Annotated in this window: 46 protein-coding genes and 1 other RNA gene (2 of these 47 cut by a window edge); 46 read left to right on the forward strand and 1 reads right to left on the reverse strand. The window is 37.4% G+C overall.

Features of this window, described 5'->3' with window-relative positions; genetic code table 11:
- The 46 genes from cysS to trmFO all read left to right on the forward strand — a co-directional run.
- Positions 1–65: the end of a cysteine--tRNA ligase gene (gene cysS, locus AAAT26_RS01865; RefSeq protein ID WP_123137909.1), read on the forward strand. It extends 1384 nt beyond the left edge of the window; the window shows 65 of its 1449 coding nt (coding positions 1385–1449); its start codon lies beyond the left edge, outside the window; its stop codon occupies positions 63–65.
- Positions 55–531: a Mini-ribonuclease 3 gene (locus tag AAAT26_RS01870; protein WP_123137910.1), complete on the forward strand. Its 477-nt coding sequence runs from the start codon at positions 55–57 to the stop codon at positions 529–531. Before cysS ends, AAAT26_RS01870 begins: the two co-directional genes overlap by 11 nt.
- A gap of 1 nt (position 532) precedes the next feature.
- Positions 533–1264 (forward strand): 23S rRNA (guanosine(2251)-2'-O)-methyltransferase RlmB, encoded by a 732-nt coding sequence (gene rlmB, locus AAAT26_RS01875; RefSeq protein ID WP_024061847.1) that lies wholly within the window; start codon positions 533–535, stop codon positions 1262–1264.
- 2 nt (positions 1265–1266) lie between these two features.
- Entirely contained in the window at positions 1267–1800 is a 534-nt protein-coding gene (locus AAAT26_RS01880; RefSeq protein ID WP_004695995.1) for an NYN domain-containing protein, read from the forward strand.
- A 73-nt stretch (positions 1801–1873) separates the two neighbouring features.
- Entirely contained in the window at positions 1874–2548 is a 675-nt protein-coding gene (gene sigH / locus AAAT26_RS01885; protein WP_119563007.1) for an RNA polymerase sporulation sigma factor SigH, read from the forward strand.
- 5 nt (positions 2549–2553) lie between these two features.
- On the forward strand, positions 2554–2790 hold the full coding sequence (gene secG / locus AAAT26_RS01890; protein ID WP_004695991.1) for a preprotein translocase subunit SecG: 237 nt from the start codon (positions 2554–2556) through the stop codon (positions 2788–2790).
- 58 nt (positions 2791–2848) lie between these two features.
- On the forward strand, positions 2849–5212 hold the full coding sequence (gene rnr, locus AAAT26_RS01895; RefSeq protein WP_123137911.1) for a ribonuclease R: 2364 nt from the start codon (positions 2849–2851) through the stop codon (positions 5210–5212).
- Between the two features lie 8 nt (positions 5213–5220).
- Positions 5221–5691: an SsrA-binding protein SmpB gene (smpB, locus tag AAAT26_RS01900; RefSeq protein ID WP_004695987.1), complete on the forward strand. Its 471-nt coding sequence runs from the start codon at positions 5221–5223 to the stop codon at positions 5689–5691.
- Positions 5692–5846: 155 nt separating this feature from the next.
- Entirely contained in the window at positions 5847–6347 is a 501-nt protein-coding gene (locus AAAT26_RS01905; RefSeq protein WP_101928323.1) for a hypothetical protein, read from the forward strand.
- Positions 6347–7075, forward strand: a complete 729-nt coding sequence (locus AAAT26_RS01910) for a 6-carboxyhexanoate--CoA ligase (RefSeq protein WP_101928322.1) — start codon at positions 6347–6349, stop codon at positions 7073–7075. Before AAAT26_RS01905 ends, AAAT26_RS01910 begins: the two co-directional genes overlap by 1 nt.
- 4 nt (positions 7076–7079) lie before the next feature.
- Positions 7080–8240, forward strand: coding sequence for an 8-amino-7-oxononanoate synthase (bioF, locus tag AAAT26_RS01915; RefSeq protein ID WP_101928321.1), 1161 nt, complete (start codon positions 7080–7082; stop codon positions 8238–8240).
- Between the two features lie 175 nt (positions 8241–8415).
- Positions 8416–8757, forward strand: a transfer-messenger RNA (tmRNA) gene (gene ssrA / locus AAAT26_RS01920).
- A gap of 192 nt (positions 8758–8949) precedes the next feature.
- Positions 8950–9567 (forward strand): Type 1 glutamine amidotransferase-like domain-containing protein, encoded by a 618-nt coding sequence (locus tag AAAT26_RS01925; protein ID WP_123137912.1) that lies wholly within the window; start codon positions 8950–8952, stop codon positions 9565–9567.
- A 246-nt stretch (positions 9568–9813) separates the two neighbouring features.
- Entirely contained in the window at positions 9814–10941 is a 1128-nt protein-coding gene (locus tag AAAT26_RS01930) for an efflux RND transporter periplasmic adaptor subunit (protein WP_077708465.1), read from the forward strand.
- A gap of 14 nt (positions 10942–10955) precedes the next feature.
- Positions 10956–14138 (forward strand): efflux RND transporter permease subunit, encoded by a 3183-nt coding sequence (locus tag AAAT26_RS01935; RefSeq protein WP_077708464.1) that lies wholly within the window; start codon positions 10956–10958, stop codon positions 14136–14138.
- A gap of 155 nt (positions 14139–14293) precedes the next feature.
- On the forward strand, positions 14294–15235 hold the full coding sequence (locus AAAT26_RS01940) for a manganese-dependent inorganic pyrophosphatase (protein ID WP_077708463.1): 942 nt from the start codon (positions 14294–14296) through the stop codon (positions 15233–15235).
- Between the two features lie 103 nt (positions 15236–15338).
- Positions 15339–17528, forward strand: a complete 2190-nt coding sequence (pcrA, locus tag AAAT26_RS01945; protein WP_077708462.1) for a DNA helicase PcrA — start codon at positions 15339–15341, stop codon at positions 17526–17528.
- Positions 17529–17609: 81 nt separating this feature from the next.
- On the forward strand, positions 17610–19613 hold the full coding sequence (gene ligA / locus AAAT26_RS01950; RefSeq protein ID WP_077708461.1) for an NAD-dependent DNA ligase LigA: 2004 nt from the start codon (positions 17610–17612) through the stop codon (positions 19611–19613).
- 74 nt (positions 19614–19687) lie between these two features.
- A complete protein-coding gene (gene gatC, locus AAAT26_RS01955; protein WP_004696952.1) occupies positions 19688–19978 on the forward strand; it encodes an Asp-tRNA(Asn)/Glu-tRNA(Gln) amidotransferase subunit GatC in 291 nt (96 codons plus the stop codon).
- An 11-nt stretch (positions 19979–19989) separates the two neighbouring features.
- On the forward strand, positions 19990–21450 hold the full coding sequence (gene gatA / locus AAAT26_RS01960) for an Asp-tRNA(Asn)/Glu-tRNA(Gln) amidotransferase subunit GatA (RefSeq protein WP_077708460.1): 1461 nt from the start codon (positions 19990–19992) through the stop codon (positions 21448–21450).
- Complete coding sequence (gene gatB, locus AAAT26_RS01965; RefSeq protein WP_123137913.1) at positions 21447–22895, forward strand: Asp-tRNA(Asn)/Glu-tRNA(Gln) amidotransferase subunit GatB; 1449 nt, start codon at positions 21447–21449, stop codon at positions 22893–22895. Before gatA ends, gatB begins: the two co-directional genes overlap by 4 nt.
- A 166-nt stretch (positions 22896–23061) precedes the next feature.
- The gene (locus AAAT26_RS01970) at positions 23062–23478 is read left to right on the forward strand and encodes a DUF308 domain-containing protein (protein ID WP_123137914.1); all 417 of its coding nucleotides are present in this window, start codon (positions 23062–23064) and stop codon (positions 23476–23478) included.
- 63 nt (positions 23479–23541) lie between these two features.
- Positions 23542–25380 carry a B12-binding domain-containing radical SAM protein gene (locus AAAT26_RS01975; RefSeq protein WP_123137915.1) on the forward strand — a complete coding sequence of 613 codons (1839 nt, stop codon included), beginning with the start codon at positions 23542–23544 and terminating at the stop codon, positions 25378–25380.
- A 108-nt stretch (positions 25381–25488) separates the two neighbouring features.
- A complete protein-coding gene (gene mnmL, locus AAAT26_RS01980; protein WP_123137916.1) occupies positions 25489–26454 on the forward strand; it encodes a tRNA modification radical SAM protein MnmL/YtqA in 966 nt (321 codons plus the stop codon).
- Between the two features lie 8 nt (positions 26455–26462).
- Positions 26463–27476 carry a PhoH family protein gene (locus tag AAAT26_RS01985; RefSeq protein WP_024061834.1) on the forward strand — a complete coding sequence of 338 codons (1014 nt, stop codon included), beginning with the start codon at positions 26463–26465 and terminating at the stop codon, positions 27474–27476.
- Positions 27477–27478: 2 nt separating this feature from the next.
- On the forward strand, positions 27479–27955 hold the full coding sequence (gene ybeY, locus AAAT26_RS01990) for an rRNA maturation RNase YbeY (RefSeq protein ID WP_021148196.1): 477 nt from the start codon (positions 27479–27481) through the stop codon (positions 27953–27955).
- The gene (gene era, locus AAAT26_RS01995; protein ID WP_077708456.1) at positions 27948–28847 is read left to right on the forward strand and encodes a GTPase Era; all 900 of its coding nucleotides are present in this window, start codon (positions 27948–27950) and stop codon (positions 28845–28847) included. The genes ybeY and era overlap by 8 nt, the downstream gene beginning before the upstream one ends.
- Positions 28848–28901: 54 nt before the next feature.
- Positions 28902–30233 (forward strand): hemolysin family protein, encoded by a 1332-nt coding sequence (locus AAAT26_RS02000; RefSeq protein WP_004695947.1) that lies wholly within the window; start codon positions 28902–28904, stop codon positions 30231–30233.
- Entirely contained in the window at positions 30220–30924 is a 705-nt protein-coding gene (gene recO, locus AAAT26_RS02005; protein ID WP_077708455.1) for a DNA repair protein RecO, read from the forward strand. Before AAAT26_RS02000 ends, recO begins: the two co-directional genes overlap by 14 nt.
- A 64-nt stretch (positions 30925–30988) precedes the next feature.
- A complete protein-coding gene (locus AAAT26_RS02010; protein WP_077708454.1) occupies positions 30989–31510 on the forward strand; it encodes a hypothetical protein in 522 nt (173 codons plus the stop codon).
- 96 nt (positions 31511–31606) lie between these two features.
- On the forward strand, positions 31607–32410 hold the full coding sequence (locus AAAT26_RS02015; protein ID WP_012864410.1) for a DUF3100 domain-containing protein: 804 nt from the start codon (positions 31607–31609) through the stop codon (positions 32408–32410).
- Positions 32403–32864, forward strand: a complete 462-nt coding sequence (locus tag AAAT26_RS02020; RefSeq protein WP_077708453.1) for a hypothetical protein — start codon at positions 32403–32405, stop codon at positions 32862–32864. The genes AAAT26_RS02015 and AAAT26_RS02020 overlap by 8 nt, the downstream gene beginning before the upstream one ends.
- 132 nt (positions 32865–32996) lie before the next feature.
- The gene (locus AAAT26_RS02025) at positions 32997–34316 is read left to right on the forward strand and encodes an amidohydrolase (RefSeq protein ID WP_077708452.1); all 1320 of its coding nucleotides are present in this window, start codon (positions 32997–32999) and stop codon (positions 34314–34316) included.
- Between the two features lie 134 nt (positions 34317–34450).
- Positions 34451–36316: a ShlB/FhaC/HecB family hemolysin secretion/activation protein gene (locus tag AAAT26_RS02030; protein ID WP_024062585.1), complete on the forward strand. Its 1866-nt coding sequence runs from the start codon at positions 34451–34453 to the stop codon at positions 36314–36316.
- 31 nt (positions 36317–36347) lie between these two features.
- The gene (locus AAAT26_RS02035; RefSeq protein WP_024062584.1) at positions 36348–42986 is read left to right on the forward strand and encodes a two-partner secretion domain-containing protein; all 6639 of its coding nucleotides are present in this window, start codon (positions 36348–36350) and stop codon (positions 42984–42986) included.
- A gap of 710 nt (positions 42987–43696) precedes the next feature.
- Positions 43697–44572, forward strand: a complete 876-nt coding sequence (gene glyQ, locus AAAT26_RS02040) for a glycine--tRNA ligase subunit alpha (RefSeq protein ID WP_021148183.1) — start codon at positions 43697–43699, stop codon at positions 44570–44572.
- A gap of 1 nt (position 44573) precedes the next feature.
- Entirely contained in the window at positions 44574–46625 is a 2052-nt protein-coding gene (gene glyS / locus AAAT26_RS02045) for a glycine--tRNA ligase subunit beta (RefSeq protein WP_077708450.1), read from the forward strand.
- Between the two features lie 166 nt (positions 46626–46791).
- Positions 46792–47178 (forward strand): MarR family winged helix-turn-helix transcriptional regulator, encoded by a 387-nt coding sequence (locus tag AAAT26_RS02050; protein ID WP_077708654.1) that lies wholly within the window; start codon positions 46792–46794, stop codon positions 47176–47178.
- A 142-nt stretch (positions 47179–47320) separates the two neighbouring features.
- The gene (gene rplS / locus AAAT26_RS02055; RefSeq protein ID WP_004695921.1) at positions 47321–47662 is read left to right on the forward strand and encodes a 50S ribosomal protein L19; all 342 of its coding nucleotides are present in this window, start codon (positions 47321–47323) and stop codon (positions 47660–47662) included.
- Between the two features lie 184 nt (positions 47663–47846).
- Entirely contained in the window at positions 47847–48752 is a 906-nt protein-coding gene (ylqF, locus tag AAAT26_RS02060; protein ID WP_060919830.1) for a ribosome biogenesis GTPase YlqF, read from the forward strand.
- A complete protein-coding gene (gene rnhB / locus AAAT26_RS02065) occupies positions 48745–49542 on the forward strand; it encodes a ribonuclease HII (RefSeq protein WP_077708449.1) in 798 nt (265 codons plus the stop codon). The genes ylqF and rnhB overlap by 8 nt, the downstream gene beginning before the upstream one ends.
- A gap of 320 nt (positions 49543–49862) precedes the next feature.
- A complete protein-coding gene (locus AAAT26_RS02070; protein ID WP_004696986.1) occupies positions 49863–50261 on the forward strand; it encodes a YraN family protein in 399 nt (132 codons plus the stop codon).
- Positions 50262–50273: 12 nt separating this feature from the next.
- Positions 50274–51980: a YifB family Mg chelatase-like AAA ATPase gene (locus tag AAAT26_RS02075; RefSeq protein WP_077708448.1), complete on the forward strand. Its 1707-nt coding sequence runs from the start codon at positions 50274–50276 to the stop codon at positions 51978–51980.
- Between the two features lie 106 nt (positions 51981–52086).
- A complete protein-coding gene (gene dprA / locus AAAT26_RS02080) occupies positions 52087–53313 on the forward strand; it encodes a DNA-processing protein DprA (RefSeq protein WP_077708447.1) in 1227 nt (408 codons plus the stop codon).
- Entirely contained in the window at positions 53303–55675 is a 2373-nt protein-coding gene (gene topA / locus AAAT26_RS02085) for a type I DNA topoisomerase (RefSeq protein ID WP_349208783.1), read from the forward strand. Before dprA ends, topA begins: the two co-directional genes overlap by 11 nt.
- A complete protein-coding gene (trmFO, locus tag AAAT26_RS02090; RefSeq protein WP_349208784.1) occupies positions 55668–56984 on the forward strand; it encodes a methylenetetrahydrofolate--tRNA-(uracil(54)-C(5))-methyltransferase (FADH(2)-oxidizing) TrmFO in 1317 nt (438 codons plus the stop codon). The genes topA and trmFO overlap by 8 nt, the downstream gene beginning before the upstream one ends.
- 101 nt (positions 56985–57085) lie before the next feature.
- On the opposite strand, the gene lgt is transcribed toward trmFO, so the two are convergent.
- Positions 57086–57671, reverse strand: the 3' portion of a protein-coding gene (gene lgt, locus AAAT26_RS02095; protein WP_024061640.1) for a prolipoprotein diacylglyceryl transferase. The gene runs 239 nt beyond the window's last position; only the last 586 of its 825 coding nucleotides appear in the window; its start codon lies beyond the right edge, outside the window; its stop codon occupies positions 57086–57088.

Here is a 57671-nt window from a genome sequence, read left to right on the forward strand (position 1 = left end):
CTGAGATTGGTATTACTATTGAGGACTCCCCTCAAGGTGCACGGTGGAAAAAACGTGAAGTTTAAACAATTTCAATTCTTAAAGAATGAAGCGATAAAAAAACTGACGGCTCTTGAAGAAGAGCCGCTTCGTTTGCGTAATCGGACTATAGAAGAGTGCCTAAGTGCTGATGCAGTTATGCTAGCTTATATCGGCGATGCAGTATACTCCATGTATGTACGCGAACGAGTAGTGCAAATGAATATCACAAAGGTACAGGTATTGCATACAATTGTTACTGAATTTATTTGTGCTAAATCACAGGCGAAAGTATTGCTAGAAATAGAAGATGCTTTCACAGAAGAGGAACAAGCTATTGCACGCCGTGCTAGAAATAGTAATGTAAACGTGCCTAAAAGTAGTACTGTTCAAGAATATCGCAGTAGTACGGCCTTTGAAGCAGTACTAGGATTTCTTTATGAAACGCGCCAAGAAGACCGCTTACAGCATATCTTGGGGCAAGCCTTTTCTATAACTCTACGAGGTATGTAGTATGGATAATTATATTGTAGGTCGCAATGCGGTTAAAGAAGCCCTTAAAAGTGGCCGTTCTATTCAACGTATTCTGGTCAGTGAAGATAAGGTAAAAACAGGGTTAGCTGATATTGTAGGCCTTGCTAAATCTCAAGGAATTGAAGTTAGACCTACACCAGTTAAACAGATGAATAAGTACGATTTGGAGGTACCACATCAAGGGGTTATAGCTCTTGTATCGGCCGTTCAATTTAAAGAATTGGGAGAGGTATTACAAGAAACGACACATGAGGTTCCTTTACTCATCTTAACGGATGGGGTTGAAGACCCACATAATATGGGAGCTATCATTCGTACTGCTGAATGTGCGGGAGCTACGGCTGTACTCATTCCTAAACGACATAATGCGCCTATTAATGCTACTGTTGCAAAGACATCTGCTGGAGCTATTGAACAAATTCCACTTGTACAAATTGGCAATGTAGTGCAAACCATTAAACAACTTCAAAAACAAGGATTTTGGGTAATGGGGGCTCATATGGAAGGTGATCGTACCTTGTATGAAGCAGATATGACAATTCCTACGGTTATAGTCATTGGTAATGAAGGTAAGGGGATTAGTCGCGTTGTAAAAGAAGCTTGTGATTTCCTTGTAACAATTCCTATGTATGGAAATTTGAATTCTTTGAATGCATCTGTTGCAGCTGCAGTTCTTATGTATGAGGCGGTACGTCAACGCCAGGCGAAATAATCATGCTAAAAGATATTTTAATTGTAGACGGCTATAATGTTATTTTTGCTTGGACTCATTTGAAAAAATTGGCTCATGAGTCTTTAGAACATGCGAGAATGGAGCTTCGAGATAGATTGTTGAACTATGGTAAATTTAAGGGTTACGAAGTAATCCTTGTATTTGATGGTAAGTATACAAAATCTGGAGGTTCCATTGAATCTATTACAAGTGGATTTATCGAAGTGTATACTGAGGATGGAGAAACGGCGGATTCCTTTATTGAACGAGAGGTATTTTTACGTAAAGGCAAATATACTAATGTATATGTTGTAACCTCCGATGGGGCAGAACAGAATCAAATTCTAGGCTCTGGCGGGTTGCGCATTCCTGCTCGTGAGTTGCAAAATATGATTCGTATTGCTAAGGAAGAAGAACGACTTCAATATGCTCATGAACATAGACGTGATCAATTCTCAGTGCGTCGTAATGAAGTGGGAGGTTTATTATCTCCTGAAGTTGCTGAAAAGCTCGAGAAATTGCGTCGAGGTCATTGATAGTTGAAAATCATATACCGTTCCAGTATAATAAATATATTGGTTTTTCTCGCTCAATTGTAAGGAGGAGCTTATGAAAATGATTCATACACGCAAGTCCGATTACAATTTCAAGGAAATGACCGATGAGCAAGTTGTGGTCATAGCTCAGGAAGAGCAAAATGAGTTTGCAATCGATTATATTGTTAATAAATATAAGAACTTTGTAAGAGCTAAGGCTCGCTCCTATTTTTTGGTAGGTGCCGACCGAGAGGATATCATCCAAGAAGGGATGATTGGACTCTATAAGGCGACGCGAGATTTTAAACATGATAAATTAGCGTCTTTTAGAGCCTTTGCGGAACTTTGTATAACTAGACAAATTATTACAGCTATTAAATCGGCTACAAGACAAAAACATGCGCCTTTGAACTCCTATATATCCTTAAATAAACCGGTGTATACAGAGGACTCTGAGCGTACATTGATTGAAATGCTATCTTCAACAAAGATTACAAATCCTGAAGACCTCATTATCAGTCAAGAGGAACTAGATGATATTGAGCGCAATATTGGTCATATTTTAAGTGATCTCGAATGGGAAGTCTTGGAAGGATACCTTGATGGACGTTCCTATCAAGAAATGGCTGAGGTCACAGATCGTAGTGTTAAATCTATTGATAATGCGCTACAAAGGGTAAAACGTAAATTAGAGAAGTATTTAGAACATCGTGTATTGGGCTCGCATCGAGCATCACAGGAAGGATGACAGTCGTGACAAATTTCTTAATGATTGTAGAAGTAATCGTATCTATTTTATTAATTGTAGTAGTTGTTGCACAAAATAGCAAAAATGCAGGCATGGGCGGTGCTGTTTCTGGTGCGGCAGACTCTTCTTTTGGTGGTAAGCAACGCGGTTTAGATGCTTTCTTATCTAAATGTACGATTATATTGGGGATTATCTTTGCTGTGTTGAGCTTAGTGTTAGGGGCAATGATTAATCAATTCTAATGATGAAAGCCTGCTTTGCAGGCTTTTTCTTTTTTCATCCTAATAAGGGGGTGCAGATTTGAAGAAGAAGGTATTGGACTTTTATAAATCTATACAACCACATGCATACCATATTGAGGATGCAGCAATGGATAATCGTATTCGAGGTGGCAAAGATCTTGAAATGTTTATTCGATCTGCGAAAATGCTCGCCCGTGAAGGCGTATTAACTTCATCTCGACCAGATGTATACCGATATGAAGATCAACAGCATGAAGAATATGAAGGTATCTACAAAGGATATCGTAAATCTTATGGATTTGTTATTATGCTAAATGATGAAGATATTTATGTAGCAGAACAAAATAAAGGAACTACTATGCATAATGATAAGGTACGTGTTCGTATTGTACCATCAGATTATACAAAGCATAAACGTGAAGGCATCATCGTTGATGTTATTGAGCGTGCTAATGAAACCATAGTTGGTACTTACGACAGACAACAACACTTCGGCTTTGTTGTACCAGATGATGAACGTATTGGAACAGATATTTTTGTAGATTTAAAAGATACTTTAGATGCTCGGAGTGGAGCTAAGGTACTAGTAAAAATTACAAAATGGCCTGAAGGCAATAAAAAACCTGAAGGAATTATAACAGAAATTTTAGGCTATAAGGGGGATGTAGGCCTAGACATTAACTGTATTATGGCTAATCATAAGATTCCTTTTGCATTCCCTAAAGAGGTAATTGAGGCAAGTGAGAAGATAGATACTATTGTTCATGAAGATCCGAAGCGGTGGGATCTTAGAGACTTACAAATGGTAACTATCGATGGAGAAGATGCAAAAGATCTTGACGATGCTGTAAGTGGTCGTAAATTACCAAATGGTAATTATGAGCTAGGCGTACACATTGCGGATGTTAGTCATTATGTTACTTCAGGCCAGCCTATTGATAATGAAGCATACAAGCGGGGGACTTCAGTTTACTTAGTGGACCGCGTAGTACCAATGTTACCAGAGGTATTATCGAATGGTATTTGTAGTTTAAATGCCCATGAAGATCGCTATGCTATGACGTGTATGATGGAAATTGATGATTCAGGTACAGTTGTTAATTATCGTATTCGTCCGTCTATTATCCATGTAGGACGTCGTTGCAGCTATAAAGAAGTTTATAAAGCGTTAGAGGAAAATATTGTTCCTGACGATTTAGTAGATTTTATTCCTATGCTTCGTGACTTAGCAGAAATTTCTAAGATTTTAAATCGTATGCGTCGTCGTAGAGGGGCATTAGACTTTGATTTTTCGGAATATAAGGTATTACTTGATCTCGATGGTACACCGTTGCGTATCGTAAAACGCGATCGAACTATGGCAGAGCGGCTTATCGAAGAATGTATGCTCATTGCTAATGAGACGGTAGCTACGCATTTAAAGGATACTCAACGTACATCGGTATATCGTATTCATGAACATCCTAGTGAAGAAAAATTGGATTTATTCCAAAAGGTATTACATTATTTAGGTCAAACTCTTGTCCTTAGTGCTGATGGTGTAACACCACGAGATTTCCAAAAAATCCTTGATGTAGTGAAGGGACAAGATATCGAGCAAGTGGCTCAAATTATGACCTTACGTTCTATGCAGCAAGCGAAATATAGCATTGAAAACGTCGGCCATTTTGGGTTAGCATCCACTTGCTATACGCATTTTACATCTCCCATTAGACGTTATCCGGATTTGATGGTACATCGACTTTTAAAAGCGGATATGCACTGGAAGGGTGGATACTCTAAACGAGATGTAGATGAAGCTTTCTTAGCTGGTGCTGTGGAACATTCTTCCATACAAGAACAAGTGGCAACCGAGGCAGAACGAGAAACTACGGATCTAAAGAAGACTCAATACATGGTTCCATTTGTAGGTGAAGTTTTTGAAGGCACTATTGCGAGCATAACCTCCTTTGGCATGTTCGTAGAGTTAGAGAATGGTATCGACGGTCTCGTGCATATTAGCATGATGAACGACGATTATTATTTCTTTGACGAAGAACATTTTGTTCTTGTTGGTAAGCGGACAGGTAAAACCTATCACTTAGGTGAAAAGGTTACTGTTACACTTGTAAAAGCCGATGTAGAAAAGAAACAAATCGATTTTGTTCTTGGTGAAGTAGATAATCTGATGGCTATCCAAGAACAATTGAGTAGTGGCTCTGACCATGCTACTAGTCGTGATGGTTTTGGAAATCTAAAGGGGCGAAAGTCATCCCGAAAAAACGGTAGAAAAACTTCTAAACGAGATGATTCAAAAGCTGGGCGTTCTAGATATGATGCTTTCAGTAAAAAATCTAAAAAAGGTAAATCGAGTCGCAAGAAGTCAAATAAAGCTACAAAACGTAGTCAATCTAAAAAATCTAAAAGTAAACGTAAACGATAGAGGAGAATATGGCAAAGAAATCTAGCCCATCGCTTATTGCTGACAATCGTAAGGCGCGTCATGATTTTCATATTCATGAAACCTATGAAGCTGGTATTGCTTTAACAGGAACTGAAATAAAGTCTATTCGTCAAGGTAAGCTTAATCTTAAGGACAGCTTTTGTCGTATAGATAAAGGGGAAATTTTATTGTATGGTGTACATATCAGTCCGTATGAACAAGGTAATCGTTTTAACCATGAACCGGAGCGGACACGCAAGTTGTTGATGCATAAATCTGAAATCAATAAGTTACATGCTCAAGTTAAGGAAAAAGGATTTTCTTTAGTGCCGCTAAACTTTCATTTCAGTCACGGTTATGTAAAGGTTACTGTAGGTCTAGTAACTGGTAAGAAACTTTATGACAAGCGTCAAGATATGGCGGAACGTGATGCCAAGCGCGATATTGCTAAGCGAATCAAAGAACAACAAAAATATTAAGAGTCATAAGGAATCAAGTCGATATGGCTTGGTTCTTTTTTATATATTTGTTAACTATATTATTTTTAGTGGTTGATAAAAATACAGTGAGAATTTATAATGTAAACAATAAGAGGTGTTTGTAGTTGACATTTTCTAAGTAGAGGAGATATATTATGAATCAGAACATTCGGTACATTACAGAGGTTGCTATTTTAACTGCCATGATTACTGTATTAGGGGCTATTAAAATACCTAATGTCATTCCAGGTATAGAGTTTCAACTATCAGCCCCGTTGGCGGTAGCGATATGTGCCGTATTCGGATTTAAAAAGTATATTATAAGTGGTTGTTTATCTAGTCTAATAGGCTTAGCATTAGGTACTCAAACTATTTTAAATGTTATGATTGCTATGCAATTCCGGCTCATTGTGGGACTAATCCTTTGGATTTGCCATAATCACATGATAGGTATTATGGTTTCTGGTCCAATTGCATCTGCTTTAGCGCGATTATCCTTGTCTTTATACGTTGGTAAGGCTGCATTACCGATGATAGCTCTCGCAGTTCCAGGTATGATCTTTACAGTAATTATGGCACCAGTATTTGTGAAAGTATTCCATAAAATTCACAACCAAGTACCTCAAAGTAATGTAGTTAAAGGTAAGGTATCATAATGGACGAATTATATAGTGTGCGTATGCGCGCGGCTCAAGGTGGTCCCCATGAAAACGGGGGCCACCATATTTCTGGCGCAGAACGCATTGTGACCTTAAATCAAGTTGGAGCTATCGCTCAGTCTTTAGCCGAACGAGCACTACATCATAGTAAGGGGACAGCTGATTTTATCAATATTACAGTGGACTTGATTCCTTCAGAAACAATTACATATATAGAATGCTTAAAAGTAAATGAACATTTTGCTAATACTGTTGCTGAGGCGCATCAATTAGCTGTTGAACTTTTACAGGGCGCTGATATTAGTGAAACTGCTGTTAAACATGCTATTTATCTATTAGAAGGTTTAGATTCATCTATGCGAGGTGCTATGTTGGTTGACGCAATTTCTGGTGAGCGCATAGATTCTGGTAACCGTGGTGTTCGCGTGAGTCATATGGACTCCTTTGATTCTGAAAAACTAGGGGATAATGAACATATGAGAGAGGCCTTAGTATTGGCCTCTAAAGTACAATCTGCTGAAGGGATTGTAGGTGAATTATGTTGGTCTGATGATCCTGATTACACAGTAGGCTATGTGGCTTGCAATGATATTTACCATCGAATTCCTAGCATGAAAGAATTTGGATCTAATCTAGGAGGGCGTGTATTTTTTGTTAAAACAAATACTGATGTGGACTGTGTAATCAAGTATTTGGAAAAAGCACCAGTACTTGTTCAGCGGTGATTGTATGTATAAATTCTTCCAAGAGCAATTAGATAATAAAATCAATAACCTAAATTTGCGCACATTAACGGAATATTGCCCTATAGACGCAGTACGGGTTAGAAGAGATGATAAAGAATATTTGATGATGGCATCAAATAACTATTTAGGGCTTACTTTTGATGAACGTGTAATAGAAGGGGCCATTAAAGGGGCTCAACAATATGGTACTGGATCAGGTGGATCGCGTCTAGTATCCGGTACATTTCCCTTGTTTACAGATCTTGAAAGAGAACTAGCAAAATTTAAGAATACAGAAAAAGCCCTCGTATTTAATACGGGTTACATGGCAAATGTAGGAACCATTTCTGCCATAGCAGATAAGAATACTATTATTTTTAGCGATGCTTTAAATCATGCTAGTATTATAGATGGTTGTAGACTGAGTAGAGGATCTGTAAAGGCTTATAACCATTGTGATGTAGACGAATTAAAGTATTTATTGAAAGAAGTAGAACGAAATACAAGAAAGCTAATTGTCACAGATGGTGTATTTAGCATGGATGGCGATATAGCTCCATTGGATAAGCTCTACGAGCTTAGCCGTGAGTATAATGCTTTACTTATGGTAGACGATGCTCATGCGACGGGTACCATTGGTAGCGGTCATGGAACGGCTGCTTATTATGGTCTTGAAAAAGAAGTGGATATTCAGCTAGGTACATTGAGCAAATCGTTAGGTTCTGTTGGCGGCTATGTAGCTGCTAATAGCACCATCATTGATTATCTTGTGAATATGAGTCGTAGCTTTATATTCTCCACTGCATTATCTCCTGCTGACATAGGGGCAGCCCTGGCTGCATTACATGTTCTTGAGTCTGATACATCTGTTTTAAGGCGACTACAAAATAATGTGAACTATATGGCAGATTGCTTAAATTCTATAGGAATATATGCTACGAATGATACTCCAATTTTCCCAATACTTATCGGTAGTAATGAGGATACTCTAACAGTATCAAATTATTTATACAATGCTGGAATTATAGGTACAGCGATACGTCCGCCTACAGTTCCTGTTGGTGAAAGTAGAATTCGTTTAACCGTTACAGCTGCTCATAATAAAGAACAAATTGATTATGTGTGCCAATCACTGCATAATGCTTTGAAGCAATTAGACTCATGATAGTAGATAATATATCTAAATAAAGACAGTATTAAAAGAATCCTAAATTGATTGGTTAATTAGTCTATATTAGATAAATCGAGTAGTCTAAGAAGAGTGAATATATCTGAACTGTAAAGGTTTCATACAATTGACAGTAATACCAAATAGGCTTATAATTATTAAACCGACGCACGGGGATGTAAAGGTTTCGACAGGGGTGCGTGTGGTATAGATAGCGAGTCGGCGTTCCATGAGGCCGTTAAACGGTGGGAAAACATTTAAACGCAGAAGAAAATTTTGCATTAGCTGCATAAGCTACGTCCCTCATACTTGTGCCTACCAAGTGTGAATGGACGTCAAACAGTAGGCTGGTCTAATTTAGTTGTTCATATGAATTAGGCGAGACAATATGAACTGGGGTTGTGTAGCTTGTCTGTGAGCGATAGCAACCTGAGACTTAAATCATAGACTGTGCTCGGAGAAGTCTATATGGCAACACTTTTGGACAGGGGTTCGACTCCCCTCATCTCCACCAAAATAGAAGCGTACATTTTAAGAAATAAGTCTGCGCTTACAGATAAATTTGTGATTATTCGGCTATAATTGATATAGAACAGCCGATTAAATGGTTTTAAAACCGTCTAGGTAGATTCTTAGGCGGTTTTTTGTATATTAAACATAAAATTTTCATATTAATTTAAATAAAGAATCTTAGAGGTGATAAGACATGGAAATTTTACTTATGTCATATTTAGCAGGAGCAAAAAGTATAACAAAAAAGTATCTTTCAAAAATGGTTTCAAATAAAATAATTTTTATTCCTACTGCTGGAAATGTTGAACCATATACTGGATATATTGATGAAGGTGTTGAGATGTTAAAGTCTTTAGGATATGAATTGGAAATTATTGATATTTCTAAATATGATGAAGATTATTTAAAGAATAAACTTTCAAAGACTGAATGTATCTGTATATCTGGTGGTAACACATTTTATCTATTACAAGAGCTGAAAAAGAAAAATCTTATAGGCCTACTTTATGAAAGAATCAAAGAAGGCTTATTATATATTGGTGAATCTGCTGGCGCAATTATTATGTCTGAAAATATTGAATATAATCAGATAATGGATGATAAAAGTATAGCATCTGAATTAGATGATTATATGGGTGTAAATGTATTTAATCATTATGTTTTACCTCATATAGGGGAATATCCATTTGAAGAGACTGCTCAGAAAACATTAGATACTTATCAAGATAAGATACCATTAGTGCCGATAAACAATAATGAAGTAATCTTAGTTGAGGATCATGGTTATACGGTATTAACTGAAAAAAAGTAAACTAGTAATATATAGTTTTATAATTCTAAAACTATTTAAGTTCATATTGAATATAAAATGTCAATAGTTTTTAACATTTTTGTTGTATACAATATATGTGGGTTTAATCAGATTTTATCTATGTTCTACAAAGGTAGAGGGGTATCGGAAAAATTGACTTTATCTATATAATCCTGTAAAATATATAAAGAAATTTATGTAATTATGACACATAGATGATTAGTTTCGTGTAAAGGAGTACAGATAATGAAGTTCCGTTATTCCCGTATGTTAGCGGCTCTCGTTGTATCCGCTGTAATGGTTGCTGGTTGTGGCAGTAATCAACAGCAAGCAGGTGACGTGAGTGTCAATGCATACAAAATTACTGCAAGTGATGCACAGGTAAACCAAACCTATGCTGGTACGGTAGTTGCAGAAAACTCTGTAGCTGTACATGCTCGTGTAACTGGTTACGTAGTTGAAAAATTTGTTAAAGGCGGGGAGCAAGTTGTAGCTGGCCAGCCATTATATCGTATCGATTCTCGTCAATACGAAGCTACTCTTGCTAATGCAGAAGCACAAGCAGCTCAAGCTAATGCAAACTATAAAAATGCTGAAGTAGACCTTAATCGTTATGAAACATTAGCTCAACAAGATGCTATTGCGCAACAACGTGTAGATACACAACGCAGTACTGTAGAACAAGCTAAGGCAGCTTATGAAGCATACCAAGCATCCGTAAAAATTGCTCAAGATAACTATGGCGATACAATGGTATATGCACCATATTCTGGTACATTACGTATGGATGATATCGATATGGGGACATTTGTACAAGCAGGTTCTACAACATTAGTAACTATTGATTCTATCGATCCTATCTTTGTTGAATTTAGTATGACAGAGCAAGAATATCTTGACTTCATGAAAAATCCAACTGGCGATGATTCCAATGGTCCAAATATTCAATTAAAACTTGCTGATGGCGAAACGTATAATCAACCGGGTTCTATTGTTCAAGCCGCAAAAAGTCTTGATCAATCAACAGGTAAGCTTGTGTTGAAAGCATCTTTCCCAAATCCTGATCATTTGTTGTTGCCAAATATGTTTGCTACAGTGATTTCTCCTGGTCAAAAACTTAAAGATGCTATTCTTGTTCCTAGTCGTGCCATTCTTCAAATCATGGATAAAAACTTTATCTATGTTGTAAATGCTGATGGTGTAGTAGAACAAAAAAGTGTTGAAGTTGGCGGTACAAGTGGTAGCGATACAATTATTAAAGCCGGTTTAGCACCTGGAGACACAATCATCGTTGATGGCTTAACTAAGGTTAAAAACGGTGTGAAGGTTAATGCTAAATTGCTTTCAAAAGAACAATTAAAAACTACAAAATAGAAGGGGGCTAGATCGTGTCGAAATTCTTTATTAATCGACCTATCTTTGCCATTGTAATAGCCATTGTTATTACCTTGGTAGGTCTCATTTCTATGATGAACCTTCCGATAGCTCGATATCCACAAATTTCTCCACCTACAGTTCGTGTAAACACTGCCTATACAGGTGCAACGGCTCAAGTTGTTAATGATACGGTAGCCAGTGTTATTGAAACACAAATCGTAGGCGTACAAGATATGGACTATATGACATCTAGTAGCTCTAGTAATGGTAGTTACTCTTTGACTGTTCAGTTCAATCAAGGCACAGATGCCGATATGGATACGGTTAATACACAAAACCGTGTACAAGCAGCACTTGCTCAATTACCTGCAGAGGTACAAGCAGTTGGTGTTACAACTACTAAATCTTCTGGTGATATGGCTATGGTATTTTCCTTGAACTCACCTGATGGTACTTATGATTCTACATTCTTAAAGAACTATAGTACCAACTATATGATGGATGCTATTAAAGCCATTAAGGGTGTAGGTTCTGTACAAGAGTTCGGTTCTGACTATGCTATGCGCATTTGGTTAGATCCTGCCAAAATGCAAAACCTTGGTGTTACTATTTCTGAAGTAACGGCAGCTATTAAGGGTCAAAACTTACAGGCTGCAGCAGGTACAGTAGGTCAAAATCCTACTAATGGGGAACAAGCATTCCAATATCCTATCAAAATTGAAGGTCGTCTTGTGACACCTGAACAATTTGGTAACATTGCTATTAAAAGTTCCAATGGTAAGGTGTTACATTTAAAGGATGTTGCACGCATTCAAATTGGAGCTAAAGGCTATGACTTTATTGCTAAGTCCGCTCATAAAGAGGTAGCAGGTTTTGCTATTTCTCTTCAAAATGATGCGAATGCATTAGAAACAATTGCTAATGTTAAGAAGGTGTTGGATGAACAATCTAAATCCTTCCCACCAGATATGCAATATAACGTAGTTGTAGATAATACAAAATTCGTAAGTGCTTCAATTAATGAGGTAGAGCATACCTTTGTAGAAGCATTGCTACTCGTTCTTTTTGTAGTATATGTATTCTTACAATCTTGGCGCTCTACAATTATCCCGATGATTGCTGTGCCAGTATCTTTGCTTGGTACATTTGGGGCATTCGTATTATTAGATTTCTCCATCAATACATTAACTCTATTTGCCATGGTATTGGCTATCGGCCTCGTAGTTGACGATGCTATCGTAGTAGTAGAAGCGGTAGAGTACGAATTACAATATAATGGTTTGTCTCCTAAAGAGGCGGCTATTAAAGCGATGGAAAATGTACAAGGCCCTGTAATTGGTATCGCCTTTGTATTGGTAGCGGTATTCGTACCGGTTGCCTTCATGGGTGGTATGACAGGTATCCTTTACAAACAGTTTGCTTTAACAATCGCTGTATCTGTTGTTATTTCTGCGATTGTCGCTCTTGTTTTGACACCAGCCCTATGTGCTACGATGTTAAAACCTCACACACCAAAAGAACGTGAAGACTGGGTACATCGTCAGTTAAACAAATTTAATGCAGCTTTAGAGCGTTTTAGCAATTGGTATGGTATCCAATTGGCTCGTTTAAGCCATCGTTTGAGCTTAACTGTTATTGCATTATTAATCTTTGCTGGTGGTACAGGTTTAGTATTCCACTTCTTACCAACATCCTTTGTACCTGCAGAGGATAGTGGTTACTACATGATTGCTGTTAATGAGCCACCTGGTGCTACATCAGAACGTACTATGGCTACACTTGAAAAAATCGCATCTTTCTTGGAAGGTAAAAATGATCCTGAAAAGCCTAAGGATGAACAATTATTCCAAGAAGTATTTACTGTAGCAGGCTTTGACCTTTTAGGTGGCGGTCAAAAATCTAGTGCTGGTGTAATTTTTGCAACCATGTCTGACTGGAAGTATCGTACAACACAAGCTACATCCATTAATGCTATGATTGGTCAAACATTTGGCTTTGCTGCACAAGGTGTTCCTGAAGCTACAGTTATTGCATTGAATCCACCATCTATTCCTGGTCTTGGTACTACTGGTGGTTTTAGCATGTACATCATCAACAAAGCTGGTGATAGCCCACAAGTTATGGCGGAACGTGCTAATGAATTCTTAGCAGAAGCTCGTAAGAGCCCTGCCATTCAATCTGTTTACACTACCTTCGATACATCTACACCATCCTTACAATTTGATGTAAACCGCGAAAAAGCGGCCCAAGATGGTGTGGCATTAGCAGATATTTTTACTACATTACAAGGTTTCTATGGTAGTATTCAAGTCAATGACTTTACTACATATGGTAAAAACTACAAAGTAGTAGTTCAAGCTGAAGACGCTTATCGTCAAAATGCAGATCAGCTTAATATGTTAGCTGTTCGTAATAGTAAGGGCCTTATGGTTCCAGTTTCTAACTATATTACGAAGGAACAAACTGGTATGCCATCTAGTATTACACGTTTTGATAATGCTATGGCTGTACAAATCGGCGGTTCTCAAGCACGTGGTTACTCCTCTGGTGATGCTATTAATGCATTGAAAGAGGCGGCAGCTAAAACGTTACCAGCTGGTTATACATATGACTGGGCAGGTCAATCTCGTGAAGAATTGAAAGCTGGTTCTCAAACCATCATGATTCTTGGTTTAGGTCTAGTATTTGTATTCTTAATCTTGGCTGCTTTGTATGAATCTTGGAAGGTTCCATTTGCCGTATTGTTCTCTGTACCATCTGGTATGATTGGAGCTTCTTTAGTTCCATTCTTGTTGAATTTTACAGGTAGATATTCCTTAGCTAACGATATTTATATGCAAATCGGTCTTTTGACCCTTGTTGGTTTGGCCGCAAAAAATGCGATCTTAATCATCGAGTACGCTAAGATTCGTGTAGACGAACGTGGTATGAACGTTGTTGATGCCGCTATCGAAGCTGCAAAAATTCGTTTACGTCCAATCTTGATGACATCCTTTGCGTTTATCCTTGGTGTATTGCCATTGGCATTGTCTTCTGGTGCTGGTTCTGGTGCTAGAACAACTATGGGTATTACAGTAGTAGCAGGGATGACAACAGCAACATTGTTTGGTATCTTTATCATTCCAATGTTGTTTATCATCATTGAAACACTTGGGCCTGGTTTATTGACAAACCGCAAAAAAAATCACGACTAATCATCTACATTAGATAATTTTGTAGAATGATAAAAACACGCCACTACTTAGTAGTGGCGTGTTTTTTTATATAATTTATGATATAATAATAGAGTTAAAAATCGGATTGACGTAAGTCGATATTAAGTGTGAAATTAATATAAAAGAGGTATATTATGAGTGAAGTAAAAACATATGTAGCAGGTCATAAAAGCCCTGATACAGATTCCATTTGTTCTGCTATTTCTTTTGCTAATTTGTTAACTCAAATGGGTACACCAGCAACTCCAGTATGTGCAGGTGAAGCGAACAAAGAAACAACATACATTTTGAACCATTTTGGTTTTGAACATCCACAAATCGTTAAGAACTGGGAAGAATTTGCTCCAGAAGGTGGCAACTTATACCTAACAGACCACAATGAATCTAAACAAATCATTGACGGTTACAAGTCTATGAATATGTGCGGTGTTGTGGATCATCACCGCATTGGTGATTTCGAAACTGATGGTCCTGTATTCATGCGTTTAGAACCAGTAGGTTGCTCTAATACAATCATTACTAAATTATACATAGAAAACAATCAAGAAATTCCTAAAGGTATTGCTGGTTTGATGTTATCTGCTATCATTTCTGATACTGTATTATTCCGTTCTCCAACATGCACAGAAACAGATAAAGAAATGGCTCATAAATTAGCTGAAATCGCTGGTGTTGACATCGAATCTTATGGCCTTGATATGTTAAAAGCTGGTGCAGACATTTCTGATTTGACTAATGATGATATTGTTCGTACTGATATGAAAGAATTTTCTGAAGCAGGTAAAACAATTTCTATCGGCCAAATTTCTGTTATGGATACAACAGATGTATTGGCTAAACAAGGGGAACTTGTAGCGGCTTTAGAAGCTCTTCGCAGTGCTAACAACTACGATGCATCTTACATTATGGTTACAAATATTCTTGATGAAAGCACTACATTGCTATTCAGTGGTGATGTTGAGGCTGTAGTAACAAAAGCATTCGAAAAAGAAGTTAAAGACAATGGTGTATTCTTGCCAAATACTATGTCTCGTAAAAAACAAATCGTACCACCAATTCTTGGTGCTATGAAATAGTATAGTAGTATACAAAGATAAAGAACGTTGCTTGCAACGTTCTTCTTCTCTATTTATATGATTATCAAACTATAGTATTTGTAAGGGCGATAGGGGTGTTCCGATGAATTCATTACTAACAGGTTTAAATAAAGAGCAGCAACAAGCCGTTCAACATACGGAAGGCCCTTTATTGATTTTAGCTGGTGCTGGATCTGGTAAAACAAAGGTGTTAACCGTTCGCATTGCACATTTATTAGCTCAAGGTGTTAATCCATATGAAATCTTGGCGATTACATTTACCAACAAAGCGGCTAAGGAGATGAAAAGCCGTGTAGAAGGTCTTGTTGGTGATGTAGCCAATCGCATTTGGCTCAGCACATTTCATAGCTTCTGTGCGAAATTCTTGCGTTTTGAATTAGATAACTTCTTAGGTTATAACAGTAACTTTACAATCTACGATACATCTGACTCTCAAGCTGTTATTAAGGCTGCTTTAAAAGCATTAAACCTCGACGATAAATACTATCCTGTAGGTGCTATGATTGGTGCCATATCTGATGCAAAAAATAAATTGTTATTTGCCTCAGATTTTAGAAAGCAAGCAAGAGACTTTTACCAAGAAAAGGTTGCTGATGTATATGAGTATTATGAACGGGAATTGCGTAAGAATAATGCTCTAGATTTTGATGATCTTTTATTGGTAGCTGTTAAATTATTACAGTCCAATGAGGCTGTGTTAGATAAATATAGCAAACGTTTTCGTTATGTTATGATCGACGAATATCAAGATACGAACCATGCTCAATATTTATTGGCTAAATTATTAGCCTCTCATTGGAAAAATATTGCCGTTGTAGGTGATGCTGATCAAAGTATTTACGCATGGCGTGGCGCAGATATTCAAAATATCTTGGACTTTGAAAAGGATTATCCGAACTGTACATCCATCAAGTTGGAACAAAACTATCGTTCTACAAAGATTATTCTTGATGCAGCCAATGCGGTAATTGAAAATAATGAAGGCCGTCCTAAGAAAAATTTATGGACAGATAAGACAGAAGGGGCTAAAATTCAGCATTTTACGGCTCAGTCTGAACATGAAGAAGCTGCTTTCATCGGCGATACTATCGCTAAAAAGCACGATATTCATGGTGTGCCTTATGGTGATATGGCTATTTTGTACCGTACAAATGCTCAATCTCGTGTACTTGAAGAAGCGCTGATTAAACGGGCTCTGCCATATACGATGGTAGGGGGCACGAAGTTCTATGATCGTAAAGAAATTAAGGACGTTTTAGCTTACTTACGCGTGTTATATAATCCATTCGATGATTTGAGTTTATTGCGCATCATCAATGTACCTAAGCGTAGTATTGGTGCTACTACAGTGGCAAAACTACAAGATTATGCTCGCGCAAATGGCACGTCCTTGTTTATGACATTAACACAGTTGCATCTAGTAGATACGATTAAAGGTAAGACAAAGGAAAAGTTAGAGGAATTTGGTATCCTTATCTTTACTCTCGTAGCTGAAATGGAAGATAAAACGGTACTTGATATCTTAGAATCTATTCTCGATAGAACCGGTTACTTGGCACAATTAGAAGAGAGTACAGATCCACAAGATCAGGCTCGCGCTGAGAATATCGGTGAACTTTTATCTGTAGCTAAAGACTTCCAAGATACAAATCCAACTGGTACAGTGGAAGACTTCTTGGAACAAGTAGCACTTGTAAATGATGTTGATTCTTTCGAGCAAGAAGAGTCTAAAGTTACATTGATGACATTACATGCTGCGAAAGGTTTGGAATTCCCTATTGTATTCTTAGGTGGCTTGGAGGAAGGTTTATTCCCTCATAGTCGCACCTTGATGAACCCTGAGGAAATTGAAGAGGAACGCCGCCTTGCTTATGTAGGTATTACTCGTGCTGAAAAGGAATTATATATTTCTAATGCCACTACGCGTACCGTATTTGGACGCACTAGCAGCTATTTACCATCTCGTTTTATCGATGAAATTCCAGAAGAGTTAGTAGATGGTTTGCGTGCTAAGCGTAAAGTACCTGATGATATTAAGCGTCATGTACCGCAACATATGAGTGTTACAAGCCGACCAGTTACAAAGCCAATCGTTCGCAATGAAGTGATTGCTGATTGGAATATTGGCGATACGGCTATTCATAGCAAGTGGGGCAATGGTAAAGTCATCAATGTTGCCGGCGAAGGGGCTGGTATGAAGCTGACAATTGAATTCCCCACACAAGGTGTACGTGTAGTAATGGCAAAATTTGCACCTGTTAAGAAGGGATAAAATTTGTGTATGGCAGTTAACCTCTCTACCTTACTTGTAAGGAACGTATAGAGTGTTACTGCACTATAAAAGGGATGTAATATGAATCCGAAAGATAGAATTAAAGAGTTACAACAAGAGCTAACTCATGCGCAGTATTTATACTACGTAAAAGATGCTCCTACAATGAGTGACTTTGAATATGATAAAAAATATCGTGAGCTTGTTGATTTGGAAACAGCTCATCCTGAATATATTGTGCCATCATCGCCAACACAACGGGTAGGCATGAAGGTAGAAGGTTCCTTTGAAAAGGTCGTCCATGGCCGCCCTATGTTGAGCTTATCTAATGTATTTAGTGCTGATGAAGTACGTGCATTTGCTAGTCGTGTAGAGAAGGAATTAGGTCATAAGCCTTCTGCTTATGTGGTAGAACTTAAAATCGATGGTTTAGCTGTTAATTTGCACTATGAGAACGGCATGTTTGTACGTGCCGTAACACGTGGTGATGGTCGCGTTGGTGAAGACGTAACTGCTAATGTGCGTACTATTAAATCCATTCCTTTATATCTAGAGGATGCGCCAGAATTTATCGAGGTTCGCGGTGAAGCATATATGCCTCATAGTGAATTTAAACGTATAAATGAAGAACGTGATGAAGAGGGCTTACCTACCTTCGTAAATCCTCGTAATGCAGCAGCTGGTTCTTTGCGTCAACAAGATCCTGCCATTACGGCTAGTCGTAATTTAGCATTCTTTGCCTATGCAATCGGTTCTGAAGTGGGAGCTAATATTCATAGCCAAGAGGAATTGCTCCAAAGTCTAGAAACGTTCAAGTTTTCTGTAAATCCTCATTACCGCGTATGCAAAACAATTGACGAAGTCATAGAGGCTATTAATTATTGGGGTGAAAAGCGCCATGAGTTGCCATACGATACAGACGGTATGGTAATTAAGGTTAATAGTTTCGATGACCAAGAGGTACTTGGCAGTACTGCGAAGGATCCTAAGTGGGCTACAGCTTACAAATATCCACCAGAAGAGGTAGAAACCGTTCTTAAGGATATTACTATCAATGTAGGACGTACAGGTGTTCTTACTCCAACTGGTGAATTGGAATCTGTATTCGTATCCGGTACAAATGTAAGTCGTGTTACATTACATAATCAAGACTTCATCAATGAAAAAGATATTCGCATTGGTGACCATGTCATCATTCACAAGGCAGCCGAGATCATTCCAGAGGTTATTCGCGTAGTTCCTGAAAAACGAACTGGTTCTGAAGTGCCTTTTACAATTCCTAATACATGTCCTGTATGCGAATTTCCTGCAGTCCGACGTGAAGGTGAAGCCGCTGTTCGTTGTACCAATAAACATTGTCCTGCCATTGAAAAGGAACAAATTATCCATTTTGCATCTCGCGATGCTATGAATATTGATGGTCTCGGGCCTAGTATTGTAGAAAACCTAATCAATAACAAATTAATCACCAATGTTGTTGATTTATATCATTTAACGGTCGAACAACTAGTTACCATGGACCGAATGGGTAAGAAGTCTGCTGAGAATTTGGTAAAAGCTATCGCAGATTCTAAATCTCGCGGATTAGATCGTGTACTATATGGTCTTGGTATTCGACTAATTGGATCTAAGGCAGCCGGAACAATTGCAAGTGTTGTAAAATCTATGGAACGATTCATGACTATTACTAAGGAAGAACTCGTTGCAGTAGAAGAGATTGGTCCTACAATGGCAGATAGTATTGTTGAATACCGTCAAGATCCTGCTCATGTAGAAATCATTGAAGGCTTAACAGAAGCTGGACTTAAGATGACTGTAGATGTTGTTGAAGCAGCAGGCAACCAAATGGAAGGCGAAATCGTCGTTCTCACAGGTAAACTTGAAATTATGGGTCGCAGTGAAGCTGGTAAGATTCTTGAAGCTCATGGGGCTAAGGTTACAGGTTCTGTTTCTAAGAAAACAACCCTTGTTATTGCTGGCGAAGACAGTGGTAGTAAACTTACTAAAGCAAATGAATTGGGTATTCGTGTTATGAATGAAGAAGAGTTTGTAGAACTCCTACGCGAACTGGGAGAAATCCAATAATCATACATTCTACAATATTTTGAAAATATATATTATTTGCTTTATAATAAATAATTATGAAAGGATGTGTCTCGATGAAAATCAGCCAAGAGGAAATTAAAAAAATCGCCTTACTTTCACGCTTGGAAGTTAAGGAAGAACATATGGCACATGTAGAAAAAGAGTTGTCCGACATCTTGACTTATGTTGCTGAACTAGATGCATTAGAACTTGATGGTGTGGAGCCTATGGCTCATGCAGTACCATTGCACAATGTATTTAGAGAGGATGAAACAAAACCATCCCTTGATCATGATTTAGCTTTATCCAATGCTCCAGAAGCAGAGGATGGGTACTTTAAAGTACCTCGCGTTGTACAAGAATAGGAGGTTTCGCTGTGGCAACAATTCATGAATTACACAAGAAACTAGTGAATAAAGAAATCAGCGCTGTTGAATTGACGAATGCTGTTATTGCACATAAAGCGAAAGTGGAACCGACTGTACATGCGTACTTATCCGATTCTCATGATCGTGCTTTGGCTACAGCTAAGCTTGTAGATGAAGCAATTGCTAAAGGTGATGCTATTTCCCCATTGGCAGGTATTCCTGGTGCAATTAAAGATAATATTTGTATTAAAGATGAACCTGCAACATGTGCATCTAAAATGTTGGAAAACTTTGTGCCTCCATACAATGCGTCAGTTATTGAACGTTTACAAAACAATCATTATATTAGCCTTGGTAAACTTAATATGGATGAATTTGCTATGGGTGGCTCTACAGAGAACTCTGCATTAGCTAAAACATCTAATCCTTGGAATGCTGATTGCGTACCAGGTGGTTCTTCTGGCGGTAGTGCAGCAGCTGTATCCAGCGGGTCTGCTATTTGGGCTCTTGGCTCCGATACTGGTGGGTCTATTCGTCAACCAGCGTCCTTCTGTGGCGTTGTAGGCTTAAAACCAACATACGGTAATGTATCTCGTTATGGTTTAATCGCCTTCGCATCCTCTTTGGACCAAATTGGACCTATTACTCGTGATGTAACAGATGCTGCTTTAGTATTAAATGCCATCTCTGGTCATGATGCGAAAGACTCCACATCCATTCCAGGTGCTCGTGTAGATTACACTACAGCTCTTGTAAATGATGTACAAAATCTTAAAATCGGTGTGCCAAAAGAATTCTTTGGCGAAGGTCTTAATAGCGAAGTTCGCAAAGCTATGGAAGAGGCCATCGAAACGTATAAAAAATTAGGTGCTGAAATCGTTGAGGTTTCCTTGCCTAACTCTAAATATGCATTATCTGCGTATTATATCATCGCATTAGCAGAGGCAAGCTCTAACTTGGCTCGTTATGACGGTGTAAGCTATGGTATGCGCGTACCGGCGGATAATTTAGTAGAAATGTCTACTAAAACTCGTACAGAAGGCTTTGGTCCAGAAGTACAACGTCGTATCTTGTTAGGTACATATGTATTGAGTGCTGGTTACTATGATGCTTACTATTTGAAAGCATTAAAAGTTCGCCGCCTCATTAAAAATGAATTTGATGAAGCATTCTCCAAAGTGGATTTGATCTTAACACCAACTGCACCTAATACGTCTTATAAATTTGGTGAAAAAGCAAATGATCCATTGGCAATGTACTTAGAAGATATCTGTACAGTACCAGCAAACCTTGCAGGTATTCCAGGTATTAGCATTCCAGCAGGTATGAGCAGCAGCAATTTGCCAATTGGCTTGCAATTGCTCGGCCCTGCTATGGGTGAAGAAACATTGTTACGTGCCGCTTTCACATTTGAACAAGCACGTCCAGACTGTCAATTAGTAGCACCAACTGGGGAGGTTTCTCTATGAGTAGTAAATACGAAACAGTCGTTGGTTTAGAGGTTCATACAGAGCTTAAGACTAAGTCTAAAATCTTCTGTGGTTGTACCACTGAATTCGGCGGCGATCAAAATACACATGTATGCCCAGTATGCCTAGGTTTACCTGGTGCTATGCCTGTGTTAAATAAACAAGTAGTAGAATTTGCTATCAAAGTAGGTTTAGCATTGAATTGTGAAATCCTTAACTTTAACAAATTTGACCGTAAAAACTACTATTATCCTGATTTGCCTAAAAACTATCAAACATCTCAATATGATTTGCCAATTTGCCTAAATGGTCATTTAGATATTGAGGTTAATGGTGAAACTAAACGCATTGGTATTACCCGTATTCATATGGAAGAAGATGCAGGTAAACTCGTTCATAGTGGTAATACTATTTCCGACTCTAAATCTTCTAATGTTGACTACAACCGTACGGGTGTACCTCTTCTTGAAATCGTATCTGAACCAGATATTCGTTCCGGTGCAGAAGCGCGAGCATACGTTGAAAAATTACGTTCTATTTTACAATATTTAGAAGTATCTGACGGTCGTATGGAAGAAGGTTCTTTGCGTGGTGACTGCAACGTATCCGTACGTTTACGTGGCACTACAGAATTTGGTACACGTACAGAAACTAAAAATGTTAACTCTTTAACTGCAATTCAAAAAGTTGTTGAATATGAAGCATTGCGTCAAGCTAAGTTAATCGAAGCTGGCGGCAAAGTAGATCAAGAAACACGTACTTGGGATGATGCTCAAGGCATTACTATTGGTATGCGTAAGAAAGACGAAGAAAACGACTACCGTTACTTCCCAGAACCAGATTTGGTACCAATCGTAATTACAGACGAAAAAATCGAAGAAGTGCGCCGTGCATTGCCAGAATTACAAGATGCTAAAATTGCACGCTTTGTATCTGAATATGGTTTGTCTCGTGAGGATGCTACAATTCTCACAGTATCTCGTAAGACTGCAGACTTCTTAGATGATACTGTTAAAGCAGGTGCAGATCCTAAAACTGTGGCCAACTGGATGCTTGGTGACTTGTCCAAGATGATTAATGAAAGTGGTTTAACATTTGCTGAATCCAAGGTAAGTCCTGAAAACTTGGCTGGTATGATTGCTCTTATCGATAAAGGTACAATTTCCGGCAAAATTGCGAAAAAAGTTATCGTATCCATGTGGGAATCCGGCAAGGATGCTGATACTATTGTAAAAGAGGAAGGTCTAGTTCAAATCACAGATACTGGTGCTATTGAAGAAATTGTTAAGCAAGTTATTGCTAATAATCCACAACCAGTAGCAGACTTCAAGAGTGGTAATGGTAAGGCTATAGGCTTCTTAGTTGGTCAAGTTATGAAGGAATCTAAAGGCCGAGCTAATCCGGGAATGGTAAATGAATTACTTAAAAAATTCTTAAATGACTAATCTACGTGTAAGCATATATTAACATTAATCAATATATAAAAATACAATCCCTTCAGATATATGGCTTTATATCTGAAGGGATTTCTATTTGCCATTATGATGGTAAAATATGGTATAATAAATTGTATAAAATCAATTAGTATTTGTTCATATAAAGGAAATACATATGAATGATCAACACAATATAAACAATAATCAAAATACATATAGAAATGGTAAATCAGATGATACTTATAGTCGCAGTACTTATTCTGGTGAACCTAATACACGCGTATTATCCGACGATGAGAGACGAGAATTTGATGGTGTAACTATTGAAGAGGTAGGCGATTCCGTCCATGTAGATTCAACGCCAACTAATATCAATGACGAGCAACAATATTACGATGAAAACAATCAATATGAACCGAAAGTTAAGGTGTATAGCTTTAATAGTACAAGCTGGCTTAGTCGAATTATATTGTTCATTGTTTTAGGGATTATTTTGGCTGCTGTTGTATTCTTTGGCAGTATCATTCTCACTGTCGCATCTGTTGTTATTTTAGTGGGTGCTATTATTTCTATTATATTTAGTCTCTTTTAATGGTATAATACATATATTATGACTAGACGGTGGCTGAGCCATTCGATGATTTAAAGGGGACCTATGAACGTAGTTTTATCCACATTAAACTCAAAATTTATACATTCTTCTCTGGCTTTGCGTTATCTCAAAGCGTATGGGCAGGCTCACGGACAGGCATACGATATAGTAGAATATACTATTAATATGCCTGTTTTACATATTCTTAGCGATATTACAGAGCGCAATATAGATATATTGGGCTTTGCTTGCTATATCTGGAATATTGAGATGACTTTACATGTAGTAGACATGGTGAAAGCTGTGCGACCAGATATTAAAATTATTTTAGGTGGGCCGGAGGTGTCTTTCACAGCCGATGAAATCTTAAATCGTTGTGCTGCTGTGGACTATGTCGTACAAGGTGAGGGGGAAGAAGCTTTTTATCAACTTATTAGTGCACTAATCGCTGGCAATGATGGCTTAGAAGAGCAGATTCCTGGCGTACGTGGTCGACACATTTCTGGCCGACTCCTGGGCTCTACTGATACGGTGGAGGTAAAAGATCTGAGTACTATACCATTCCCATATGTAGAAGAGGATATGATAGATTTAGAACATAAAATCATCTACTATGAATCCTCTCGAGGGTGCCCATTCTCTTGTCAGTACTGTTTATCTGGCAATAAAAATACAGTTCGCTTTTTTCCGCAGGAAAGAACTTTTAAAGAACTACAGTGGTTTATCGATCATAAGGTAAAACAAGTTAAATTTGTTGATAGAACTTTTAACTGTGCGCCACATCATCATCGACCTATGATGGAATTCATGCGTGATGCCGATACGGAGACGAATTTCCATCTAGAAATGGAACCAGAGCTAATGACGGAATGGGAAACAAATATTCTTTGTGAAACACCACCAGGCCGTATTCAAATTGAGGTAGGGGTTCAAAGTACACATAAGAAAACCTTAGATGCTATTAATCGATATAATGATTGGCCGTATATTCAAAAGGCTATTCGCCCTATTATTGAAGCAGGCCGAACTCATGTGCACATGGATTTAATTGTAGGCCTGCCTTACGAGAATAAACAGCGGTTTGGATTATCCTTTAATGATCTTTTTAGTTTACAGCCACATGCGTTACAAATTGGATTTTTAAAACTGTTAAAAGGTTCTGGTGTACGCCGTATGGAGGAGTATCAATATATTAGTGATCCCTTAGCGCCATATGAGGTATTAAGTACTCACGTGCTCCCTTATAGAGATATACGTTTCTTAAAACACTTTGAAGATGTCTTTGAACGCTTTTATAATAGTGAACGATTTAGAACTGTGTTTGGCTATATTGGTAGTAAGCTTATAAAAGAACATACTGATACATCTATAACTGGGGAAGATACAGAAACTAATCATGTACCACCTATGAAAAAGTATGATCCTTCTAAAGTGGAGACAAAAAAAGATGCTTTTTCCTATTTTTGTGACATGACACAGGCTTGGCTCGATGCAGGTAATCATAAGATTAATTTGAAAGATATAGATCAAATAGAGTTCTTGTACAATTTTTTCTTGTCTAAAGGTGATACAGTAGCTGCCGAATTATTACAATATGATACACTCGTTAGCTATCGTGGTAAGGTCCGCAGTGAAGCCGTAGGTTTACCAAAACAGACAAAAGAACTTTTACAAGAAGGGGAAGCATTTTGGCGCAATGAAGAAATTGCATCTCAGTATATCCCTAACTATACATTTAAAGAGTGGCGCAAAATTCGTCAACAATATGTAGAAATGCCTATGTCTGAAGATACGGCTAAAGTGTTAGGTATAAAGAATGTACCAAATGTACCTTTTACAGTTGTAATCGACGTAAATAAAGAGGTAAAACCTTTTATACGTCCTGAAATAGAGGCTTGTTAGTAATATAAAAATAGTTTATCTAATTTTTTATAATCAAAAGATTAGAGAATTTATGATAGTTGAAATATTACATAATAAGCGATGATTGGTTAGTTTAATAGGAGTATTATGACCGATACAACGAGATCAAAACGATACCGCATGGTATCTAAATATTATAAAGAAACATATGGGGAAAAGGTTTATAAATTACCTGTAGCACTACCCTTGACCTGTCCTAACAGAGATGGTTCGGCTGGTGTTGGAGGCTGTACCTTTTGTGGTGAAATTGGCGCGGGATACGAAAATCGTCCTGCCTGGATGACGGTGCGCATGCAATTAGAGGAAAATATTGCTCACATAGGCCCTAAATATAAAGCAAAGAAGTTCATCCCTTATTACCAAAACTTTAGTAATACCTACTTGAATCTTGATGATTTTAAAAGCTATATTGAACAAGGTTGTATTGATAAAGCCGTGGGCATTGCTATTGCAACAAGACCCGATTGTATTGCCGATGAATATCTTGAGATATTAGCTGATATTAGGGATCGCTTTCATAAGGATATCTATATTGAGCTAGGTCTTCAAACGGTTAACTATGATACATTAGAGAAAATTAATCGCGGTCATGATTTAGCCCAGTTTATTGATGCCGTATTACGGATTAAGCGATATGGATTTAACATAACTACTCATATGATAGTTAATTTACCATGGGATACAATGAAGGATACAATCGAAGGGGCTCGTATTTTATCTGCACTCGGTGTTGATCAAGTGAAACTACATGCTTTGTATATTGTAAAAAATACATTGATGGCCAAGTGGTATCAAGAGGGTCAGTTTACCCTAATTAGTGCGGAAGAATATGCTGATCGGGTTGTTAATTTTGTACGTCATTTACATCCTGACATTGTTTTACAGCGTCTTGTAGGGAGAGCACCTGAAGATAATACGCTTTTTACAAACTGGTCTATGGGTTGGTGGCGCGTACAAGATTTAATTGATGATAAACTAGACGAACTAGATGCTCATCAAGGTGATCTCTGTGATTACCTAAATGGTAAAGCAGTTCGTAAATTTATAGATTAGGAGGTTGTATGAGCGAACAAGTATTTACATTTCCTACATATGACCTAGCACAATCCATACTAGGTCAACATAATCGATATCTGCATATGATGCTTGAAGTCATCTCTGCAGATGTAGTGGCACGAGGTGATACGGTAGTTATAAAGGGCGATGAAAAACAAGTAGAAGCTCTCTATCGTACCCTTGAAGAATTAGTATTCCTTTACCGTGAAGGTAGTACCATAACTGAGTCTCAAGTGCGTATTGCGGCTAAACTTGTGGCTAATGGTAAAGCTGATGCCGTACATACTATGTTTGAGGATACTTTATCCGTTAATATGCGTGGTAAAAATATTACGCCTAAAACGGAAGGTCAAAAATACTATGTAGATAGTATCCGAAAAAATACTATTACTTTTGGTATTGGTCCTGCTGGTACAGGTAAAACATTCCTAGCAGTAGCTTTAGCTGCATTCTATTTAAAAAACCGCAATGTAGATAAAATTATTTTGACACGCCCTGCTGTAGAGGCAGGTGAACGGTTAGGCTTCCTACCTGGTGAATTACAAGACAAGGTTGATCCTTATTTAAGACCTCTTTATGATGCATTACATGAAATGTTTGGTATCGAGCAAGTACAACGTTTTATGGAACGTGGTACTATCGAGGTAGCACCACTAGCGTATATGCGTGGCCGTACATTGGAAAATGCCTTCGTCATTCTCGATGAGGCTCAAAATACGACGGCAGAACAGATGAAAATGTTCCTAACTCGTCTAGGCAACAACTCTAAAATGGTAGTCAACGGTGATAAGACACAAATTGACTTACCTCCACGTGTTGTGTCTGGCCTCGGCGAGGCTGAAAAGGTATTGCGTCATGTACCTGGTATTAATATGGTTTACTTTAGCGATCAAGACGTTGTTCGTCACGATTTAGTAGGTCGCATTGTAAAAGCTTACGATGCATATCACGAACGTAAGTTAGCTGGTGAGACTACAGAATCTAACGCAGTATCCAAAGAGAATGTAGCGAAAGGATAAGTATGTATATACACATTAGCTATGATGAAGGAATTCAAGAGGATTCCAATATTGAGGCTGTTATACGCAAGGTCTGCGATGAAGTGAGTCGCGTATATGGCCTCGAAGAAGATGAAATGAGTATTTTACTCTGCAATAATGCTAAAATTCACGAGCTTAATAAGGAATATCGAGGCATCGATAGACCAACGGATGTATTGTCCTTTGCCCTCAATGAAGGGGATGATTACGAAGGTAGTAAAGAGGAACATCACTTACTTGGTGATATGATTATTTCCTTAGAGCGTACTCGTGAACAAGCTATTGAATATGGACATAGTTTTGAACGGGAATTAGCATATTTAACGACTCACAGTTGCTTACATATTTTAGGCTATGACCATATGAACGACGAAGATAAAAAAGAGATGCGCACAGAGGAAGAATTTATCCTAGGTAACTTGGGTTATGTGCGGGAGGATGCACCATATAATGAATAAGAACGAACATTTTAAATCAGGCTTTGTTGCCGTTGTAGGACGCCCTAATGTAGGTAAATCTACCTTAATCAACGCTCTTATTGGCGATAAGATTGCTATCGTATCCGATAAGGCTCAAACAACGCGTAACCGTATCATCTGCGTATATACGGATGAATCCAAACAAATCGTATTTATGGATACACCTGGTGTGCATAAACCTAAGCACAAGTTAGGCGAATTCATGGTAGATGCTGCTATTGAGTCCTTAAAAGAAACGGAAGCCGTTTTATTTGTCGTAGCAGGCAATGAAAAACGTGGTCCTGGGGATAATTTTATTATTGAACAATTGAAACGTGTAAAGGTTCCTGTATTTTTGGTAGTCAACAAAATTGATACACTCAAAAAAGAAGAGCTTTTAGAAGCAATCGTTTCTTATCAAGATGCATATCCTTTTGCAGGTGTCATTCCTATTTCTGCAAAAGATAAAGAGAACTTATCTGAAATTCTTAAGGTTCTAGAGGAAACCTTGCCGGAAGGTCCACAATATTTTCCGGAGGATATGATTACGGATCAACCGGAACGCCTTATTATTTCCGATATCATTCGTGAAAAAATCTTGTTAGCTACACGAGATGAGATTCCTCATGCTATCGCTGTAGACGTAGATGAAATGAAAACACGTGATGATGGTACTACCTATATCCGCGCTACAATCTACTGTGAAAGAGACTCTCAAAAGGGAATTATCATCGGTAAAAAAGGTGCTTTGTTAAAACAACTTGGCGCTGAAGCGCGCGCAGATATTCAAAAGCTATTAGCTACAAAGGTGTACTTGGACCTTTGGGTTAAAGTAAAAAAAGATTGGAGAAATAAATCTGGTATGTTATCTGAACTTGGTTATAGAAAATAATTTGATATAATAAAAAGAAATAAGTGTTTCCATATTCATATGAAAGGAATAAAGATGGATAGTGTAGATGGCCTGTTACCCATAGGGTTTGGTCTGTTATGTATTTTTTTAATTAACTTTTTTGTGGTTGCAAAGTTCTCCTTTGCACGCCTTCGTAAAGAACATGTAGAGGATATGGACATCCTCTTGGAGAAGGATAGAGAATTTTTATTAAAGCTTTATCAAAATCCTGAGTATTTTTTAAATACTACACAGTTTTTGATTCTATTCTTTATTTTGGCCCTTGCAGGCACAGGTACTTTTGTATTTGATAATATTGTTGATCGTATAGTGGCGGTTCTTAATATTCATAGTACTTGGATGCATTTGGTACTAGATATTATTCTATTACTATTAATTAGTTTAATCGTCCTAATTTTCGGTGAAATTGTACCTAAAGCATTGGGCTTATCCTTCCCTACAAAATACGTAAATACCTATAGCCGTATCGTCGTGGCTGCAGGTAAATTGGTGTATCCATTTATTTGGATTGCTAGTAAAATCTCCAATGTTATTTTAGGCTTTTACAAAACAAAATATTTAACAGAGCTTGATCTTGTGTACTCAGAAGAAGAAATTCGCATGATGATTTCTCGAAGCCACGAGGAAGGGCAACTGGACCAAGTAGAGTCTGAGTTAATCGATAATGTTTTTAACTTCGTAGATCGCATGGCGAAAGAGGTTATGGTGCCTCGTCAAGATGTAGACTGCGTATTCGTTGAAGATGGTTACGATGAAGCGATGAAGGTTATCCGCTCTAAAGTACATACACGTTATCCACTCTGTGTAGAGGATAAGGATCACATTATTGGACTCGTTCATATTAAAGATTTAATGGAACGCCCTAATCAAGCCCGTAAGGATTTGCGCAATATTAAACGAGACATTCTTACTGTTCCAGAGGTAATGAAATTATCTACCTTGTTGCAATATATGAGAACGCGCCGTATATATCTAGCTGTAGTAGTAGATGAATATGGTGGCATGGTTGGTCTAGTAGGCTTAGAAGATATTATCGAAGAGTTGGTTGGGGACATACAAGATGAGCATGAGCCGCATTTACCAGCTACGATGTCCTATGCAGATGGTTCCTTCGAGTTTGATGGCAAGGTCCTCGTAGACGAAGTAGAAGAAATTATGAATATTGAAATTGATAATTCTGATTCTGATACAATAGGTGGCTATGTCTTTGGTTTATTAGAACGTACACCAATCGTAGGTGATACGGTGGATGCTCATGGTTACACCTTTGAAGTTACTCAAATGCAAGGATATCGTATCTCTCGCATTAAAGTAACACCTATACCAGTAGAGGAACCAACGGAAGAAGAAAATGAAGAAGCTTAATGGTGGTTTTAATACGCCAGCCATCGTCATAAGTCGAAAAAAGTATAAGTTGTATTCCGTATTTACGTTTATTACGCCTAGCTTGGGACTTATTAAAGCATCGATTCCACATAAGCGAATGATGACGATGCGCAACAGCTCCTATTTACGTCCATTTAGTGCCATGTATATTACAGTTGTACCGGATGGGGAATATGTAAATGTTACGCAAATTGATGGCTCCTATGTGGTGGAATCCTTAGATGTAAACCTCGATAATATTGCTTATGCAGCAGTAGCGAGTGAGCTCATTCAAGAGTTATTTGCCATGTATGACGTAGATCGCAAGGTCTTTGATACTGTTGTAAACTATTCCAAGCAAATTCGACGTCGCAATGTACAATTGGGAACGATAATGCTCGGATGGCAACTATTATCTCTCGCAGGGGTTGTCCCTAGTGCTAATGCTTTTAACCATCAAGACGGAATTGAGCCATTCTGGATGCAGGTGCGGGAAACTACAAATCTTAGCATTTCTCGTTCTGTGAAAGCTACATTACCTCAGATTCTAGCTTACCAGTGGGGTGAAGATACGCCTTTAGAATTTCCCAAAACAATTTGGAAGGAACTTGAAAAACTACTATTTGCCTACTGTGAGCAAGAAATTGGTAAACCATTACAAAGCGTTAAATTTTTAAATTCCATAATTTAATGACAGTAAAAGGCAGTTTGAGACATCAAACTGCCTTTTATTGAAATGTATTATGAGGTACTATATGGATATAATATTTTCTTCGTTGCCTATAGACAAAATAAATAAAGATAAAACTTTAGATTTACAAGAAATTCAACAAATATATAATTTCCTTTTAACTAATGACTATTATATATTTTCTGATTATGCGTTAGTAAATAAGTTATTTCAAATCATGGTTTTAAACAATCGTTGGGATTCCAAGATAGCACTTAGATACTTTGAATACTTATGTTTTCTAAGTTGGGAATATGAAGCCATCATTGTTAGAGACCTTTTATTAGATAATCATGTTAGTTTAGCTGGTGAATTTTGTTTAGATACAGAATTAGTTAAAGATGGACTAAGTTATTTTAGAGATGATGCCATTTGGAGGGGGAAAGATTATGATAGTGACACTATTCCGGCATGTATGTCTAAATGGGCCATTTACTATGATGAAGAAGAACAAAGGTTTCATAAAGTAAAACCATCAATGATAGAAAATATTATTATTGAGGTAGTTGATGCTGAACAGGGACTCTATATTATTGGAAAAAAATAATTCAAATAGACAAATGTACATCTGTAATTGACACTTTTAATAACAATTATTTATAATATAACAATGTTATATTATGTATTTTTACAGGAGGTCATTATGCAGCTTTTGGGAAATCTCAAAATACATTTTCTAGCGCTCGTACTAACTGTAGTCGCTGAATTTATAGGCATAAAAAAACTAGGTCCTGTTGTATTATTGCCATTATTGTACACATTGATTCTAGGTTTATTAATTTCTATTCCTAAGTTTAAAATTCTTACGATTAAACAGATGGAAAAATCTGCCGATTATATCGGTATCGCCGTTATGATCTTGATGGTAAAAGTAGGACTTGGTATCGGTCCAAATCTTGGTATTCTTACAAGTGCTGGCTGGGCATTGTTATTACAAGAGCTTGGTCACTTCTTCGGTACTATTGTATTTGGTTTACCAGTAGCTTTGCTAGTAGGCATGCGTCGCGAAGCAGTAGGTGCTTGTTACTCTGTAGACCGTGAGCCAAATGTAGCGATTATCATCGATAAATTCGGTTTTAGCTCTCCAGAAGGCCGTGGCGTTATGGGCATGTACATCTGTGGTGTTCTTATCGGCGCTATGTGGTCATCTGTATTGGCAGGTATGTTAGCACAATCTGGCTGGTTTCATCCTTTGGCATTAGCTATGGGCGCTGGCGTAGGTAGTGCTAGTATGATGGCGGCAGCTACAGCTCCAATCATTGCAGTATATCCTGATTACGAACAACAAATTATGGCTCTTGCAGGGGCTGCAAACTTGTTGACTACTGTTCTAGGCGTATACTTTGGTTTATTTGTTTCTTTACCAGTTATGGAGAAAACATACAACTTCTTTACAGGTCGTACCCGGGAACAAGATTTAGCAGAGGAGGCAGCACATCATGAGTAAAAGTGAAAGATTAACACAGTTTGTCATCGTTATCTGTATTGCTGCTATCATCACTGCAGTCGGTAATGTAATGGATGGTAAACTTCTATTTAGCGATAGTTTAGTTGGCGTAGCTATCTTGGCAGCTCTTGCTACAATCGGTGCTTTGATCTCTAACTTGCCATATGCTAATAAATTGCCTATGGTATTCTGGGTGTCTTTAGTTGGTGTTATTGCATCCTTACCAGGTATGCCTGGTCAAGAATGGATTATCGCAAAAACTAGCCAAGTTACATTCTTAGCTACTACAACACCTGTACTTGCCTATGCAGGTTTATCCTTAGGTAAAGACCTTGGTGCATTCCGTCGCTTATCTTGGCGTATTATCCCTGTTGCACTAGCTGTAACAGCAGGTACTTTCATCTGTGCAACAGCATTAGCCCAATTAGTACTTCATTTAGAAGGTTTAATTTAATACTAAATCATAATGTTAGATGTCTAAATTATGTTAAGATATAATTATAGAATTATATTTTAGAAGATATCTATACATCATGATGACATGATCGACCGTATTTTATACGGTCGATTTTATAAAGGAGATATTATGAGCCGTATGACAAAGGAAGAAGTAAAGCAACGTGTTTGTAAAGCTATTGTTGATGCACAACCGCGTTTACGAGAATTGGCTGAATCTATTATGGCTGAACCAGAATTGGGTTTTAAAGAGGTAAAAACCTCTAAAAAGGTTCAAGCTATGTTTGATGAACTTGGCATTTCTTATACTACTGGCCATGCATTGACAGGTGTAAAAGGTAGAATGAAAGGTCGAGATAGTAAATATACGGTTGCAATGGTGGGGGAATTAGATGCCATTCTCTGTCCTCGCCATCCTCGTGCCGATGATTTAACAGGGGCCGCCCATTGCTGTGGTCATAATGTACAAATTGCGAATATGTTTGCTGTCGCTATGGGTTTACAAGCTGTGGTGGACGAATTAGCTGGCGATGTTGTATTATTTGCTGTTCCGGCAGAGGAAATGATTGAAATTGATTACCGCAATAAATTGCGTGAGCAAGGTAAGCTTAAGTATATGGGTGGTAAGCAACAGCTCATCTATGAAGGAGCTTTCGACGATATTGATATGGCTATGCAAATGCATGTGGAGACAGCCAAAACACCAGCTGGTGAAATGGGGCTTGGTAGTACCTCTAATGGTTTTGTATCTAAACTGATTGAATATCACGGTAAGGTAGCCCATGCAGCACAAGCACCTCATGAAGGCATCAATGCTCTTAATGCTGCTTTGATGGGGGTTATGGGGGTTAACTCCATTCGTGAAACTTTCAAAGAAAGCGATTATTTCAGATTCCACCCAATCATTAATCAAGGTGGTACATTGGTAAATTGTGTGCCTGATTATGTTCAAGTTGAAAGTTACGTGCGTGCCTCTAATATTGAAGCTATTGTAGATGGCAATCATCGTGTAAACCGGGCCTTAAAAGCCGGTGGCGATGCAGTAGGAGCCACATGTGTTATCCATGACCTACCTGGTTATTTACCGATGCGTAATGATGAACGTATGAATGCTCTATTACGAGAAAATTCAAATCCTATCTTTGGTGAAGCCAATATATACCAAGGCCCACATATAACAGCTAGTACAGATATGGGGGACGTATCTCACTTGATGCCGGTCATCCATCCATGGGTTGGTTGTATAAGTGGTGTACTACACAGTGCGGAATATGAAATCTCTGTACCTGATGTAGCGTACATTAAAACAGCACAAGCATTGGCTATGACAATCGTAGACTTACTATACGATGATGCAGCAGGTGCTAAAGATATATTAGACAACTTTACACCAGCCTTAAATAAAGAAAGCTATATTGAACTCTTAGACCGTATTGCTAAGGGTGAATAAAATAAACCGCCTATCGAAGATGAATTGATTTATCTTTGGTAGGTGGTTTTACAGTTTAAACTCTCTATTGACTGTCAAGATAAAAACATAATAAAATATAAAACAGATTTATATTTTATTACAAAAGGAGCAATATGAAAAAGAGAGAGTTATTATTCTGTCTAAGTTTAGTGTGTATGGTACCAATACATATTTTGGGTGCTAAACCTATTGATACTCAAGAACAACTAGATAGATCGAGAGAACAACAACTAGCGAGAGAGGCGCGGCTTGGAGAGGGACGAATTACAGTACAAACAGGTGGAATAGATTTTTCATCTGGTTCTTTAACACCACAAGATGGTTATACAGTACCGGCACAACAGCCAGCACATGTAGAGCCATCTTTTTTTGTATCTCATATCCGTGTTGTAGAAGAACCTATTAGTCAGTCTGCAGAATTAACATATAGTAATATGATAAATACTACTATGGATCAGACGACATTTGTGGATAATAGTTCTGCAGCAAGTGTACGATTAATTAAAGGTCCATTATATTATGAAGCACAAAAAAAGAAGATACAATTAGATGTGCCTAACGAGTTTACGTTTCTACGTAAAACAATTAAACCATTTGTAAATCGCAAACTTACAGTTGAAGATGTAAATAGATTATCTACTAGCTTAAATACTGCACTTATAGAACATGGATACGTCACGTCTCGGATTGGTATTCCATCCCAATCATTAGCTTCAGGTAATCTACAATTTAATTTACAACTCGGTCGCGTAGAGTCTGTCTTATATAAAACGTATGCACAACCATTGCCATGGCAAAATGCATTTCCTATTCGTGAAGGGGATATCCTTAATATTCGAAATATAGAACAGGGGATAGAGCAAATGAAGCGGATTGGTTCTCAAAATGTGTCTGTTGAGCTTGAGCCAGGAACAAAACCGTTAGCTACGAATATTGTACTTGAAACTACTAAAAAACCACCAATTCATGGAATGATATCCATAGATGATTCTGGACTAAAAGATACTGGTAAACTGCAGTGGACGGCTGCAATTGGAGTTGATAGGATATTTAATGCTAATGATTCATTAAACTTAAGTATTAATCGAGATGCTGCTCAAGATGGTGAACGAAAAGGTAGTCGAAACCATACTATTTCTTATTCAATACCTAGAGGGAAGGACACCTTTAGTATTTCCTATAGTGATATGAAATATCATCAAACGATTAATTCTATGGCTACTCCATTTATTAGTTCTAGTCATGCAAAGACTGTAAGAGGTTCGTGGAATCATGTATTTCATCGAGATCGAATGACTAAGCGTAGTTGGGATATTATTATCAGCAAGCGTAATGCTAAAAATTATATTAATGATGTAGAAATTGCTGTACAACGTGCTAATACAGCTTCTTTAGAAGTAGGTATATCAGAACGTAGATACATAAAGAAAAATACATTATACTCTAGAGCAGCTATTAAACAAGGGGTTGGTTGGTTTGGTTCGCAACCAGAATATGGTAATGGAGCGCCTAGTACTCGATATACTCAACTATTGTTAGATGTCGATTATCAAATTCCACGTATATGGGGACATAGACCAGCAAGTATAACTACATCTTTCCATGGACAATGGACATTAGGGGATAAACGTTTATTCTCTAGAGATATGATTAGCCTTGGGAATCGATATACTGTACAAGGATTTGATGGTGAAAATACACTAATGGCTGAAAGTGGCTGGTATATGCGTAATGAGGTTGCTAGTTACATCCCTAAATGGAAATCAAGTGTTTATGCTAATATTGATTTTGGCGCCGTATATGGTCCAAGTACAGAGGTATTTACAGGAAAATTTATTGCTGGTACTAGTCTTGGGATAAGAGGGCAATTTATATCTGGATTATTCTATGATGTATTTGTTGGGGCTCCTTTATATAAACCAAGTGGTTACAAAACTGATTCTGTAACCGCAGGTTTCCAAGCAGGTGTGCGGTTCTAATATAGTATACGTATTAATTGAGAGAGTAAATATGAAACAAAAACGATTACAATATAAAATTGCAGTATGGCTTACTATGGGGCTAATGATCGTTGACCCTTTAGTCGTACCGTTTGTATATGCAGAAAATCCTATAGAGGTAGATCGAAATGCGCCACATGAAAGACAAGCCATGATTGGACAAGCTGCTAATGGTGTCACATTAGTAAATGTCGTAGGCCCTAGCGCTGGTGGAGTATCTAGAAATGATTATACTAACTTTAACGTACCACAAAATGGTGTAATTCTTAATAACTCTTACCAAATGTCTAATACCAAGCTTGGTGGATATGTTCCTGGTAATACTAATATGATGCGTGGTTCTGCCAATGTCATTGTTAATGAGATTACTTCACACAATCCAACCAATATGAACGGGTTTATTGAGGTAGCAGGTCATAAAGCTTCAGTAGTTATAGCAAATCCTAATGGTATTACTGTAGATGGTGGCGGATTTATCAATACAGATCGAGCAGTATTAACTACAGGTAAACCTGAATATGATTTATCAGGAAATCTAAACTCATATCGGGTGGAGCGAGGAATTGTTGCTATTAATAGAAACGGTCTTAATGCCAAAGAGGCTAACTCGTTACAAATTTTAACAGAAGCAGCGAGTGTAAATGCTGGAATCTGGGCAAATTCGATCGAAGCTCGCACGGGTAAGAACAAAATAGATGCTAATACATTAGACACGCAAAAAATTGGTAATTCTAACAATATTGGCTTAGATGTATCCGCAATTGGGGGTATGTATGCAAATTCTATTACTCTGAAAGGGACCAATACTGGTCTTGGGGTAAATGTTAAAGGTGTAGTAAGTTCTTCACAAGCCTCTAGTATTACTAGTGATGGTCAAATTGTAGTTGATGGTGGCGTTACAAGTAATGGCAATACTATTTTAGATGGACAAAGTATAGCAATTCATTCAAATGGTGTGGTTCAAGGTGATTCCTCTACAACTGTACATAGTCAAGAAAAGGTAAACAATAATGGTCTTATCAACTCTGGAAATACTACAACTATAAATGCTAAATCTATAGATAATCATGAAGGTGGACGTATTTATGGTGATACAGTAGATATTAAAGCTAATATAGTTACAAATCATACTAATAGTGAAATAGAAGAACGCTATCATAAAGCTGGTAAAGAGCTAGAAAAGGCAAAAAATGAACTTGATGCTGAATGGAATGCTGATATATCTAAATATAAGACCAAGCCTGAGTTAGACGCACATCGTCAACGGATTAATGATTTAACAAAAGCGTATGATGATGTACAAGAGAAAGTTACTGCTCTTAAGGCAGAACTAGATTCTCATAAGTCTGGTGTAATTGCGGGTCGTAATCACGTTAATATAACTTCAAATACAATAGATAATACTGGTAAAGGTCTCATTTATAGTGGTGGAACTATGGACTTTATTGCTAAAGATGGTATACATAATAAAGGGGCGACTATTAAAGCTACAAAGTCTATTAAACTTGATACTCCTACAGTAGAAAATAATAATGTTGCGTTAGGAACCAAGCGTGTTTCAGATGGGATTACTAAAAATCCAGATAAAATAAAAGTTACTCATCCAAATCATAAATTAGAAGGTCAGGTATTTGATAAGTCTGAGTTCCCATATGCTGATGATTCAAGTGGTTATGGTACACCGCATGTAAAACCAGTTAAAACGCCTGAAGATGAAGCTTATAATAAGGAAATGAATAAGAATGAGAACCGAATAAATCAGTTTACAATCATTAGAAGTGAAGCCGAACAAACTCACAAAAAGATTACCAATGATGATCCAGGTATCATTAGTAGTGGTGGTGATTTAGTAACTACTGGTATACTTTATAATGATAATAGCAGCGTGATTTCAGGAGGAACTTTTAAAACAAAGGGCTCTATACAAAACATATCAGATATGATTAGTGATAAAACCTTTATTACTGGAACTACTCAAGAGAGTAGAACCGAAAAGAAAAGGAAACGTCATGGTTATAGAAGTAAACGTATACGTGTTTGGGGCCCTGAAGTCTTTATGACACCGTCGATTACTGAAGAAAATGTAAAACCAATTGGTACTCTAAAAGAGCACGCTGAAGATAAAGTATCCAAAGCTACTATTGCAAAGGTCAATGATAGTTTAGATCCATATGGTCTGGGTGGGGGCAAAGGTAAAGCAAGTCAAACCATAGATGGTTTATCGTTACCAACAGAGGCACTATATGATATTCATCCTGCTATTACGGCTAATGCTTTGATAGAGACTGACCCTGCTTTTACTAATCGAAAGAATTTTTTATCCTCTCAATTTATGATTGATGCGTTGACAAATAATCCTGAAAGAAGATTCAAACGTTTAGGTGATGGATTCTATGAACAGCAACTTATTAATGAGCAAATAGTATCAGCTACAGGTAAACAGTATTTAGAAGGTTATACAGATAATGAAGCTGAATATAAAGCATTATTAGAGGCTGGTGTAGCTTTTGGTAAAGCTTTTAAATTAACACCTGGAATTGCCTTATCTAAAGAACAAATGAAAGCTATAACGACTGATATGGTGTGGTTAGAAACTAAAACAGTTGTAGTAGATGGAAAAGCTCAACAAGTTCTATATCCTAAAGTATATTTAGCGAAACAACCTGCAAAATCTGTTGATGCAATGGGTGGAATCATAAGTGGTAAAGCTATTGTTAGCAACACTAATGCAGATATTCTAAATCAAGGCATTATGACTGCAGATACAATTGTATTAGGGGCTAATGATGTAGAAAATACAGGTCGTATAGATGGACGTAAAGTGACTATTAAGGCATCTCAAGACGTAATAAATACTGGTAATATTCATGGTGAGAAACAGGTTAATATTAATGTTGGTCGTGATATTAATGTAGGTGCTCATGTAAATAGATTACAACATCACGATATTGTTGGTCGCCAAGGAACTATAGGTGTAGGAGAAAAAGGCGATTTAGTTTTATCTGCTAAACGAGATGTTAACCTTAAAGGTGCTATTGTTTATACTGGAGATAATTCTAAAGCAACGATTGAGGCTGGTCAGAATATTAATTTAACAACAGAGGCATTATCCGCTAAAAAGGATATGACTGTTAATAGTGAGAATTATAATCGCACAGATCGTCGTACTGAATTAGGTACAGCTATTTTAAGTGATAGTAATGTTAATTTACATGCAGGAAATGATGTAAATATCCGCAATGGTATTGTTAATAGTGAACATGGTGTCACATCTGTTGAAGCTGGAAATGATGTTACTATTACAAATGGGCAAAGTTATAGTCGTGATGAATATGGTCTAAAATACAAAGAAAAGAGTTTACTATCTCGTACAACTAATATCATACGTACAGATCATGAACGCACAGGTGTTTTATCTTCAACAATTGGTGGAGATACGATTAATGTGAAAGCTAATCGCAATGTTTCGGTAACAGGTTCTAATATTTTGGGAACAAAAGATGTATCCGTATCTGCAGGTAATGACGTGCGTACAGATTCAGGTGAAGAAACACAACGTGATGATGTATATCAATATAGTAAAAAATCTGGCTTAATGGGCGCTGGTATAGGCTTTACTATTGGTAGTAAAAAAGTGACTGATACAACAGATGGCAGATATAAAAATCAAGTTGCTACCAATATTTCTTCCTCTAAGGACGAGATAAATGTTAGTGCTGGTAATTCAATTCACAGTACAACAACAAACTATTTTAGTAATAAACCGATAGACTTATCTGCTCAAAATGTAACGGTTGATGGAAAACATAATACTGCACATGTAGTGCAAAGTCACGAGGAGAAGCGTTCCGGTCTTACTGTAAGTGTTGGTGGTCAAATTGTTAATGAATTGAATGCTGTTCAGCAACTTGGTAAGCGTGCTAACTCTAGAAAAAATAGCAACTTATCAACATTAGAGTATCTTGAGGCTGCAAATACTTTAAAACATGCTTATAATGATGGGACTTCTTATAAAAATGCTAAGATAGAAAAACTTGTAGAAAAAGAAAAAGATATACTTGCTAAGGCTGATGAACTTAATAAAGCATATCAGGCAGAACATCCTGAAGAGAGCAATGCTATGCATCCAGATGTAAGAACAGCGATTAATAATGTAAATAATAGAATTAAAAAAGATCGTTTACTCAATATACAAGTAGGTATTGGTTCAAGTAAATTTAAACAGCATAGCGAACTTAATCAAGAAAATTATATAGGTAGTTCTATAGGGAGCAAAAATAATGTAAGTATTACTGCAGATAGTGATAATAGTGACAAAGGAAATATTCATATTAAAGGTAGTATTGTAGAGGCTCCAAAGGTTAATCTAAATGCATCAAATAACTTAAGTATAGATGCAGGAACGAACTCTTTAGTACAACGCGATACATATACAAGCTCAGGATGGTCTGTTGGTGCCACAGTTAGTCCTCACGGTAATGGTGTTATTGGTTTAGATGCTAATGTGTATAAAGGTAAAGAAAATGCATTAGAGACAACTAAGACGCATACTGGAACTGTTATTCGTGGTAAACAAGTCAATACTGTCTCTGGAAATGATACAGAAATTATTGGTTCTAAGGTCATCGGTGAAAGTGTGACCACAAAAGTTGGACATAATTTGAATATTGAAAGTTTACAAGATACGAATGACTACCATAAAATAAGTAAAAATAAAGGTATATCTGTATCTTATGGAATGAGTGGACCTGTAAGAGTTGGATTTGATAATTCGAGAGGCACTACAGACAGTCACTATGCAAGTGTTACAGATCAGGCTGGTATATACGCAGGTGATGGTGGATATAATGTACAGGTAAATAATGCAACTACACTTACAGGTGGTATAATTAAAGGGAGTCCTGATAAATCCAAGAATAAATTATCCTCTAATTCTTTAAAAATGAATGATATTCAAAATAAAGCATCCTATTCAGCAAAAACTTCTGGATATAGTTTATCTACAACTAAACGCTCTAAAAATAATCCGATAGGTATTACTGGCAGCCCTAAAATGGGGATTCCTGTGAAAGGTAATTCTAAATCAACTACTCATTCTGCCATCAGTGAAGGTATCATTGAAATTGCTGAGAAAGAATCTTTAGAAAAGATTAATCATGATACGGAACAAGCATTAAATAAACTAGCACCGATTTTTGATAAGAAAACAGTAGAAGAAAAACAAATTCTTTTATCTAAAATTTCTGATCATGGATATAAATTAATTGGTGATATTGCTGTTAGCGAACAAAAAAAATATGTAATATTAGCTGAATCTGCTGAAAATGCTAATAATGAAAAATTAGCAAAAGAATACTTGGACAAGGCTAAAAAATGGGATGATGGTGGAATTTATAAAGTTGCTTTACATGGTGCGCTTGGTGCAACTATATCGAAGCTTTCTGGATATGATTCTTTTAATGGATTTAAAATTAGTGCAATAAATGAAGTTACACAACCACTTCTAAGAAAAATCGATAATCCTGACATGCAAAAGTTAGTTAGTATAATTTTAGGGAAAAGTATTAGTGATCAATCAATAGCAGTGCCTTTGATAAATTCAGCCGTTGATAATAATTGGTTGACCCATGACGATCAGCTAAACTTGTTACGTGATTATAGAAGTTTTAAGTATGGAGAAATTAGTTTAGACGAATGGGTTAGAAAACTTGCTTATTATGATACCCTTATGTGGTATGAATACAATCATAATTCAATCTATAAAACTAATAATGAAACATCCATACTTTTAAATGGTGAATTGGAAAGTAGTATACCAGAAGTAATTGGATCGGGTTCATTCCAAGATATTATGAACAATTTAGTATATAAATATGTTACATCAAATGGCCTAGAAGATTCATTTAGTATGTACAAACAAGAGGCTAGTTCTAGAATTGTTTCTTCTAATAAAGCATATGAAGACTCCTTGCTAAATGACTATATTGATAAATATGGTGTAGAAAAAGGGCGTGCATTATATGGATATGAAAAACAGAAACGTGATAGAATCAATAATAATTCTATTAATAATTTAACTTTAAGTGTTGATAAAGATATTTTATATAATAACCACACTAGTACAACCAAAATATTTGACTATAATTTAAATTCTAATAATCCTAATGATACTATAGAAGTTAGTAAACCTACTAATAGTATAAGTACTAGAGATTTAGAAAAGTCGGTTTTAACTAATACTACATCTGAGTTGACCAATCAACCTTTAAAGGGGTATTTATATTATACTGAGAATGCTAAACCTGCTTTTAGAGTAGTTAATAGATTGGGGGGGGTTTTTAGTATAGGAAGCATGACAAATGATTTTGTGCAAGACTATTATACCTATAGTGGAACCAATTTAGTTAAAGCTTGGGGGACAAATTTAATTCCTCCAATAGGCTCTGCAATAGGAGGTGCTTATGGTACTGCAGAAGGATTCAAACTAGGATATCCTTATGGACCAATTGCGACAGCAGTTTCATCTTATTCTTTAGGAACTTTAGGAAGTATTTCCGGTGGAATAGCAGGAGATATAAAAAAAATGGAGCTACGACAAGATATTCCGACAGATGAAGAGATTAGAAAACGAGGTGAAAATAATAAATGAAATTAGTATATTATTTTGCTACTATATCCTTGTTTTTAGCATTTGCCTATAGTGTAATTCAATATATTCGAAGATCTAATGAGGACATAAATGAAAAATATAGATTAATTAGTTTAGGAATATTTTTAGTTGTATTTTTTGTGGATTTTAAGTTCTTAGATGATATAAATAAACAATTTAAATATCTAGTTGAGTTTTTACTATTATCATTCAGTACCTACTTGTTTTCGCTAATATTTAAAAATAGTAACCATAAATGGATTTACTATTTATTTACTTTCTTTACTATATTGCTATTTTTAATGGCTATCTTATTTTCTATATAATTTTATTCAAGTTATATATTTAGCTAGATATAGGTATTAATTTATTTTTCAACATATATTTGGGGTAAAAGTTTTAGATAATAGTTTGACATTCATCCCTCTCTATTGCTACAATATTGTGTATAATATATGCGATGAAGCAGAGTAGTAAACCTCTCTAGCGAGTGAGGATGGTGTAAGCTCACATTTGGTTGAAGGCGCTGTAGAGCATTGGCAGGAACGCAGGTATCTGTTAGTAAAGGCCAACATAGAAAAAAGAGGGCGCAAGCCAAATAGGGTGGAACCGCGGGTATACTCGTCCCTGTAACGTTTTTCGTTACAGGGACTTTTTTGTTTGTAACGAAATGGTTGATTTTATGTCGGTTGTGTAAAGTGGAGGCAGCAATGACATTTCAAGAGATTATTTTAAATTTACAAAAATTCTGGAGCGATCAAGGTTGTATCGTTCAAAATCCATATGACATAGAAAAAGGTGCAGGTACAATGAATCCTGCTACATTCTTACATGCTATTGGTCCTGAACCATGGGCTGTATGTTATGTAGAGCCTTCTCGTCGTCCAGCAGACGGTCGTTATGGCGATAACCCTAACCGTTTGTTCCAACATCATCAATTCCAAGTTATCGTGAAACCATCTCCAGATAACATCCAAGAATTGTACTTACAATCTTTGGCTGCATTGGGTATTCATGCTGAAGATCACGATATCCGTTTCGTTGAGGATAACTGGGAATCTCCAACATTGGGTGCTTGGGGTCTTGGTTGGGAAGTATGGCTCGACGGTATGGAAGTAACTCAGTTCACATATTTCCAACAAGTTGGTTCCATTGATTGTAAACCAGTTTCCGTAGAAATTACATACGGTTTAGAACGTTTGGCTATGTACATTCAAGGCGTAGAAAACGTATATGACCTTAAATGGAATGAAAATGTTACATACGGTGATGTTTGGCATGCTAACGAAGTTGAACAATCCGTATACAACTTTGAATTAGCTGATACAGATATGCTTTTCAAATTGTTTGATATGTACGAAGCAGAAGCAAAACGCGTTTGTGCAGCTGGTTATGTATTACCAGCTTACGACTATGTATTGAAATGTTCCCACACATTCAACTTACTTGATTCCCGTGGCGCTATTTCCATCAGCGAACGTACTGCTTTCATCGGCCGCGTACGTGCATTGGCTCGTATTTGTGCACAACAATACCTCGCTAAACGCGAAGAGTTAGGTTTCCCACTTTTGAAAGGAGATAAATAAGATGGCAAAAGATTTATTATTTGAAATCGGTGCAGAAGAAATTCCTGCCGGCTTTATGCCAAATATCTTAGGTCAATTGAAACAATTGGCTGAAACAAAATTAAATGATGCCCATCTTTCTTTTGAAAGCATCGCAACATACGGCACACCACGTCGTTTGGCTCTTATCGTGAAAGGTCTTGCTGACACATCTGCTGAAATCAGTGAACGTCATAAAGGTCCTTCTGCGTCTATCGCATATGATGCTGACGGTAATGCCACAAAAGCAGCTATCGGCTTTGCTCGTGGTAAAGGTCTTGATGTAGCTGATCTCGTTGTAGAAGACGGCTATATTTACGCTGAAACCAAAACTGCAGGGGTTCCTGCAAAAGATATCGTCACAGATATGTTACCTCAATTGATTACAGGTCTTAACTTCCCTAAATCCATGCATTGGGGTAATTTAGATGCTAAGTTCGTACGTCCTGTACGTTGGCTTGTAGCTTTACTTGATGAAGAAGTAATTCCTGTAGAATTTGCTACTGTAAAATCTGGTAATGTAACACGTGGTCATCGTTTTTTAGGGGCTGATGAAATCACTATTAAAAATGCAGCATCCTATGTAGATACATTAAAAGAAAACTTTGTTATGGTTGATCAAGACGCACGTCGTGAATTGATCTCCAAACAATTACATGATATGGCAGCTTCTAAAAATGCATCCATCGTTTGGGATGATGATTTGTTAGAAGAAATCAACTATCTTGTTGAATGGCCTACAGCATTGTGTGGTGGCTTTGAAGAGTCTTACTTGACACTTCCAGATGCAGCCATCATCACACCAATGAAAGACCATCAACGTTATTTCCCATTAGTTGATCAAGACGGCAAATTGTTGCCAATGTTCTTAACCGTTCGCAATGGCTCCGATCATTCTATTGAAGTAGTTCAAGCTGGTAATGAACGTGTATTGCGCGCCCGTCTTGATGATGCTAAATTCTTCTTCAACGAAGACCGCAAGAAACCTCTTATCGACCGTCAAGATGGTTTGACTAAAATTGTATTCCAAGAAGGTCTTGGTAATTTAGCGGATAAAACTGAACGTTTACTTAAATTGGGCCGTGTATTTGGTGAAGAATGTGGCTTGCACGAAGATACAGCTGTTGTGTTAGAACGCGCTACAGAGCTCGCTAAAACCGACCTTACAACCGGTATGGTTACAGAATTCACTGAATTACAAGGTGTCATGGGTAAGGAATACGCTTTACTCGATGGTGAATCCCCTGAAGTGGCAGAAGCTATTTTTGAACAATACTTACCACGTTTTGCAGGTGATGTATTGCCTCAAACTGAGGCCGGTAAAGTATTGTCCATCATCGATAAAGTAGATAACATCGTCGCTACTTTCAGCCGTGGTTTAATCCCTACAGGCTCTCAAGATCCATATGCATTGCGTCGTCAAACAATTGGTATCTTGAATATCTTGCTTGGTAGCGAATGGAATATCAGCTTACGTCCAATCTTCAAAGCATCTATGGAATTACTTAATGTACTAGCTGAAAAACAAGACGAATTGCTTGACCAAGTAGAAGAGTTCTTCACACTTCGTTTGAAAAATATCTTCCTTGATCGCGAAGTTCCTCATCATGTAATTGACTTATTGTTATCTAACAACGAATTGTCTGTTGCTGATGCTGAAGGTCTTGTAAATGCATTGTTAGCTAACCGCATCGATGAAAACGTTGAACTTGTTCAAGCTTATACTCGTATGTACAATCTTGTAAAAGATGTGGAATATACTGGTGTTAATAGCGATTTATTGAAAGAAGATGCTGAAAAAGAATTGTTCGAAGCTGCTTCTAAAGCATCTGAAGCAAGTAGTGCTGCTTGGGAAGCTGGCGATTATGATGCAGTCGTGGCAGTTCCAGCTACTTTAGTTCCAGCCATTAACAAATTCTTTGAAGATGTAATGGTTATGGATAAAGATGAAGCTATTAAAGCTAACCGTTTACAACTCGTTCGTTTAGCATACAGTGTAATGGCTATTATTGGCGATATTAGCGCATTAAAATAACATATTCTAGTAAAAGTTAAAATTTTTATAATGATATACAGGAGAAGAGGTACCGTGCGTACCTCTTTTTTGCTTTTACGAAGAATATGCAAATTTTATGCAGGATTTTTAGAGACTATGACGAATACTTTATAATATACAAAGTTGTATGAGGAGATAGATGATTATGAATCATGATGAATTATATAAAGCCTTGTGTAAGGTGCCAAGCGGCAAAGAAAAGTCTCGTGATAGAATTATTATTGAATTATATATGCGTTCCCAAGGAGCATCACAGAAGCAGTTAGTAGATGCTCTAAATATGCGTCCCGCTACTGTGTCGGAGCAGACAGATATTCTCATTGAATTGGGATATGTTACAAAACATATTGATTATATGGATAAACGTATATCTGTAGTTACTTTAACAGATGAGGGGAAACGGTTAGGCAAAACTCTTTTACATACATTTAACGAATTTCTTAATGTAATGTTCTCTGATTTATCGGATGAAGAACAGGAGAATTTATACCGCTTATTAGGTAAGTTAAAACGACCAATTATACGTAAATAATACGTAATTATTTGGATTATTAAAATAATATAGAAAATACTTGCTAACAGTACGTGATTTATGATACTATATTGCTGTTAATTTGAGACAGTCCGCTGCCTATAAGGTGTAGGTATTGAATGTCTGCAAACAGGAGGAAACAATGAACATTATTAACGTACTTGAACAAGAACAACTTCGTACAGACATCCCTACTTTCCGCGCTGGTGACACAGTTCGCGTACACGTAAAAGTAGTGGAAGGTACTCGTGAACGTATCCAAGTGTTCGAAGGTTTGGTAATTAAACGTCAAAACGGTGGCGTACGTGAAACTTTTACAGTTCGTCGTATTGCATCCGGTGTAGGTGTAGAACGTACATTCCCACTTCACAGCCCACGTTTAGCTAAAATCGAAGTTATGCGCCGTGGTGTTGTTCGTCGTGCTAAATTGTACTACTTACGTAACCTTACTGGTAAAGCTGCTCGTATTCGCGAAAAACGCTAATGTTCATAAAAGGCTGCCGTTGGCAGCCTTTTATTTTTGCTAAAATTAGATATAAATAGTTCTATTTTATTATTCTATGAATTAAAGAATTATAATAGAGGAATATAGAGCTGTAAAAAGATAAATATAAAATATACTAAGTATCTCTATGAGATGTATATAAAGTATGTAGAAAGGATATAAAATGGCAGATTCACCTATCGTACATTGGTTCCCTGGGCATATGGCGAAAGCTACTCGTATGATTACAGAGTACATCAAGAAGGTAGATGTTGTTATCGAGTTATTAGATGCGCGTATTCCTCGCTCTAGTGCGAATCCTGTAATCCTTGAACTCGTTGGTCAAAAACCACATATTGTACTGTTAAATAAAGTTGACTTAGCTGATCCTAAAGCCACAAAGGAATGGACTGAATTTTTTACTAAACAAGGCATTACAGTATTGGCTATCGATTCTAAATCTGGCAAAGGCAATAAAAAATTACTATCTACCGTAGAACGTCTAAGTAAACCTATCATTGATCGTTGGGTAGCGAAAGGTATTCGCAGTCGTTCTGTTAGGACTATCATCTTAGGCATTCCTAATGTTGGTAAATCTACATTGATTAACTCTTTGGCTGGTTCTGCTGCAACGCGTACAGCTAATAAGGCAGGTCATACACGTGGTCAACAGTGGGTTAAAATCGGTAAAAATCTTGAATTGCTTGATACACCAGGTGTATTATGGCCAAAATTAGAGGACCAACGTGCAGCGGCTCGCCTCGCTATGACAGGTGCCATTTCCGATGATGTTTATGATTTAGAGCATGTTATAAAACAACTATTAAATTACTTATTGACGAACACGCCAAATATTTTGGTAGAGCGTTATAAATTAAAAGAAGAAGAGATGACCGATGTTGATACGATTCTTGAAAGCATTGGACGTCGTCGAGGTTGTCTTGTAAGCGGTGGCATTGTAGATTTTGACAAGGCTCGCCGTATTATCTTGCAAGACTATCGCAATACTAAGTTAGGTACAATTACTCTCGATCAAGTTGATGAAGAACCGTACTACCCTGCAGATGGTGAGGAGAGTCATAATGGATAAGGATGTATTTTCTAAGTTAAAAGTAGCAGATATTAAAGCTCTCTTTGAAACTGAACAAGCCTTAGAGATTTTGTCTTTTGCTCAAGAGGATACTCGTAGTTCTGTACAGAAATTGGCTGCTTCTTATATTAAGCGTCAAGAAAAAGAGTTAAAAGAACAGCAACGCCTCATGGGTATGTATGACTATGAAGGCATGTTCTATGATCAAGGTATTTATCATGTGGCTGGTGTCGATGAAGTGGGGCGTGGTCCTATTGCGGGGCCTGTTACGGTAGCTGCTGTTATCTTGCCACCTATGACATTAATTCCAGGCCTTAATGACTCTAAAAAACTAACAGAGGAAAAACGAGAAACACTCTATGATATCATCATGGACGAAGCCGTTGCTGTTAGCTGTATTTCTTACGGTCCAGAAAAGATTGATGAGCTAAATATCTATGAAGCAACGCGACAAGCGATGTATGAGGCTATTCGTACGCTTAGCGTACCAGCTGAAGCAGTAGTAGCCGATGCTATGAAATTGCCTGATTTGAGGATTCCCGTTGAATCCATCATTAAAGGTGATAGCAAAAGCGCTAATATTGCTGCTGCATCCATCATTGCAAAGGTTACGCGAGATCGATATATGAAGAGCCTTGATGATGAGTTCCCTGGCTATGGCTTTGGTATTCATAAAGGTTACTATACGGAATTACATAAAGAAGCTATCGAGCAACAAGGGGTAACACCGCTTCATCGTAAGAGCTTTGAGCCTATTAAATCTATTGTGCGTTGGGTTAAACCTGACTAAATTTTAGTTATTTATATATGGATAATAAATTTATTTTATGATTAGACTATTAAGTTAAGTCTTATAGTTGTATTAGTTGTATTAGTTGTATTAGTTATATTAGTTTTATTCGTATTATCATTATAAATTGCATATAGTTTATAACCGTAAAGAGGTTCTTATTGGTCACCTATGTGACTATTAGGAACCTCTTTTGTATTTACTTTTGTTACCTCCATAATTTACGCTACAAGTAAGTATTACCTGTTGAAAGATTAATATAGTATAGATATTAAATTCTATGAGTTGTTGTTGCAGATACACTTTATTAGGAGGTATATATGAAAACGATTAGTACTGGTAAAGCTTTTAATGAACTCGATTCAAAAGAACTGGGCAAATGGGGAGAACGAGTAGCTACCAATTATATTGAAAAAATGGGACTTACGGTAGTAGATACAAATTATCGAACCCGTTTAGGCGAAATAGACATCATTGCTAAACGTGATTTAGTCTATCATTTTATTGAAATCAAGGCACGTCGGGGTATGCAACATGGTTTGGCACGTGAGGCAGTCACCAAGAAAAAACAAAAGCATATTAAACGAGCTGCCATGTTGTTTCTATATGATTTAAATCAAAAAAAGCGCCGTTGGAAGGAAATATCCTTTGATGTAATAGAGGTGTATTTGCACGAAGACTTTCAAAGTTCTATTCATTATTTACCACAGTGCTTTTAGTGAGGTCAGTTTATGTACGCAAAATTAAATGGAGCCACCTTACACGGCATTGATGGATGTATCATTACTGTAGAGGTTGATATATCACAAGGTTTGCCGGTCTTTGATATCGTTGGACTACCTAATCAATCTGTTAAAGAGGCTCGTGAACGAGTGCGAGCGGCCATTAAAAATAGTGGATACGAATTTCCAATGAGACGCATCGTAGTCAATTTAGCCCCGGCTACAATTCGTAAAAGTAGCGCTGGGCTCGATTTAGCAATCGCTTTAGGGGTTCTGCTTGCATCAGGACAGATAAATGGGCGTAAAGCTAAAATTTCGGCTTTATTTGATAAGAGTTTGTTTATGGGAGAGTTAGCGTTAGATGGTTCGTTATTACCGACCTTTGGGACTCTAGCTATGTCGCTAGCAGGATTAGATGCTAATTATTCAAAAATTTATACAAGTATTGAAAATAGTAAAGTGCTACAGTCTATTCCTAATTTAACTATATATGGTGGATCATCACTACAAGAAATTATTACTATTTTAGAGGAACAAATTAAGCCAAAGGTAGTTGATAAAAATAAACAAATAAGTATCAAAAAAGGAAAAGTAGATAAACACAATGCCAATAAATCAATTCTAGGGCCTTTAGAGTCTATGCCATTAACCGGAAGCAATGAAAATCTAGATACAATCAGTAAACCACAAGTAACTATGATTAGTAATAATTGTGTTGATACGTCTGTTACGGATGAAAGTATAACTATAAAGACTAATCAACCATATACAGTTGATTTTGGCGATGTACAAGGTCAAGAGTTAGGCAAACGAGCCATGCTCATCAGTGCTGCAGGTCATCATCATTGTATTATGATAGGGCCTCCAGGTGGGGGTAAAACGATGATGGCCGAACGATTGCCGACCATATTGCCTCCTATGACTTGGAATGAAATTGTTGAAGTGAGTCGTATACAAGATGTAATAGGTTTACTAGGTGATAATGGGCTAGTGAAATCTAGACCTTTTAGACATCCTCATCATACGGCAACTTTGGCTAGTATGGTCGGTGGAGGGATACAGGGACGTCCTGGAGAGGTAACATTAGCTCATGGAGGCGTATTATTTATGGATGAAGCGCCTGAGTTTCAACGCCAAGTAATCGATGCATTACGACAGCCTTTAGAGTCTAGAACGATTACTATAAATCGGTCTCAAGGAAATTATATATATCCAGCTAATTTTATTTGTATTCTTGCGGCCAATCCTTGTCCTTGTGGGTATTACCATGATCCTTATAAGGAATGTGTCTGTACAGAAACGATGGTTAAAAACTATCAGCAACGGTTATCAGGGCCGATTATGGATCGTATTGATTTGCATATTCCCGTTGAGAGACCGACCCTTGAACAGCTGTTAGATACATCATCTTCAAATATGACGAGTGAAAGTATGAGACAACAAGTTATCATGGCCACTGCTATGCAACAGAAACGATATGAAGGTTTTGACTTTAATTCGAATGGAGCAGTTCCCCATAAGGCAATTAGTGAACTATGCAATATTACAGATAAGGCTTGGAGTGTTTTAGGCAATATATTTGACCATTTTCATTTAAGTGGGCGAGCTTTTGATCGCATATTAAAGGTGGCTCGTACAATTGCTGATTTAGAAGAAAATCCAAAAGTAGAACCACATCATATTTCTGAAGCAATGTTATTTAGAACTGGCAAATAAAGTAATTATCTCATAAATTTAGTAGTTGTTTATTTGCCAAAAGTAGTTGTTTGATTCTATATAAAATTAATGATTATATACTTAGAAAGAATTACTAGGTGTTTATATGATTAGATACGATGACAATATTTATATTGCAGGATTACAAAGCTTATACAATGTTGGAGCCACATATGTAAGGCGTTTTATAGAGGATTTTGGATCCCCTTATGATGCGTGGCAAGCTATTAAGAATGTAGAAAACTTAAAATCTTATACATATATTTCTGCATCTGATAAACGTGCCATTTCAGCATCGGCTAAAGATGAAAAATTAGAGTATATTATCCATAAAGTAGACGAATACCAGATGGATTTTACTACCTTTTTAGACAAAGACTTTCCGTCTATTTTAAATCATATATATAATCCGCCAGCCATTTTATTTATGAGAGGTAATCGGGCACTCTTAGATGGACGCTTAAATCGTATTGCTATTGTTGGAGCAAGGAGTTGCTCCTTATATGGTCGGAATGTGGCGAGAATGCTCGGCAAGGAATTAGGTAAATATAGTACCATTATTGTTAGTGGTGGGGCGCGTGGTATAGACTCACATGGTCATGAAGGCCTTCTGGCTAGTCAGGGGTATGGAATCATTGTTATGGGATGTGGTTTAGATATTACCTATCCTCGAGAAAATGCAAAATTATTTGATCGTATATTACAAAATAATGGGTTACTTCTCTCCGAATACCCGCCAGGTACACCGCCGTCCGCAAAACATTTCCCAGCACGGAATCGTATCATTAGTGGATTATGCAGAGGTGTTATCGTAGTGGAGGCCAAGTCTAGTAGTGGTTCTTTGATTACGGCAGATATGGCGGTTAGTGAAGGTCGAGATGTATTTGTGGTACCATGTAATCTATTAGACCATACAGCAGATGGAAATAAATTCTTAATGAAAAATGGTGCATATGTACTTACTGGTTATGAGGATATAGTTGAACAATACCATTTAACAATGCGGGAATATTTTTCTAGTGAACATAAACTTTTACCAACAAATAATAAAGGTAATAAAGGCGTAAAAGCTAGCGTTCAAATAGGGAATCATAGTCAAAGTGTTGATAGAAAAGGGTGCTCTATGTTAAGCTTTAATGTGGATAGGAGTGTAATATTGAATGAAATACCTCATGATCGATGTATTACGGTTAGTGATATTTTGAAAGCGACTCGTATTCCATTACAACAACTACAGCCCTTATTACTAACATTAGAAATGGAAGGGGCTATAGAGAATCATCCGCCGAGAGGCTATATTAATATGACTAGGAGTGATATACTTGTCCATTAAACGATCTATCGTTATTGGCGAGCCGAAAGCAGCTAGTACTAGTAATGACACAAAAAAGAAAAATACTAAGAAAGAAAGTACTACGATAAAGCGTAAGGTAGCTAAGGAAGCCCTTACTCCAATGGGGATTGTACGGGATAAATCTGTACTACAAACTTCAGTGCCACCGGAGCAACGGGAACCTCGCGTATATAATCCTGATGGCAAAGTATTAGTAATCGTAGAGTCTCCTGCTAAATCTAAAACAATTGAAAAATTCTTAGGTCCCAACTACGTTGTAAAAGCGAGTATGGGCCATTTACGAGATTTGCCTAAATCTCAAATGGGCATCGATATAGAGCATGATTTCACGCCGCGCTATAGTAATTTGGTAACACGTAAAAAGGTTATTGATGAACTAGTTTCTTATGCTGATGAAAGCAGTGCCGTATTGCTCGCAACTGACCCTGACCGTGAAGGGGAAGCTATTTCTTGGCATTTAGCGTACATTCTAAATGTAGATCCTAAGTCTACATGTCGTATTACGTTTAATGAAATCACTAAAAATGCCGTAGCAGAGGCTTTGGAGGCTCCACGTACCATCGATATGAATATGGTAGATGCTCAACAAGCGCGCCGTGTATTAGATCGTATCGTAGGTTATAAATTGAGTCCATTACTTTGGAAAAAAGTATGTAAGGGTCTCAGTGCTGGTCGTGTACAATCTGTAGCAGTTCGACTCATCTGTGAACGAGAGCGCGAAATCCAAGCCTTCGAACCACAAGAATATTGGACCATTAAAGGTAATTTTGAAACACCTAAAAAAGAATCTTTCACAGCGGAGTTGACACATATTAAAGGCGAGAAAATCGATATTACTACTGAAAGCGATGCACAAGCGGTGGTTGATGCTATTGGCGGTGAAGATGCAGTAGTGACAAATATAGAAAAGCGCAAACGTTCTCGTAAAGCGGCCCCCCCGTTTACAACATCCACCTTGCAACAAGACGGCGTGCGTAAATTGAACTTTGGTGCTAAGCGTACGATGATGATCGCCCAACATTTATATGAAGGTTTAGAAATTGGCTCCTATGGCCACGTAGGTTTGATTACGTACATGCGTACAGATTCTACGCGTATCTCTAAAGAGATGCAAGTTATGGCTAAGGACTTTATTCTTCGTAACTATGGGGAGGAATATTATCCATCTAAACCAAATGTGTACGGTTCTAAAGGTTCTGCACAAGATGCGCATGAGGCGATTCGTCCTACATCTCTCGAGTTAACACCTAAAATGGTGGAACCATTCTTGAGTCGTGATGAACTTAAGCTATATACGTTGATTTGGAATCGCTTTATGGCGAGCCAAATGGCGCCTCAACAAAATGAATCCACAACGATTGAGTTGAATGTTAAAGATGACTATACCTTTAAAGCAACTGGCTCTCGTGTTATCTTCCCAGGTTTCAGTGCTGTTTATGAAGATGTGAAAAAAGAGGATGCACCTCAATTGCCAGCTCTGAAAAAAAATGATGCTGCCCATACGGTAGAGGTATTGCCTGAACAACATTTTACACAACCACCTCCACGTTACTCCGAGGCGAGTCTCATCAAGACATTAGAAGAACTTGGCATTGGTCGCCCTAGTACATACGCACCAATTCTAGATACTATCGTAAGCCGTAACTATGTGGAAAATACGAATAAACAATTCGTGCCTACTGAGCTAGGCTTTGTAGTGGTAGACTTCTTGATTACATATTTTGAAAAAATCATCAATACTGGCTTTACCCGTGATCTAGAAGAAGAACTTGATGCTATCGCATCTGGTAAGGATACGTATGTAAAAGTATTATCTGATTTCTACGAGGTCTTTGCGCAAGAACTAGAAGATGCAAGTGATGTAGACCGTATTGAAATTGCATCTATGGAAAGCGATGAGATATGTGAACTTTGTCATAGTCCAATGGTATATAAATTTGGTCGCTATGGTAAGTTCTTAGCATGCTCTAATTTTCCAGAATGTAAAAACACAAAACCTATTACAGTGGGAACTGGGGTAATGTGTCCTAAATGTAAAGAAGGGGAAATCGTAGAACGGAAGTCCCGTCGCGGACGCATTTTCTATGGCTGTAATCGATACCCACAATGCGACTTTACATTATGGGATAAGCCAACCCATGATTTCTGTGAAACATGTGGTTCTATAATGGTTGAAAAGACATATAAAAATGGTACAGTTAAAAAGTTCTGTTCCAATGAAACTTGCCCGACTCGACCACCAAAGAAAACAAGAAAGAAAAAGAGCGAAGCTAGTGAAGAACCTGTAAAAGAATCTAAAAAGTCTAGTAAAGCTAGAAAAGAGGAAACTACAATTGAATAATAAAAATGTTATCGTTATTGGTGCAGGCCTTGCAGGCTCTGAAACGGCTTGGCAACTCGCTAACCGAGGTATTCATGTAGACTTATATGAAATGCGCCCTGTGAAAAGTTCTCCGGCGCACCAAACAGATCAATTTGCAGAGCTCGTATGTAGTAACTCGTTGCGCGCTGGTAATATTGAAAATGCAGTAGGTCTTTTGAAAGAAGAAATGCGTCGTTTAGGTTCCATCATTATGAAATGTGCCGATGCAACTGCTGTACCTGCCGGTGGTGCATTAGCCGTTGATCGTCATTTATTTAGTGAAATGGTGACGAAGAAGGTAAAGAGCCATCCTAATATTACAGTTCATCACGAAGAGATAACTGAGATTCCTACAGAGGGAACTGTTATCTTTGCTTCTGGTCCACTTACGTCTGAAGCATTAGGAGATAAGATTAAAGCCCTAACTGGTGAAACAGGCTTTTACTTCTACGATGCTGCTGCACCTATCGTAACGGCTGAATCTTTAAACTACGATAAAGTTTTTGCTGCTTCTCGTTATGACAAAGGCGATGCGGATTATCTTAACTGTCCTATGACAGAAGAGGAATATAAAGCGTTCTGGCATGAGCTTAAAACAGCTGAAGCCGTACAGCCAAAGGATTTTGAAAAAGAAATCTACTTTGAAGGCTGTATGCCCGTAGAAATCATGGCAAGCCGTGGTGAAGATACATTACGTTATGGACCATTAAAGCCTGTAGGCTTAGTGGATAAACGTACCAATGAGGAATCTTACGCAGTGGTACAATTGCGTAAGGAAAATAAGGAAGGCACCATGTTTAACTTGGTAGGCTTCCAAACTCATTTAAAATGGGGTGAACAAAAGCGTGTATTCGGTATGATTCCAGGACTCGAAAATGCAGAATTTGTTCGTTATGGTGTTATGCATCGCAATACATATATCAATTCTCCTGATTTGTTAAATCACGCATTCCAACTAAAAAAAGAACCACGTCTATTCTTTGCTGGTCAAATGACAGGTGTAGAAGGCTACTTGGAGTCTGCTGCTAGCGGTCTCATGGTAGGTCTACAAGTATATCGTTATTTAAAGGAACAACCGTTTATTGAATTCCCTAAGACGACGGCTATTGGCTCTCTTAGCCACTATATTTCTAACTACGAAGGATCTAACTTCCAACCAATGAATGTCAACTTTGGCATTATGGAGTCGTGGCCTCAAAAAGTACGTAAGAAAAAAGAAAAAAATGCACTGATTGCAAATCGTGCTTTAGAAGAACTGGAAGCTCTAAAAGCTAAAGAAAATTTATAAGAAATATCCTTTTAAGAAATAGTTTTATTTCAAAAAATAGTAAAAGTCCTACATTCAATGGTAAAACCAATGAATGCAGGACTTTTCTTTTTATATGTAATTTATTTACGTTTTTTAGTTTTTACTGTTGATTCTATATCAACAAGTACCTTTTGATTTTTCTTTTCTAGATAGCCTAGATAGATGAATACACAGATACCGACAATGATAGCTATTAAACTCGTCATTTGAGCAGATTTTAGACCTAACGTTACGTTTACGTAATCGCCACGTAAGAACTCTAAGAAAAAGCGAGCCGTAGAATAGAGAATGGCATATAGTACGAATACTTGACCCTTAGCATGCTTAAAAGATCCAAATAATAGAAGGGCCACAAAGATAAGAATATCGATTTGACCTTCCCATACTTCGGCAGGCCAAAGCGGTTGATTACCGTAGGTGCGGTATGCAAGGGTACTTTCAGGATAGATAATACCATAATTACCGCCCGTAGGATGACCAAAAGCATCACCGTTTAAGAGGTTTGCCATACGACCTACGGATTGAGCCAAAATCAATGCAGGGGCAAATAAATCGGCAAAAGCCCAAAAGTCAATCTTGTTTTTACGAAGATACCAATAGCCCGCAATTGTGCCTAGTACTACGCCACCTTGAATGGCCATGCCTCCTTGCCAAACAAAGGGAATT

It is taken from the genome of Veillonella parvula (assembly GCF_040094895.1).
In the GTDB taxonomy this organism is placed as follows: Bacteria; Bacillota; Negativicutes; order Veillonellales; family Veillonellaceae; genus Veillonella; species Veillonella parvula_L.

Excerpts from the sequence above, each read along its gene's own strand:
- rlmB (WP_024061847.1), top strand. The coding sequence starts at position 533 with ATGGATAATTATATTGTAGGTCGCAATGCGGTTAAAGAAGCCCTTAAA.
- AAAT26_RS01880 (WP_004695995.1), top strand. The coding sequence starts at position 1,267 with ATGCTAAAAGATATTTTAATTGTAGACGGCTATAATGTTATTTTTGCT.
- sigH (WP_119563007.1), top strand. The coding sequence starts at position 1,874 with ATGAAAATGATTCATACACGCAAGTCCGATTACAATTTCAAGGAAATG.
- smpB (WP_004695987.1), top strand. The coding sequence starts at position 5,221 with ATGGCAAAGAAATCTAGCCCATCGCTTATTGCTGACAATCGTAAGGCG.
- AAAT26_RS01905 (WP_101928323.1), top strand. The coding sequence starts at position 5,847 with ATGAATCAGAACATTCGGTACATTACAGAGGTTGCTATTTTAACTGCC.
- AAAT26_RS01910 (WP_101928322.1), top strand. The coding sequence starts at position 6,347 with ATGGACGAATTATATAGTGTGCGTATGCGCGCGGCTCAAGGTGGTCCC.
- bioF (WP_101928321.1), top strand. The coding sequence starts at position 7,080 with ATGTATAAATTCTTCCAAGAGCAATTAGATAATAAAATCAATAACCTA.
- AAAT26_RS01925 (WP_123137912.1), top strand. The coding sequence starts at position 8,950 with ATGGAAATTTTACTTATGTCATATTTAGCAGGAGCAAAAAGTATAACA.
- AAAT26_RS01930 (WP_077708465.1), top strand. The coding sequence starts at position 9,814 with ATGAAGTTCCGTTATTCCCGTATGTTAGCGGCTCTCGTTGTATCCGCT.
- AAAT26_RS01940 (WP_077708463.1), top strand. The coding sequence starts at position 14,294 with ATGAGTGAAGTAAAAACATATGTAGCAGGTCATAAAAGCCCTGATACA.
- pcrA (WP_077708462.1), top strand. The coding sequence starts at position 15,339 with ATGAATTCATTACTAACAGGTTTAAATAAAGAGCAGCAACAAGCCGTT.
- ligA (WP_077708461.1), top strand. The coding sequence starts at position 17,610 with ATGAATCCGAAAGATAGAATTAAAGAGTTACAACAAGAGCTAACTCAT.
- gatC (WP_004696952.1), top strand. The coding sequence starts at position 19,688 with ATGAAAATCAGCCAAGAGGAAATTAAAAAAATCGCCTTACTTTCACGC.
- gatB (WP_123137913.1), top strand. The coding sequence starts at position 21,447 with ATGAGTAGTAAATACGAAACAGTCGTTGGTTTAGAGGTTCATACAGAG.
- AAAT26_RS01970 (WP_123137914.1), top strand. The coding sequence starts at position 23,062 with ATGAATGATCAACACAATATAAACAATAATCAAAATACATATAGAAAT.
- AAAT26_RS01975 (WP_123137915.1), top strand. The coding sequence starts at position 23,542 with ATGAACGTAGTTTTATCCACATTAAACTCAAAATTTATACATTCTTCT.
- mnmL (WP_123137916.1), top strand. The coding sequence starts at position 25,489 with ATGACCGATACAACGAGATCAAAACGATACCGCATGGTATCTAAATAT.
- AAAT26_RS01985 (WP_024061834.1), top strand. The coding sequence starts at position 26,463 with ATGAGCGAACAAGTATTTACATTTCCTACATATGACCTAGCACAATCC.
- ybeY (WP_021148196.1), top strand. The coding sequence starts at position 27,479 with ATGTATATACACATTAGCTATGATGAAGGAATTCAAGAGGATTCCAAT.
- era (WP_077708456.1), top strand. The coding sequence starts at position 27,948 with ATGAATAAGAACGAACATTTTAAATCAGGCTTTGTTGCCGTTGTAGGA.
- AAAT26_RS02000 (WP_004695947.1), top strand. The coding sequence starts at position 28,902 with ATGGATAGTGTAGATGGCCTGTTACCCATAGGGTTTGGTCTGTTATGT.
- recO (WP_077708455.1), top strand. The coding sequence starts at position 30,220 with ATGAAGAAGCTTAATGGTGGTTTTAATACGCCAGCCATCGTCATAAGT.
- AAAT26_RS02010 (WP_077708454.1), top strand. The coding sequence starts at position 30,989 with ATGGATATAATATTTTCTTCGTTGCCTATAGACAAAATAAATAAAGAT.
- AAAT26_RS02015 (WP_012864410.1), top strand. The coding sequence starts at position 31,607 with ATGCAGCTTTTGGGAAATCTCAAAATACATTTTCTAGCGCTCGTACTA.
- AAAT26_RS02020 (WP_077708453.1), top strand. The coding sequence starts at position 32,403 with ATGAGTAAAAGTGAAAGATTAACACAGTTTGTCATCGTTATCTGTATT.
- AAAT26_RS02025 (WP_077708452.1), top strand. The coding sequence starts at position 32,997 with ATGAGCCGTATGACAAAGGAAGAAGTAAAGCAACGTGTTTGTAAAGCT.
- AAAT26_RS02030 (WP_024062585.1), top strand. The coding sequence starts at position 34,451 with ATGAAAAAGAGAGAGTTATTATTCTGTCTAAGTTTAGTGTGTATGGTA.
- AAAT26_RS02035 (WP_024062584.1), top strand. The coding sequence starts at position 36,348 with ATGAAACAAAAACGATTACAATATAAAATTGCAGTATGGCTTACTATG.
- glyQ (WP_021148183.1), top strand. The coding sequence starts at position 43,697 with ATGACATTTCAAGAGATTATTTTAAATTTACAAAAATTCTGGAGCGAT.
- glyS (WP_077708450.1), top strand. The coding sequence starts at position 44,574 with ATGGCAAAAGATTTATTATTTGAAATCGGTGCAGAAGAAATTCCTGCC.
- AAAT26_RS02050 (WP_077708654.1), top strand. The coding sequence starts at position 46,792 with ATGAATCATGATGAATTATATAAAGCCTTGTGTAAGGTGCCAAGCGGC.
- rplS (WP_004695921.1), top strand. The coding sequence starts at position 47,321 with ATGAACATTATTAACGTACTTGAACAAGAACAACTTCGTACAGACATC.
- ylqF (WP_060919830.1), top strand. The coding sequence starts at position 47,847 with ATGGCAGATTCACCTATCGTACATTGGTTCCCTGGGCATATGGCGAAA.
- rnhB (WP_077708449.1), top strand. The coding sequence starts at position 48,745 with ATGGATAAGGATGTATTTTCTAAGTTAAAAGTAGCAGATATTAAAGCT.
- AAAT26_RS02070 (WP_004696986.1), top strand. The coding sequence starts at position 49,863 with ATGAAAACGATTAGTACTGGTAAAGCTTTTAATGAACTCGATTCAAAA.
- AAAT26_RS02075 (WP_077708448.1), top strand. The coding sequence starts at position 50,274 with ATGTACGCAAAATTAAATGGAGCCACCTTACACGGCATTGATGGATGT.
- dprA (WP_077708447.1), top strand. The coding sequence starts at position 52,087 with ATGATTAGATACGATGACAATATTTATATTGCAGGATTACAAAGCTTA.